Below are 57,671 nucleotides of genomic sequence, written 5' to 3' on the forward strand. Positions count from 1 at the left end.
CGGCTGGTTCGTCGTCGGAGCATGCCGAGAGGCTGGAGGCGAGGACGACGGCGGCCGACAGAGAGAGAACCGGGCTGATGAGCCGGTGGCGCCGGAGGGTTCCGTGGACAAACAACGCGATTGGCCTTTCTGGATGTGTGCAGGGGTGATCGGGCGCGGCCGTTCTCGGACGGTCGATCACATGCGACAGGCCGTCCCGGGGGTGCGCCTTCGTGGCAATACGGTGCGCCGTGGGTTACTCACAGTCCTCCGACTGGTTCACCGTCTCGGTGTAGCTGTTGATCAGGCTCTTCATGGCCGTCTTGTCGCCGGCGCCGGAGTCGAGGACTTGAATGATCGCGAAGAGGCGCATCTCCGGGTGCTCCGGCGACGTACACGAAGCGGTTTTGCCCACACCGGCCTTGCTGGTCCAGACGTACCGGTAGTCGCCCGTCGTCTCCCCGCCTTTCGTGCCGGAGTACGCCGCCGCGACCGTCGCCCCGGTGTCCAGGCGACCCCACCACGCCTGGGCGAGGCGCAGGGCCGGCTTGCCGTCCACGGACAGGTCGCAGCGGGTCGTCCCGCCGTTCGGCTTCGAGGTCGCCGAGGTGAGGGAATCCCCGCCGGGCAGCAGAGTCTTCACTTGTGCGGAGTCGACCGCGACCCCGCACAGTGTGGTGGGCACGGTGTAGTTCTTCGCGGCTGGTTCGTCGTCGGAGCATGCCGAGAGGCTGGAGGCGAGGACGACGGCGGCCGACAGAGAGAGAACCGGGCTGATGAGCCGGTGGCGCCGGAGAGTTCCACGGACGGACAACGCGACGGGCCTTTCTGGATGTGTACAGAGGTGATCGGGCGGGGCCGTTCTCGGACGGTCGGTCACATTCAACGGGCCGTCCCGGTGCGAGCCTTCGAAGCACTACCCGTGCACCGAGGGTCATTCGCAGGCATCTGAACGGTTCACCGCCGCGGTGTAGCTGTTGATCAGGGTCTTCATGGTCGCTTTGTCGTCGATGCTGGGATCGAATGCCTGGATGATGGCGAAGAGGCGCATGTCCGGGTGCTTCGACGACGTGCAGGAAGAGGTCTTGCCCACGCCGGCCGTTCCGGTCCAGGCGAACCGGTAGTCGTCCGTCGTCTCCGCGTCGTTCGTGCCGGAGTACGCCCCCGAGACTTTGAACCCGGTGTCCAGGCGGTCCCACCAGGTCTGGGTGAAGCGGAGGACGATCTTGCCGTCCACGGAGACGTTGCAGCGGACTGTCCCGCTGTTCGGCTTCGAGGCCGTCAGGGAGAGAGAATCCCCGCCTGGCAGCAGGGGCTTCACTTGTGCGGAGTCGACCGGGATTCCGCACAGTGTGGTGGGCACGGTGTAGTTCTTAGCGGCTGGTTCGTCGTCGGAGCATGCCGACAGGGTGGAGGCGAGTACGGCGGCGGCGGACAGGGAGACGGCCGTGCCGATGAGCCGGTGACTGCGAAGAGCTCCATGGACGGACAACGCGAGAGGCCTTTCGGGGTTCGGGCGGGGACGGTGCGGTGGGCACCGTCCCCGGGCATTCGACTCAGATGTCCGTCTTCAAGTGCGGGGACATTTGAGCGGTGTTCGTACCCGCTGCCCGGAACCCGTCTTGAGCGGCGCGTCGGGCCTTCTCGTCGATGCCGTCGTCCAACAGGTCATTGCGATGGTGCGTCTTTGCCGCCTTCTCCACGGCGGCCTCGGTGTAGTCCGAGTTCTGATCGTTGCCGCTCTCCCACAGCTCGCCCATGACGGGGCCCGCGTCGTCCTTGGCGTGCCCTTCGGCGTCCTGGAAGAGGGCTTCGAGGACCATGCTGCTCACGGTCCCGGCCGCGCCGCCGGCCACCGCGCCGGCGACCGGGCTGGCGATGAACGACGTACCGACTCCGATGCCCGTGCCGATACCTCCGGAAATGGCGTTCTTCCATTGCCCCACGGACTGGTCGAACTTCTTGTCGGACTCGTCGGCGGGACCAGCGACCGCCTCCTGACGGCCGATGGCCAGCGTGCCGGACACTTCACCCGAGCCGTGGGCTATCTGCTCGATGGTGAACTGCGTGTCGTTCGAGTAGCGCGCGTCGGGCGGCAGGTCCGGGTTCAAGTGGTAATCCATGAGGTTCCCCATGTACGCCTTGTTGGCGACCTCCACTGCCGCGTATCCCTCCGGATCCTGACCGACGGTCAACAACAGCGCGTTCACGTTACGGTGGTCGAGCGTGGCCGAACTGCCGGCGACGGGGAACAGTCGGTCGGTGTCCTTGTCCGCGTCGTCGGTGAGGGCCCGGTTGATGTCCGGCAGGTACTCCGAGGTGATCTGCCCGATGCTGTCGGACATGTAACTGTGACCCGTGAGACGCTCGTTGTCGTCCGCGACGGAAGCCACGATCGACTCGAAGAGCCTGGCCTGCCCGTCGTTGTGCGCCGGGGTGTCCGCCGTGGGCAGTTCGCCCGCCGGGTGACCGGTCGCGGCGGCCTCCAGGGCGAGGGCGAGGTTGTTGCGGCCGGTGTTGACCTCGTCGCCGTGGAAGTTGCTCTCCTGGGGCCAGTCCCGCTCCTCGAACAGGTACTGGAAGTTGGAGAGCGGGACCTTCCCGTTCTTGCCGTTGCCGTCCGTGTCGCGCTCGAAGGGGGAGTCCTCCTTGGAGACGTACTCCTCGTTGAAGAAGTCGGTCGCCGCGTCCGGGCTGTTGGACAGGCCCTTGAGGTAACCGGTCAGCGGGTCGGAACCGCTGTCCTCGCCGATCCGGTTGAGGAGGGGGTCGTAGCCCATCTTCTGCCAGGCCATGTTGGCGTGCTCGCCGTTGCCGGTGAGCTTGCGTTCCGTCTCCATGAGCGCGGTGCCGTAGCTCTTGAGGAACTGGTCGTCGTAGTCGCCGGTCCGCATCAGGTTGCTCATGACCTGGAACCCCATGGGACCGCCGCCGTTCCGGCCGATGGGCTGTTCGCCGAGCCGGACCATGTCGCCCTTCCAGCTCGTCATGTCGGCGGAGTCGCTCTGCGTGGCGGTGGCGAGCGTCAGACCGAGATTGCGCTGGAGGTCGTCGAGCTTGTCGACGCGCTCGTGGAGCAACTCCGGGTTCACGGCGGGATCGGTGACGCCCGCCCAGAACTCGAGGGTCTGCTCCGGCTTGAGCCGGGTGGCGAACCGCTCGGCGAACAGCGGGTCGTCCTTGTACTTCGCGAGACCGTCGTTGATCTTGTCGAACTCTGCCGGCGTGAGGTCCTTGGGGTTCTTCGCCGCGATCTTGGCGAGGTCGTCCGCGGCCTGGACGGCGTCCGCCGCGGAGTCGCGGTCTTTGTAACTGGCGTCCGAGAAGCCCATCGTGGACTGGTCGGCTATCGCGCTCAGCACCGTGCTCGCCGAGGTGTCGCTCTCGGTGGCCCTGTTGAGTATCCCCTGCACCTCGTCGCGCAGCGCCGTGACGTCGCTCTCGGTGTGCTCCGGAACGGTGGTGCCCTTCGCCGCCCTGTCCGGGTGGATGTTCATCGTGACGGTGAAGCCGCCCTTGTCGGTGCTGACGACGGTCAGGTTCTTCGCCTGCCCGCGGGTGATGGCGGCCTCAAGGTCCTTCTTGAACTGCCGCAACTCGTCCCGGGTGTCACTGAGGATGTTGTGGATGGTGGTGGCCTGCGTGTGGGCATCGCCGAACTCGCCGGCGGTCTTGCCGATGAACTCCTTGGTGACCGTGGCGTTCATACCTGCCCAGTCGGCCGAGTTGGCGGCCTTGTGCAGGCCGTCCTCGGCCTGCTTCTTCAGCTCCGCCAGGTGCCGTACGAGCTGGTTCCAGTCGGAGACGGCCGTGTCGAGCGTCGCGAAGTTGGCGAAGCGGAGCGCGTCGAGATCCATGAGGTGTCGTTTCTCCTGTACGTCTGTGGTCGCGCGCCGCTACTTCTTCGGTTCGTACGCCGGGTTCTTCTTGCCCGGTTCGCCGACCCGCTCGTCGAACCCGGCGTCCAGGGCGTCGATGCTGCTCATCTGCCGCTGGATGTAGTTCTCGTCCCCGGTGTGCACCTTCTTGGTGACCTGCATGTGGTTGGAGATGTGGGCGCAGGCGTCCATGAGCGACTTCAGCTGCTCCTCCCACCGGTTCGACACGTGCTTGAGCCCGCCGCCCAGGGCGAAGCCCTGACCGCTCAGATCGCCGGCGGCCGCGTCGCTGCTGGGAGTGGCGACCCTGGCCTTGCTCCACAGGTTGTCGTAGAGGGAATGCGCCTGACTGCCGATCTTCGCCAGGTCGCCCTGAGCCACCTTGAGGTCGCCCGTCTGCCCGGGCAGGCCCACGTAACCGCCGCCGTCCCCGGGGTCCAACTGGTTCAATCGCATTCCGGTCGACCGGTCGGCGGCGCCCGCCTTCAGCTGCTCCCACTCGTCCCACGCCATGAAAAACCCTTCCCCCGTCGTGCCCCGTGCCGTCGCGCCCGGTGGGCGCCTCGGTTCTGGGTGATGCCCGGCGTGCCATGGCGGGGGTCGCGGCGCCCGGTACCGCGTCTCGCGGCGGTGTCGGAACCTCCGCACACCACCTGGTACGCGGATGTTCCCCACCGTGCGGCGCGTCGCATCCGGCGCCTGCGAACCCGTGCACCACGGATCACGGGACAGCCCTTCGATCAAACTAGCAATTCGCCAGGATGTTCACATGGGACGTCGTCCAGATCCGTGAACAGCAGTTGTGTGCATCTCGTGGAGGCTTCAGAGATGCGTGGGGCGAATGCATTGGTTCGCCCGTGAGGGGGGTGGTTTGTTCGCACTCCGGCGGGCTCCGCCGCCGGAGCCCGGCCACCGGCACGTACTGCCGCGGAGCGCTCCCCGGGCGTCTCCGCCGTGTCCCGGTGACACCCGAAGGGTGACGGCCCCGGGGCTCGAACGGGGGACTGTCCGTGGGGGGCGGGGGCTGGGAGGGTGACGGAGCGCCGGACCCGTCGGACCGGCGGGAGTCGGCACGGTCGCCGGCTCCGTGCCCCGGACGGGAGGACGGCCTCGTGGCCACGCAGGATTACGCAGTCACTCTGCAGATGGTGACCGATGCCGCGTCGTCCTGCCGCGGCACCGCCGAAGAGGTCAGCCAGCAGCTCGACTCCCTGAAGACGTACATCGTCAACCTGGAGAGCAGCTGGCAGGGCATCGCCCACGAGACGTTCACGACGTACATGGCCCAGTACGACGTGTACGCGCGGATGCTGCACCAGGCGCTCACCGACATCGCCGACGGCCTGACCAACACCCACATCAACTATCACGACGCGGAGGCGGCGGCTCTCCAGAGCTTCCAGCAGATGGAGAGCGAACTGCCCCCGGCCCGGCTGGGCTGACCCGCGCGGCCGACGAGGAGACGGAGACCCCGTGGCGGGTATCGAGGACAGCAGGATCCTGGTCGCCGGCGACCTGGAGCGCGCGGGCGCGGACATCAACGCCCGGGCGGAGGTCATCGCCGAGGAACTGGCCGCGCTGATCACGAAGTTGCAGCCGCTCGCCGACACCTGGACCGGTGAGGCCAAGGTCTACTACGAGACCCTGCAGAGCGAGTGGAACACCGCGGCGGAAGGCCTCTTCGGGCCGGACGGGGTGCTCGGCAGGATCTCCATGGCGCTGAACGTCAACTGGTCGAACTACTCCGAAGCGGAGTGGGCCAACGTCTCCACCTGGCGCACCACCGGCTGAACCGGAGGACCGGCGCCCGGCCCGCGGGTGATCCGCCGGCCGATCCGGCGTGCGGATCACCGGACGGTCCGTCGGCAACGGCCCGAGCACCGTCCGGACCGTTGCCGACGCCTTCCCCCGGGTACGGGGCGGAGGCCATTTTCACGACCCGAGAGGAACCGGCTCCCGACCATGGCCGACGAACACTGCCGGATCACCGTGGTGGCCGACCACCGGCAGGTGGATCTCGCCGTCCCCGCCCGCGCCCCGATCACCGACTGGATCGACTCGGTCGCCGGGCTGTGCGGCGTGAGCGACGACGAATTGATGCCCGCCGCCTGGACGGTGCGTACCGGGCAGGCCGCCCCGCTCGCGCCGGACCGGTCCCTCGCCCAGTCCGGCGTGACGGACGGGCAGCTGCTCTACCTGGCCGACCTGCTGGCCGGTGAGTACGACGAGCCGGTGGTACGCGACGTGGCCGAGCAGGTCACCGAGGCGTCCGAGCGGCTGCTGGAGCGCCGCTGGACCGCCCGGGCCCGGGCGGTCACCCTGCTGGTGTCCGGTCTGGCCTGGGTGGTCGCCGGGACGCTGCTCGCGCGCGTCGTGCACGGCGGCGGGAGCGCCGGAGCCGCCGGGGAGCCGCTCTCCCGGGCGGAGCTGGGCGGCGCGGCACTGGTGGCGGGGGTGTTGCTGCCGATGCTCGCCCGGATCGCGCTCGAACGCGGTTGGGCGGTGCCCGCCGGGGTGCGGACGGCGCTGGCCGTGTGCGCGGTGCCCACCCTCGCCGCGGCGGGGTACGGGCTGACGGCCGGGAGCGGCCAGGGGGATCCTGGTGTCGCCGTCGCCGGGGCGGCCTGTGGTGCGCTGATCGGTGCGGCGCTGGCCTGCGGGGCCGCGATGTCCGCCGCCACCTGCGGGGTTCTCCTGGTGGTCCTCGCCGGTGCGGTCCCCGTGGTGGTGCTGTCACTGACCGGTGTGGACGGGGACCAGGGCTCGGCCCTGGCCGCCGTGTGGGCCTTCGTGCTCCTGCTGTTCGCGCCGGGCACCGCTGCCCGGGTCGCGGCGACCGGATACCGGCGCTCCGGACGTGAACTTCCCTCGTCGGGCGTCGAGCTGGAGGCGGCCGTACGGGTCGCCATGCGCTTGCTGCTGGTGTGGACCGGGCTGCTGTCGCTGACCCTGGCCGTCACGCTGGCGCTGCTCGCGGCGGCGGACTCCCCGTATGGTCCCGCCATCGCCGCGACGCTGGCGCTGGGGCTGCTGCTGCGGGCCGGTCAGGCGGCCACGGTCAGCGAGGTGGTTCCGGTGGGCGCCGCCGGGGCGGTGGGCGCGTTCGTCCTGCTGCTGGCGGCTCCCGGCTGGCTCGGGCTGCCTCCGGCGGCCGGGGTCGCGGCGGTCGCGGTGGTGGCCTTCGTGCTGGTGGCGTACGGGTTCCGGCGTTTGATGCGGCCGGAATCGGCCGGCACGGGCCGCCCGGCCTGGCTCGCGGGCGCCGGTACGGCGATCGGCGCGCTCGCCATCCCGCTGACCGTGGCCGCCTTCGGGGTGTTCGGCCGGCTGTCCGGGCTGGGCCACCGCCTGTGAGGCGGCACCACCGCCCGGCCGGGACGACGACTTCGAGCCGTGCGGGGGAGGGGCGGGGGCCGTCGGCCGGCGCCCGGTCCTCAGCGGAGGGCGCCGTCGGTGGGAAGTTGCCGGGCGGCGGGCCGTACGGCGGTGCGCGGACCGGGTACGGTCCCGGGCGGCTCCGCCAGCAGGCCCAGTTCGATGGCCCGTCGTGTCATGTCGGCCTTGTTGCCGACGTCCAGCTTGGTCCGGATGCGTTTCACGTAGGTGCTGACCGTCGCCTCGGTCAGTCCGAGCCGGCGGCCGATCTGGCCGTGGGTGAGCCCGCCCACGAGCAGTCGGAGGGTCTCCAGCTCGCGCCGGGCCAGCTGCCGGGGTTCCGTCTCCGCCGCGGGTGCGGCGAGTTCGTCCTGGAGCCTGGCCATGAGGGGCGGCGAGACGTGCAGACCGCCGCCGTGCACCGTCCTGACGGCGCGCAGCAGTTCGTCCGTCTCCACGCGTTCGGTGACGCATCCCAGTGCGCCCGCGCGGACCACCGGGAGCAGAGGCTGCGTGGAGTACACGTCCCAGATGACCAGGACCCGGCCGTGCGTGGCGAGCCGGCCGACGCTCTCCCGGGCCGGTGCCGGGCGGCGGGTCCCCCCGGGGGAAGGCGCGGCGGCGGAGGCGTACTCCTCTCCTCCGGTGCGCGGCGGCCCGTAGAGGATCACGTCGGCGCCGAGTCCGTTACCGGTGAACCCTTCGGCGTGGTCGGGGGCCGGGACGAGTTCGGCCCCTTCGATGCCCGACAGGACACTCTCCAGGCCGTGCCGCACCAGGCTGCGCTGTTCGATGACGGCGATCCGCATGTGTGTCGCTCCGCTCTCCGTCCGCCGGCCGGCGTTCGCCGTGTCCACCCGCGACGGCCGCGGTGCCGCAGCCGTCCTCCATCGGCGGTCCGCTGCGGAGCCGTACGGCCCGACGTGCCGTCAGGCGGCCTTACCGAGCGGTGATGTACCAAGATCGGCGGTCAGCATATGCGTGCATCGAACAGCTGAACCGGACTTCTCGCGCACCTGTGCGAGCAGTGTCCGATGTTCATCATCTGCTCATGTGATCTTCGAATCGACTTCTTCCGGACGCCCTTACCCGGCCCGTCGGGTACGGGCTACCTTCGCGCGACCCTGCACCAGGAAGGCAGTTCCTTGTCCGACCCCGAGACCCCCGACCAGCCGAACCCTCCGGCGGCCGGCCCTTCCCCGGCGGAGAAGCCCGCACCGGCGGTGACCCCCTCCCCGGCGGCTGCCCCGAGCGGACCGGACCGCCTGACCCAGGAGGACCGCAGCGGCTTCGTGTCGGCGTTCGTCTCCGGGGTGCGACCGGACGGCGAGTCCGGCGGCCGGTCGAGCGGCCGACTGCTGATGATCGGCGCCGCCGTGGTGGTCGCGCTGGGGCTCACCGCCGTCGCCGTGGGCGCGTTCGGCGGGGACGACACCACCGACACGGCCACCCCGGTCGGCGCGGCGATGAGCGCGACCGCCTCCCCGAAGGCCACGGGGCGCAACGGTGCCACCCCGGCCACGCCGCCCACCGTCTCCCCTCCGGGCGGCACCGCGCCGGGCGGCTCGACCACGGTGGTCGCCGGTGCGCCGGGCACCGTGGTCGAAGGCGACCCGGGCGCGGAGACCGACGCCCCGGAGACCCCGGGCGGCGCCACCGCAGCGGCCTCGGCGCCCCCCACGAGCGCTCCCGCACCCTCGGCCACCACGGCCCCTTCGGCCGGTACGCAGGCCCACGGCGTCACCGCTCCGAAGGCCACCTTCACCGCGCTGGCCGGCTACGAGTGCCCCAAGACCGCCACCGCCACGGTCTGGGCCAGCGACCCCGACTACGGCACCGACGTCGACGGCTGGCTCACCAGCGGCAAGGGCGGCTACAAGGGCGAGGGGTGCAGCGGACATTACGCCGCCCTGCCGATGTCCGGCTCCTCCTCGACCCGGGACACCGACACCTACTGGCTCTGGAAGTTCAACTACGGCGCCAGCTTCTCCTCGGGCACCTGCTCCGTCTCGGTCTACGTGCCGAACAACCCCAGCAAGACCTATGTGGGCGGCACCCCCTCCCGGTACGCCCTCTACAACTCGATCCACAGCGGCGGCACGTCGGCCGGATCCTTCACGGTCGACCAGACCGCGCACCGCGGGAGCTGGGTCTCGGCGGGTTCCTGGAAGGTCAGCGGCGGGCCCCTCACCGTCCGGCTGGTGAACACCGGCACGGGCGCCGACTTCGCGCACCACGCAGCCGCCCCCATGCGGCTCTCCTGCGTCGCCGCGTGATCGGCCGGGGCAACGGCACCACCCTGCGGGTCGGCGCCCACGGATGGGGCGCGCACCGGACCATCGCGGCGGCGCTGCGGGCCGCGGCGCCGGGCGCCGTCGTCTCCGTGCAGCCCGGGGTGTATCCGGAGACGCTCGTCCTCGCCGGCGACGTCTCGCTCGTCGCCGAACAGGGCCCCGGCACCGTCCGGCTGGCAGGGGGCAGGGGAGTCCCGCTGACCGTGACCGGCGGACGGGTACGGGTCGGCGGCCTCGTCCTGCACGGACCCGGCGACCGCACCGCCGGCGTCCGGGTGACCGGCGGAGAAGCCGAGTTCACGGACTGCGAGATGAGCGGTGGCGCGCTGGAGGTCTCCGGGGACGCCGCACCCGTGCTGCGCGACTGCCGGGTGCACGGCACCGGGACGGCGGCCGGGGTGCGGCTGTCCGGCCGCAGTACCACCACGCTGGCCGGACTGCGCGTCGAGGGGGCGGGCCTCCTGGTGGAGGGGGAAGCCACCGTGACCGGGCACGGCCTGACGGTCGCCGACGCCCCCGGCGACGCGGTACGGCTGCGGGAGGGCGCCGGTGGCGGACTCACCGGCGCCGAACTGCGCGGAGCCGCGGGCAGCGCGGTCCACGCCGAGCGGAGCGGGCGTCCGCTGCTGCTGCGCGACTGCCTGCTGGAGGGGGCCGGCGGCCCCGCCGTCCTCGTCACCGGCGCGGAAGGCACCGGCGCGGAAGGCACCGGCGCGGAAGGCACCGGCGAGCGGGACGGCGGCGTGAAGGACACCGCCAACGGCCGCGGCTCCACGCGGGACGGCGCGGGCGAGCCCCGGTCGGGTGGCGACCGGCCCGACGGGGTGGTCCTGGAGAGCTGCCGGATCACCGGCGCCCGGGCCGCCGGAGCACGGGCCACCGGTGCCGGGGCCGGGCTGACCCTGCGCGACTGCCGGATCGAGGGACCCGCGACCGTGGGCGTCCTCGCCGACGAAGGCGCGGTCCTGCGGATGACCCGCTGCCGGATCACCGGCAGCGGGGGCAGCGGCGTCGCCGTGGGCGACGCGGCCGACGCGGAGTTGGACGACTGCACCGTGGCGGACGCCGGCGGCAACGGCGTCTTCGCCGTGGACCGCTCGGCCCTGCGGATGACCGGCTGCACCGTCACGGGAGCCGCCTACACCGCCGTCCACCTGGGCGGGGCCGTACGCGCCGTCCTGCGTGGCTGCACCGTCGAGGACGGCTCCCAGCACGGAGTCCGCGTGGGCGAAGGCGCCCTGGCCACGCTGGAGGACTGCCTGATCGGCCCGGTGGGACTGGCCGGGATCTCCGTCGCGGGCGGCGACCTCGCCGCCCGCCGGGTGCGGGTGACCGGAGCGGAGACCGGGATCGCCCTGACCACCCCGCACCGGCCGCTGGTCGACGAGTGCGAAGTGACGGGCTGTGCGACCGGACTGCTCGTCGGACCGGACACCGGAGCGCAGGTGTCCGCGCTGCGCGTCCGGGACAGCGGCGAGACGGGCGTCATGATCGGCGAACGGGCCGCCCCCTGGCTGATCGGCTGCCACATCATGGACACCGCCGGCACCGCCCTGGTCGTCACGGCCGCTGCCCGCCCCCGGATCACCGGCACCCGGGTGGCCCGCGCCAAGGGCAACGGCCTCTACGCGACGGACGGCGCGGCGGGCGAACTCACCGACTGCACGGTGGGCTCGACCGCCTGCCCCGCCGTGTTCGCGGGAGCGGGCGCCACCACCGTGCTGCGCCGGGTCCTGATCCACGACACCGACGAGGACGTACGTCTCGCCGACGGCCACCGTGTCGTGTTCCGGGAGTGCAGGACCGAGTCGGTGGCCACCAGCGCGCTGCCGCCCGGCTCACTCGCGGCCGACCGGGCCGACTCCCCGGGCGCCCCGGACCCCGCACCCGTACCGGCCGCCATCGGCGCGGGCAAGGGTGCCGAGGCGGCGGCCGGGGGAGGCACACCCGTACCGGCCGGGGAGGAGTCGCTGGAGACCCTGCTCGCCGAACTGCGTTCCCTGGTGGGCCTGGAGCGCGTCAAACAGGACGTCGAGACCATGGTGAAGCTGATGCGGCTGGTGCGCCGCCGCGTCGAGGCGGGACTGCCGCCGCCCCCGCTCAGCCGGCATCTGGTGTTCGCCGGCAACAGCGGCACCGGCAAGACCACCGTGGCCCGCCTCTACGGCCGGCTGCTGGCCGCGCTGGGCCTGCTCACCCGGGGGCACCTCGTGGAGGCCGACCGGGGGACCCTCGTCGGGGAGTACGTGGGCCACACCGCGCCCCGGACCACCGCCGCTTTCCAACGGGCCCTGGGCGGGGTGCTGTTCATCGACGAGGCCTACGCCCTGGTCCCGCACGGGCACGGCAGCGACTTCGGCCAGGAGGCCATCGCCACCCTCGTCAAGCTGATGGAGGACCACCGGGACGACGTGGTGGTCATCGTGGCCGGATATCCGGAGGAGATGCGGCACTTCGTCTCCGCCAACCCCGGGCTGGCCTCCCGCTTCACTCGCACGCTCGTCTTCGACGACTACGACGCGGCGCAGCTCGCCGGGATCGTGGAGGTGCACGCCGCCGAGCACCGGTACGAGCTGGGCGAGGGGACGGCCGAGGCGCTGCGGGACCACTTCGACGGTCAGGACCGCGACGAGACGTTCGGCAACGGACGCGGGGCGCGGCAGCTCTTCCAGCGGATGACCGAACGGCACGCGGCACGCCTGTCGGACCAGGCGGAGCCCACCACGGCCGATCTGGTGACCCTGCTGCCCGAGGACGTACCGGACGCGGACCTGGGGCCGGGGCCGGGGTTGGGTCCGGTGCGGAGGGTGGACTGACTAGGGCGTGCGTCGGAAGTGGCGCCGTCCGCCCGCGGGGCGGGTCGGGCGGCGTCCGGTGCGTGCGATCGCACGGCGGAGGGTCGCCCCGATACTGGACGTATCGGGGCGAACCCGACAACGCGGCGAGCGTGCGTGCCGGGCGTCGCCGGACAGGCGGGACTTTCGACACACGCCCCAGGGCGGGCGCGTCGGGCGTGCGCGTGCCGGGTGCCTACGTGTCGACGACCGGGCCGATCGGCGCGTCCGGGAAGACCGAGGCGTAGTCGGCGTGGGCGTAGGCGGTGCCGGCCCGGTCGAGCAGGACGATGAACTGTCCGGCCAGCTCCAGCGCGTCCGCGCACTCCCGCATGACCTGCGTCATCGCCGGGTTCATCTGGGCGGCGAACTTGAGGGCCGCTTCCTGGAGCGGCTTGTCCGGCTCCAGGCTGGGGCCGTCGTTGTCCCAGGACCACTGGCCGGTGAAGAAGTTGAACTGGGTGTTGTCCACCTTCCGCTGGGCGTTCTGGCCGAAGACCGTACCGCCCGCGACGGCCGTCTCGACCCGCTGCTTCATCACCATGTACTGGTCGACCGCGGTACGGGACGAGTTCAGCAGCCCCTGCACGCTCTCCCGGACACTGCCGAGGTCCACCGTCAGCTGCGGGTGGGAGCCACCGGTGGCGCCGCCGCCCTGACCGGACGGGGTCTCCGGCCCCTGGTTCGCGGTGATCGGCGGGGCGTCGCCCCAGATCATGGCGAGCGAGGGCATCTGGGTGGCGGCCACCGGCGCGCTCTCGCCGCCGGAGTCCTCGCCCGTCGGGCGGACCCGCGCCGGACCGTGCGCGGAATTCTTCGGCTGGACGGTGGCCACGGCCGCTCCCGGTGTTCCTCGGATGTGTGCGCATCCACCCTCCGCGCGCGCGGGCGCCGTCGTCCAGGTCCCTGTTCGGGGACGGACCGGGACACGGAAAAGGGAAGTTTCGCGCCGTCCGGCGCCCGGCCTACCGTACCGACGTGGCCAGAGCCCTCACCCCCGGCGAGTTCAAGGCCGATCTGGCGCAGCTCCTCGACGCCGTCGGCACCGTCAACCGATGCACCACCACCCTCGAAGACCTCATCACCGGGGTCGACACGGCGTTCACCGCCGCCGAGGGCGTCTGGCACAGCCGGGCCGGCACGTCCTTCGTCGACCTGCACACCGAGTTCGACGGGGCCACGGCGCAACTGATCGAGCTGCTGCACGAGATGGCCACGCGCATGCGCAGCGCGTACGACCAGTACCTCGACGCGGAGACCAAGAACACCGGCAACTTCCCGTCGTGACGTCCCGGGGCCGTCCGCGTGCCCACGAGCAGGAGGCCCCGTGATCCCCCAGCCCGACCTCGACGCGCCCTACGCTTCGGCGGCAGGCGTCGTAGACGGAACCATCACCGTGGACGGCTCGCACCTGGTGGCGCTGGCCAACACCGTCGGCGGACCGGATGGTTCGGGCGGTCTCGTCGAGCAGATCACCGACACCCTGCGCACTCTCTTCGACACCCTGGACTCCCTCCAGCTCGGCTGGCAGGGCGACACCCAGGCCGAGGCGCAGGAGTTCGCCGACCGGCTGAGCGCCTGCCTGGCCACCCTGCTCGGCACGAGCGACGAGGACGCGAAGTACAGCGTGCTGAACCGGGTTTCGGTGGCCCTGAGCGGCGCGGGCAACAACTACCTGCTGGCCGAGGACGCGGTGGTCAAGATGTTCACCGAGTTCGGCAACGCCCTGGCGTCCGGCGGAGGCGGTGCCGCCACCCCCGTCAGCATCACCGACGTCACCCAGACGGCGATCAGCGAGACCTTCTGACGCGCCCGCCCCCTCTCCGTACCCGCCCCCTCCCCTCCTCGGGGCGGACGCCGCGCCCACGGGTGTGAGGAGCGCCGCTCCGGAACCGCGCACGACAGGTGATTCTCTTGCCCTCGTATCCCGCCGACCCGAATCTCGCCGACCCGATCTACGAACTCGGCAACGCCTGGATCGATTTCAGCGATCTGCTCTGGGAGCAGGTCACCGCCATGGACACGGCGGTGCACTCCGCGCGGTGGAGCGGCGACGGCAAGAACATCACCGACACCACGTGGAACACGGTCCACACCAGCCACCTCCAGAAGGCCGTCGACGACGCGCGCTCCATCGGTAACGCGATCAACTCCTGGGGCGACCAGGTGCAGGAGGTCTTCGACAAGGAGATCCAACAGGCCCACATGGAGGCGATGGTCGGCCTCTTCTCGGCCCTGCTCTCGCTGGTGATGCTCTTCGTCCCGTTCATCCCGCTGCCGGCCTTCCTGCCCGAGATCTTCGCGATGGTGGCCGAACTGCTGACGCCCCTGCTCCGGGCGCTCCCCACCGCCATCGTGTTCGCCGGCGAGGTCTTCGTCGGCGGGGCGATCGCCGCCGGGGCGCAGCTCGGCATCGACATGGCCGCGCAGGCCCTCGGCTCGCTGACCAGCGGGGCGCCGATGCCGGACTTCTCCAGCAGCGACTGGTGGAAGGGCGAGGCGATCAACCTGGGAATCGCCGCCGGTATCGGCATGGGTATGTCCGTCGCCGATCCGGCCATCGGCTGGGCGGCGGACCGCACGCTGCCCACCAGGATCGAGACGCCGCACGTCCCCGGGACGACCGTGGCCCCCCACACCACCGAGAGCACCTTCACCCCTCCCGCTCACGGTGGTTCCGGCACGGTCACCCCCACGGCGCCCAAGGGCCTGGCGGGGGACCACGTGCTCGGCGGCCCGGCGGGAGTGGGGGTCGAGGTGTCCCCGACGGTGAGGAAACCCGGCGGCATCCCGGAGGAGAGGGTCGTCTCCCCGGAGCCGATCAACGGCCCGGCGGTGAAGGCGAACGTGCCGCCGGGCGGCGGCATCCACACCCCCGAGGCGCCGGCCCCCGTGCCCGTACGGCGTCCCGACGAGCCGCTGACCACCAGGGAGGGCGGCGCCCCGGCCGGTCCCGCGCCGCACCTCACCGAGGGCCACGCCAACCTCGGCGCGCCCCCGGGGAAGACGCCCGCCGCGACCACGGGCCGGGGCGGCGCACCCCTCAAGGCCACCGAGAACGACGCGACGACCACGCACCCCGTGAAGGGCGGGGAGAACGACGTGGCAACCGAGCATCCGGTGAAGGCGACCGAGAGAGACGCGCTCGGTGAGAACGGGGCCACCGGCGACGGCACTCCGTTCGCGGAGAACGCGGGGCAGTACCAGGCCCCTGCCACCGGCCAGGTCAAGTCCCCCGACTCCGTGGGAAACACCCACGGCATCTCCCGCGAACAGCCCCAGCAGCCACGCCAGTCGACCCAGCACGCCCCGGAGGCGCAGGAGAGCACCTCCCCCTCCAACCTGGCGAAGGACCCGAACTCCGTCCCCGGCGGCGCGGGCGCGCGGGAGCAGCGCTTCAACCGCTCCGTGGAGGAGCTGCGGGACCGTTTCGTCAGCACCGCCCGCACCTCGCGCAAGCTCCAGGAACTCGGAGTGGAGAACCGGCAGAAGCTCTTCGGCGAACTGGTGGCGGACGCCCGCGTCAAGTTCGACGAGATCTACCCCTCCGGCGGCCACGGCGACCGGTCCCTCTCGTCCCACCTGGCGGACGGCGCCGCGGACAAGAAGTGGAGCCAGACCGTGCGGGACCTGTCCCACACGGTCAAAGGACGCGCGGACCGCATCCGGGTGGACCTCGGCGGACGCATCGACAGGCTGGAGTCCGACGCCACCCGCTCCTGGCAGGAGAACGGCGCCCCCGAGGAACTCGTCCAGAGGGCCACGCAGCGGTACCGGGCCGAACTGCAGAACCTCGGCGAACATACCTGGGGCCGCATCTCGGACACCCCGCACCTGACCGGAGAGAAGGCGCACGAGCGGTTCATCACCGCCGCCCGGCAGACCCGCGAGCACCTCACCACGTCGCTGGAACGCGAGACCCACGCGTACGAGCGGCTCGTCGGCGGCCGAAGGGAGGTGGCGGACACCGTCTCCGCCTGGGGCGGCGAGCACTCCCACTGGAACGACGCGGGGCTCAAGGAGATCACCGACCACCACCAGCACGCGCTGAACACCGAATCGGACCGGCTGTGGCACCAGGTGGCCACCTCCGCCGAGAAGGGCACGGCCGAGGAGGTACTGCTGCGCCGGTTCGACGAGGCGTGGGGCGGCAGCAAGGCGGAGGTCCTGGAGAAGCTCTCCGGCGACCTGCGCGGCACCCAGGCGATCTGGGAGGCCGCCCACCTGATCCGCACCGACCTCAAGAACATGCTGACCCTGCGGGGCGCGGACGGCACCGGCGGCGGCCTGCACCTCCACGGCTCCGTCGAGAGCACCGTCGCCGCCGACCTGGAACGCGAACTCCTGCTCCTGCGGCCCTCCCCGAAGGACGCGGGGGAGCCGTCCGCGGGTGCCGGGCCCGCGGGCAAGGCCCTCGGCGAGCGCCTCGACGCGATCACGCACAGTCTCGACGCCCGGATACGGTTCGAGGACGCAGCGGCGCGGAAACTGGACGCCGCACACCGTGACTACCTCGCCGCGCACGACGAGGAGTTCAACGCCGGGCTGGAGAACGCCCTCCACCGGGCACTGACCGAGACCCGCGAACACCTGCGCGGCAGCGAGTGGAGCGCGGCGGACACCGACCGCGCGCTCGCCCGCCTGGACCGGCGGATCGAGGCCGTCACCTCGGCCACCCACGACCCGCACGGCACCGGTGCGGCCACCTCGCCCGCCCCGCGTCCCTTCGCCCCGGGGCGGAGCGCCTTCCCCGAGGAACACGTCGGCGGCGCGCACACCACCCCGCGCCCCACCGACCCCGCCGAACCCGTCACCATCGGCGGAACACCGGCCCCGGCGACGTACGAGGAAGCGGTCGAGGCGCTCCTCGCGCACCACGGCGAGACGGTGCGCCCGATGGCGGACGACCTCGCAAGGACGCTCAAGAACCTCCCCGGGGAGATCGACCGGGTGCTCCTCGCCCGCACCGACGACTCGATCAAGGAGTCACTGACCTTCGGCGACCACCGCCCGGACGACGGCGCGACCGCCCGGTACCGGCAGTCCGCCCGCGAGGAACTCTCCCGGCAGCTCTCCGACGAACTCCTCGCCGCCTTCCGCTCAAGGGCCAAGTCCTGGGAACCCGGAGGCACGGCCGGCGCCCCGGGCCACGAGGGCCGGCAGTCCGCCCGCGAGGGCCTCATGGGCAGCCTCGCCGAGCGGGAACAAGCCCTCTTCGACGCGTACCGCAGGGGCGCGGAGTTCGACGCCCACGTGGACGCCCTCCTGGCCGACGGCACCGCACTGCCCGCATCCGCCCTCTACGCCCGCCACGAGTACGTCACCCGCCCGGGCAGCGGTACGCCCGAGGAACTGCTCCGGTACGCGGCCCGCGCCGACGCCTACGCACCCGCCCTGATGGAACACCTGGAGGCGCTCTCGCTCCGCCCCGAGGGCTCCGGCGGCCCGGCACTCTCCGGGCGGAGCCCGGAAGAGTGGCGTGCCGTCGTCGACTCCCGGCTGATGGGCAGCCGCCGGACCGCCGTGGAGCTGGAGAAGGCCGGGCTCGACCCGGACTCCGCCTCCGCACGGGCCCTCACCCACTCAGCGGACCGGGTCATCGCGGAACTGGAAGCCGACGCCGCCCTCGCCCGGGCCCGTGCGCTGATGACCGAGCACGCCCGGGAACGCGGTCTGGCACCGGACGCCCCGGCGGTCCGCAACGCCCTGGAACAGTGGGAGTCCGACCTCCGGTCCGCCCTCGACGAATCCCTCACCGGCCGGGGCGAGAGCGACCCGGCGGCCTGGTCCGCCGAGGACCGCGGCCACTTCGACCAGGCGCTCGCCGAACTCGTCGACCCGGCCGCGCTCCACCAGCGGCTGCTCCACCACGAGGAGATCCAGCACCACCTCGTCGCGCTGGACCGGCGCGTCGACCTGCTCCGGTCCTTCCCGGCCGCCGGCCGGACGCTCACCAAGAACGTCCTCACCGACGCCCTCGCGACAGCCGCCGAGCGCACCATGGGCCGGCCCGGCGCCTTCGGCCACACCGCCCTGGACGGCGCCTTCGACCCCCGAGCCACCGCGTACCGCTCGCAGGCGCGCGGCGTCCTCGACTCCACGGAACGCCTGCTGGCCGAGGACGCCCGGCTGAACGCCGTGTCCTACCGGGCGGGTCAGGAGTGGGACGAACACTTCCGGCTCGACGCCGCCACCTCCGCCCGCGAGGGCGGGTACCGGGAGGCGGCCCGGGCCTTCCACGAGGACCGGCTCGCCTCCTGGGTGCACTACAACGGCGACGGAAGCCTCAGGGCGTCCGACTGGCTTGAGATCAACCGGGGCGGCGGGGCCCCCTTCCTGCGCGGATACGGCGACCACCAGGACGCCCGGCACGCGGCCGTGCTCGCCGATCCGGCCGTACGGACGACCCGGGTGCTCAACGGCCTGGACGCGCTGATACGCGGGGAACGTACGCCGAAGGAGCTGGCGAGCGCGCGGGACGAGGCACTGCGGGCCGCCGGGGCCGCGGAGCGGCACGGCCTGGACGCGCTCGCCGAACGGGCCCGGAACCTCGCGGCCGAGGCGGAACGCAGGCTGGCGGGAGGGCCGGTCGAGAAGCCGCCGACGGAGAGGACGACGACGGCGGAGCCGGTGGTGGAGGACCACGCGGTCGGGAAGCCGGTCACGGGGGAGGCGCCGGTCGGGAGGCCCGTGGCCGGGGAACCGGGGACCCGAGGCGCCGGCTCGGCGGGCGGGGTGCTTCCGCCCTGGGAGCTGCGGGAGGTGCGGCTGCTCACCAACCGGCTGGACCACGTGCGCGCCAGGGGGGACCTCCAGGCGGTCGAGCAGACGCGCGCGGACCTGAGCAGGGCGCTGGAGAAGTACCGCGAGAGCGCTGCCGGCGGTCCGGAGAAGGACAGGGTGAGCGCGGCGGCCCAGCGTGCCCTCGACCGGGTGGGACCCGTGGGCGACGGCTCGGCTTCCGGCCCCGGCACGACCTCGCGACCGCCGGTGGAGCGCCGGGGTACTCCCTCGGCCGGCCGGAACGTGCACGGCTTCCAGGACCTCCTCGTCACGCCCCGGGAGCCGGTGAACCCCGCCCCGAAGGGCGGTGGGGGCTCCTCGGGGCAGCGGATCGCGACGAGGGACACCCTCGACTCGCTCCCGAGCGGGGGCGGTTCCTCCCTCACCGGAGGGAAGGACCCGTCCCGGAGCTCCACCGAGGTCTCCTCGCCGTCGGGCGGGGAGGCGGGCGTCCTCCACCTGCGCGGCGACCGGTACGCGGGCGCCACCCCGTTCGACCCGAGCGCTTCCGCGCAACTCAGGCCCAGTGGCAGCCGGTTCCGCGGCTGGGGAGCGCGGGAGACGGAGGTGCCGGTCACCACGTCCAGGGAGGACTTCTCCCCGGTGGACCCCCTGGGAACACCGGCCGCGCCCGAGATCGTCCACCCGGTGGAATCGCCGGAACAGCCGCCCCTCGCGCCGGGCGTGTCGCCGCAGCCGGTCGTCCAGCACCGGCAGGACCCGGGCGAGGAGCAGGTGTTGGACCAGCCGGGCGGCCGACTCGGCATGCCGCTCGACGAGTCAGGAACGCCGGGGCAGTCCGGACAGGAACCGGTCGCGACGGCGCGCCCGGCCCCGGTGCCCCTCAAGGAGCGGCTCGGGCAGGCCCAGAAGAACCTGCGATCGGCCCAGGAGGCATACGAATCGGCCCTGAAGGCCCACTCCGCCGGCCTCGTCGCCAGGGACCGGACCTACGGCGCGGAACTCACGGCCCGGATGGCGGTCGAGCAGGCCCGGACGTGGGTGAACGCGGTCCAGGGCGACATCGACGACCTCACCTTCTCCCTGGACCAGCTGACCGGGCCGACGGATCGGGGGGCGACACCGGACGGTGAAGCCACTCAGCAGGAACCACCCGGGCAGGAACTTCCCGGGCAGGAACTTCCCGAGCAGGAACATGAGGAACCCTCCGCGCAGGATCAACTCCACGAGGGCCGAGGGGGCGTCGCTCGGGAGCAGCTGAACGCGGTGCGGCAGGAGGTGGACGAGGTGTACGCCGCGTACGAGACCACGGCGCGGGCCGTCGACGCCGCCACTGCCCGGATCGAGGACCTGGAGAAGAATCTCCAGGACCACGACGACCCGTCGACGGCCGACGAACTCGACGTGGCTCGCAGCGCCCACCAGGAGGCATTGGCGGAGCTGGTCGTTCTCGAAGACCACCTCGACCGGCTCGAACCGCGCTGGAGAGCCGCTCAGGAGGAGTTCCTGGAGCAGGCGGGGCGGGCAGCGGTGCACGCGTACCAGGTGGAGGCCGTCGCCCGAAACCTGGAGCACGCGGAGCGGGAGCTGGAGCCGGCCCTCGCAGCTCTGGAGGCGGCCCGCACCCGTCACAGCGAGATGCAGGCGCGGAGCAGCCGAGCGCTGCACGCCTCTGTCGCGGCCAGGGAGGCCATGGAGCGTGCACGGACCGATCTGAGCCGGGCGGGGTGGGAGCTCCGCGCGATCACTCCCCGGCCGAAGAGAACCGTGACCACGACTCCACCCCCGGCGCCCAGTCGGCTCCCCGCGCTGAACGCCGCCGTGCGCGCGGCACGCAAGCAGGCGGCGGCAGCGGGCAGCACCATGGACCTGGTGCGACGAAGCGCCGCCGCACGCGCCCGACTGGAGCTCGCTGAGGCCGCGTTCGCCGCGGAGGAGGACCCGTCCGAGAACGCCCGGCGCCTCCGTGCGCTGGCCGCCTACCAGGAGAGGTACGCGGTCGCGGACGCCGCCGGCATCGACCCCGACCAGGCCCGGAGCGACTTCGACGAGGCAGGGGCAGCGCTCAAAGCCGCCGAGGAGGCGCTGCGGGAGGAGACGGCGCGGGAGAGGGCGGCGATCGGGAGGGCCGCGCGGGACAAGGCGGCGCAGGAGGAGGTGGCGCGGAAGGATGCCGAAGACGAGGCGGTCGAGGCCGGAGGGGGGAAGGCCGAAGGCGAGGATCTCGAAGGCGAGGATCTCGAAGGCGACGTGGAGCCGAGTCCGTTCACATGGTCCCTCGGCCGCCTCCTCGGGAGGACGTCCCAGCCGGAGGACATCGAGCTCACCACGTTCCCTGCCACGGCAGCCCCGTTTCCTCCGCTGGAGGAGCCGGATCCGACGGTGACCACCACCGCCCCGGTGGTGATCCCGCAATCGACGGTGACGACTACCGATCAGGTGGAGCCCACGGCCCCGGTGGAGCCCATGGCCCCGACGGAGGGCACGACCTCCGTGGAGGGCACGACCTCCGTGGAGGCCACGACCTCCACGGAGACCGTGTCACCGGTCGCGGTCCCGGTCGTCGTGGAGACGCTCGACCCCACCCCCGTACCGACGCCCCCACCCCCGGTACCCCCCGCCCCCGCGCTCCCGCCGCTGCCCGACCACATCGTCCGGGGCTTCCTCGGAGCCTCGGACGTGGTGACCTCGGTCGGAGAGGGGGCGCAGGAGTTCGCCCGTCGGCTGGAGGAGGAGCTCGCCCCGTTCCTGGGCGCCGAGGACGCCGCGCTCGTACGGAGCCAGGTCGCGCGGTACATGCGCACCGGGCACCTCGGAGCGTGGCTCCACGGCCTCGGCAAGGGCGAGAAGCGCTACCTGCACGTCGACGTCCCCGGGTGGAAGGGCTCGATCCAGGTGGACGGCGGACTGGAGAACGCGCTGGCGACGGAGCTGCTCGCCAAGATGGAGTTCGAGCCCGGTGGCGATTCCGGAGCCGGTACGGCCCTGGCGCACGACAGCAGCGGGGGGTGGAATGTCGCGCTCACCGGCCGGGGGACCTTCCCCTTCTCCCGGGCCGACATCGCCGCGACGTACGCACGTGACAACGGCACGGGCAAGGCGTACCAGGACATGGCGCAGATGATCGCCCGGGGCAAGACGGTGTCCAGCGCCCTGGGCGTCGCCGCGGACGCGTGGTTCCGGCTGGACCTGTCGATGCTGCTCGGGAAGGACGGGAGGGCTCCCGCCGCGCCGGCCGGAGGGGAGTGGCCGAGCATCACTCTCCCGGCCACGCTGTACACACCCGTGCACGGGAGCGGGCAGCCCGCCAGGTCGGTGCCCCGGCACCTGCGGGACATGCGGGCGCTGGGCCCCTTCGACCTGCTGGTGGACACGTACCCCGTGGACGTCACGGGCGCCCGCGGCCGAGGGGGGCTGGGCGCGGTCTTCCGGCAGGCCCTGCCCCACGGGGAGGGCAGCTCCGTCTTCGACGCCGCAGTGGAGGCGTTCGGCAGCGAGCAGGCTGCCGAGAAGGCGCTGAAGGCCCTGGGACAGGTGCTGTCGCTCTCCGAGCTGCATCAGAAGCTGCGCACCCTGATGTGGGACGGCCCGTTCACCATCGATCTGCCGGACGGCCTCGGCAGTGTCGAGCTGGACGCGGAACTGGGGGGAGCGAAGTTCGCGTACACCACCGCGAACGGCACCGAGTTCAACGTCGGCGGGAACATCTCCCACTCCGTCCTGACCAGCGCCTCGCACTCCCGGTCCCTCAACCTCACCGGGTCGGTGCAGGGCAGCCCGCTGGGCGACCCCGACACGTGGGTCATACCCGGTATGGCGGAGCCGTCCGGGCTGAAGGTGGCCTTCGGCGGCGGACGCACCACCGGCAAGGAGGCCAACACCCTCCACGAGGAGTTCTCCGTCGCGGGGGCCACCGTCAAGGCGAAGGTGGGCAGTTCGGTCTTCGACGCCGACGTGGTCCTGACCGTGCGTTTCCGGAAGCCCGGGGCCTCGCAGGCGTCGGTGGGCCGGGCGCGGGTGGGCGCCACCGTCATCGTGCGCACCTCCGACACCGAGCCGGCTGCGGACGGATCGGACGTGTGGGTCTCCTCCTGGATCGCGGAGGGTACGCGGCCGACCGTGGGCCGGACCTTCGTGCTGCCCGATCACGCGGTCGGAGCCACCGCGTACCGGCCGAAGCTCGCCCTCTCGGACGACGCGGTGGTCCTCGGGCTGCTGTCCGTCGGTGCCATCACCCTCTCCCCGCAGACCCCGACGCCCGAGCCCACCCCGTCGACGCCCACCGCGCCTTCGCCCACCGCGCCTTCGTCATCGGCCACTCCGAACGGGTCGGCGACGTCGAAAACCCTGCACGAACGCCTGCACGAGCTGGGCAGCGTGACGGAGAAGAACTGGAATCGGCACGGGGCGGCGGTTCAGGGCGCCTTCGGGGCCGAGCGGCTGGCGGAGTACCTCTCGCTCATGCTCCGCACCACGCTGCAAGGTCCTTCCTTCGACAGCAGTACGACTCACGGCAAGATGCGTATCGGCGCCGGAGCCCAGGTCCAGAGCCTGACGTTCGTCAACCTCATCGACCGGTCCGAGCTCAACGTGCAGAGCGAGATCGGCTCCTCGAACGCGCAGCGCAGCGGCTTCTCCACTCTCTGGCAGGGCCAGGGGGCGGGGGGTGCGTCCTTCGGGTTCTGGGGCAGCACGACCTTCCAACCGACCGAGGGAAGGGGCAAGGGCACCCTCGACCGCACCTTCTACCGGGCGGCCCGGTCGGCCAAGCAGGTCAGCAACACCAAGTTCGCCGAGGAGATGGCGCTCTACGCGGGCCACGTGGTGTTCCGGTTCGGCGTGGTCGGCGGTCCTGGCCGTGTGACGGACGGAACGGCGGAGAACCAGGACGGCGACGTCGTCGTGCCGTTCTTCGTGGCCATCCCCACGCGACTCACCGAGAGGTACACGGTCCAGGTGGCCGGACCGCAGACCTTCACCATGGCGCAGGCGCCGAACACCGCGCCGGTCCCGGTCGCCGCGAACCCGCAGCCGACGGGGCCTGAAACGGTGCCCGAAGAGCTGCCGGTCGTTCCGGTGGAGGAGGCGGCCCCTGCCCCGCAGATCCCGGGGGAGATGAGCGTCCTGCCCGCGGACACGCAGATTCTCTCGCTGGGAGGCGAGGTACAGAACATCCTGACGACGGTGACACGGCTGCTGAGGGACAGCTTGTCCCCGGAGCAACTGGCCGAGGAAGAGGCGGTATACGAGACCCTGCTCGGCCCCGTCGTCCTGCGGACGCGGATGGCCGCCTTCTCCGCCGCCTCGGAGCGCAACCTGCGCGAGAACCGGCAGGACCCCGTGTACGTCGTCCAGGGCCGCTACTCACGGATCTCGATCACGAGTGTCGGCGTGGGCGTGGGCGACCACGGTCTCGTCTTCGAGAAGACCATCGAAGCCTTCGAGGTGGAGCGAGGTGCGGACGAGTCCGACGCCGTCGGCGAGGCCACCCACCACACGAAGAGCACCACGGACACCCACGACCTCGTGGTGACCGCGCCCTACGTCGCCGCCCAGATCACCGGCACCGTGAAAACGGACACCACCAGCAGCAGCGTCATGGACGCCGGCACCACGATCGGGGCCAAGAGCAAGTCCACAGAGCCGCATGGGGTGTTCACCGGCCGCCTGGAGGTCAAGGGACGCATCGAGATCCTGACGGGGCGCTTCTGGCGGACCAAGCACGCGGCCAAGCCCTTCGACGTGTCCGTCCCGGTGCGGCTGGCCCTCCCCACCGCCCATCTCACGCAACCGGGACAGCCGAACACGGGCCGGGGCACCCGGCGCCCGTCCCCGTACACGCTGTCCAGCCGCCGGTTGCAGGGGTACGACATCACCGGCCAGGTGTGGATACAGCATCCGGAAGACGGCGTGTCCGAGCTGATGACCCCTCTGGAGGCGCATGGCGCGGCGCTCTTCGGCAAGGCGGGCTGGGGCAGGATCAGCCCGCGGCTGGCCCAGGCGCTCCAGGCCACCAGCATGTCGGCCTACGCCCGCGGGGCATTCGACGGCCAGCCGATCATCGTCGATTTCCCCGGCGGCCATGCCGAGGTGACCCTGATGCTGCGCCGTGGGAAGGAGCCGGTGCACGACCGCCAGATCGACGTCGTCGAATTCAACCGCAGCGAGTCCACCGCGGCCAACGAGGACAGTGTGGACGGCGACAGCGCGCGGTCCACAGCCGTATCGAAGGGGAAGCGCTTCGGTGTCACCGCCAAGGGCAAGGTGGTTCCGGGCGTCTCGGCGCTGGGGACGGCCACCTACCAGCGGACGAAGAACGAGGAGAACTCCGAGTCCCGACTGACGAACGTCAGCACCGGATCCGGCACCAAGAGCAAGACGGTGGGCTCCGTCTTCCACGACGACGTCGACCTGCTCATCACGGTGCACCGGGACGCAGGCGGGAGCCAGGCGTCCCTCGCGGCGCTGAAGCTGGACATGGCGGACCGCTGGCGTTCCCGGCATCTGCGGAAGAAGCTCAGAGGGTTCACGGGGGCGGCGACGGCGGCCCACCTCGCGAGACGGCCGGAGGTCGAGCGGGACGCAGAGGGACCGGGAAACGCCGGTACGGAGGAGCCGACCACGCCCGAAAGGTCAACCACGACCAGACTGGCCGACCGTGAGAAGTGGGCCATCCAGGCGGCCGGCCGGTTCAAGGCCGTTCTGCAGGCCAAGATGACCCACACGTCTCCCAGCCGCACGACCCGACTCGTCGGCCCGACGCCGAGCGCCGGGACCGGGCAGACGGCCGAGCCGACGCCGTCGCCCGAGCGGATCGATGCCGCGGACCTGAGGAACACCCAGGTCCAAGTGGTCTCCCTGCAGTCCTTGGAGAGCGTCCGCCAGCTCGTCACCAACCGGGGCGAGGCACTCTTCGCCCGATGGAACTCCCGTCACGGTGCCTCCGGTCAGACGCACGGGAGTTACGTCCTGGACAGGATCGGCCGGAACACGCTGATGGCCTGGCTGGGCGACCGGCTGGCCAATCCGGCGGACGGCTCGGGGACCGGCAAGCGCGCACTCGTCGTCACCGTGGGAGGCAGGAAGCCCTCGGACGGGATCACCGTCAGGGTGGAAGCCCTGTTTCCCGACCAGTTGACGTACTCGGGCTTCGACCGGGAGGCGGAGCTGGCCACTTCGTCGACGACGGGCAACCGCACCGACCTCTCGCAGAGCACCTCCCTGGCGCACGCGGGGACCGGGGAGGTCGGCGGCGAGGCCGCGGTCGGAGAGTGGGGCGGCCGGGGTACGGGCCGGGCCGGTTTCTCGTCCCGCAACCGATTCGGCGACCGCAGCCGGACCTCCGGCCGTTCGGGTCAGAACAGCAAGACGCCGGTACCCCACGCGCTCTACCAGGGCCACGTCGTCCTTCGGTTCACCTTCCTGCGGGGAGGCGAGGAGCTGGAGAGGAGCATCCAAGGTGCGATTCCCATCGAAGTGGCCCTGCCACGCGTGGAGGTCCGTGAACCCGTAGTGCCGCTCCCGCTCCCTGCCGTCGCGGAGGAGGAGGGAGAGCAGCAGGACCAGGAGGACCAGCAGGTCCCGGAGGAGGAGGGAGAGCAGCAGGACCAGGAGGACCAGCAGGTCCCGGAGGAGGAGGGAGAGCAGCAGGACCAGGAGGACCAGCAGGCCCCGGAGGTCGTGGAGCAGCCGCAGGACACGCAGATCCCGGAGGAGCCGCAGGTCACGCGGGCCCCGGAGGAGCCGCAGGTCACGCAGGCCCCTGAAGAGCCGCAGATCACGCGGGCCCCGGAGGTCACGGAGGACCAGCGGGTCACGCAGGACGAGGAACTCCCGGCGACCGGGTACACGTCGTGGCTCGAGGTCACTCCCAGGTCCGTTGCCGACGCCGGTTCCGTCGACGGTTCACTCCCGGAGTCCGATGAGGCCGATGAAGCCGATGAAGCCGACGAGACCGACACGGCGTACCTGACCGACGAGACCGACGACGTGATCCCGCACGACGACCCCGACACCCTCATGGAGGAACCCGAATCGCCCGAGGGGCCGTACCGCGAGGAGGAGTTGGTGCCGCTGGGGGCGGTGGAGATCGCCCCGCGAACTCGCCGGCTGCCGAGAATCCGCAGCCCGCACCACACCCTCGGGGGCCTGCCCTCCCGCGCCTACTCGGCGGCACGCTTCCGTACCGCGGACGGCCGGGCCCTCACCCGGATCACCCTCGCGATCTTCTTGGACCCGCAGCCCGGGGTGGAGCCCGCACAGGTGGAGGCGGCACGCCGGATGGCCGTCGAGGGGATGGACCGCTACTACAACCACCCCCAGCACCGGCTGCCCTTCGGCGATCTCCTGGAAGTCGCCCTGGAGTTCACCGAGTCGCAGGCCGAGGCGCACCACACCGTCAGGGTGCACACCGTCCCGGAAGGCACGTCCGCCCGTTCGGACAACCGGAACTGGTACCTGCACCCCCCGGACTCCACGGACCCGCGGGCGATCGCCGAGACGGAGATGACTCCGATGGTCCTCGCCCACGAGACCAGCCACCTCCTGGGCTTCTGGGACCAGTACCGCGAGGCCCGCGACCGCGAGCCCGCGCGCCCCGTCTACCAGGACGGTTCGCTGATGTCCTCCTACTACCTGGACCGCTCGCGGCGCACGACCGTGGACCAGGACCATCTCCCGGACGTGAGCACGATCGACCCGAACCTGCGTCTGGCGCCACGCGATCTGCGGCTGCTGGCCCTCGCGGTCGAGGAGGCGTGGCAGTCGGCCCACCTGGAGGGACGCGTCGATCGGCCCCTGCCGAGAGTCCGGCCGCGGGGTCCGCTCCGCGGCGACCGGCTGATCCCCCTCGACTTGCGCGAGCGCGTCCTGCGCGGGGACCGGGGTACGGGCACGGCGGGTCTGCTGGCACCCGTCGGCCCGGCGGGCCGGTACACGGCCGTACCGGTCGGGGAGGTGAACCCGAACGGCACTTACCTCGCCCATCTGCGGCTCGACCCCGCGCTCCGGGGCCGGGACGAACCGCCGCGCATGATGTTCCCCGCGCACCTGAGCGCCGACGACATCGTCCACGCCGTCGAGCAGGTGTACCTGGAGCAGCGCGCCCTCGGCGGGCTCGTGCCCGTACGGGAGTCCATGGCCGACGGGGCGAGCGGGTTCACCGGCGTGTACCAGGGCATCCGGATCCGGGGCACGGTCGACGCGAGCGGCACCCTCACCGACTTCGCCCCGCACCCCGACCAGACCCTGGACGGGCCACCGCGGAACGCGGCCGAGGCCGCCGCCCGTCTCCGCGCCCTCCGGGCCCCGCACCAGGAACACGAACAGGACGGCGAGGAGCAGCCGGAGCGCACCGGGGCACCGTCGATGCTGCTGCCGCCGGGCCACCTGGTTCCGCCCGGCCCCCAGGCCCCACCGCCCTTCGCCGCCGTCCCCCTCGTCATCGGGGAACGTGCCCGGCGGCACATGACGCGCGGGGATCTCCGCCTGCGCACCGGTTTCCACTACACCCACCCCGACCCGCTGCGGTGGCCCGCGCTCCAGGACCGGCGCGGCATCCACGTCGACGCCCCGGTACGGGTCCTGCCCAACGGCGTCCGTATCGCCACGGTCTCCTACCGGGAGCCGGGTTCCACGGACTTCCGGCCCCCGTCCTCGGCCAGTCGGCAGGTCCTGGGACTCGACGAACGGCTCAGGTCCTCGCACGCGCTCTTCCCCGCCGACTGGACGGTCTCCACCCTCTGGGAGGCCATTCAGTCGGCGCATGCGAGCGCCCTCGCCCGAGGCCGCTTCACTGTGCTGCCGGAGGGCGGTTACCTCTGGGAGGGGAGCTCCCACGGCGTGCGCGTCCACGGCCAGGTGGTCGACGGGACCCTGATGTGGGCTCGTCCGACACGGCTGCAGCCCCGGTCCGCCTGGGACCCGGCGGCCGTCCTCGCACAGACGGTCCCCGTTGCCGTCCCGCTGCCCGACGGATCGGGCGCCCCGGTCGGCTTCGAGGCCGCTCAGGTGCTGTTCGGCGGCGGCGACCACGGCCTCCGGATCACCCGGGTGATCCGGTACCCGGACACGTACACCCCCCAGGCGCTGGAGGCGCTGACCTCGTGGGTCCGGCAGATCCAGCGGAGGCTGGACACCACCGTCAACGCGCCGGGCGACGCGGCGATCGACGGGGTGGCGCCGCTCGTCCGGTTCGAGCTGGAGCTCCGGCGGGCCGATCCCGGCGCGCCGCACGACATCAGGCAGCTGTGGGGTACGAACGTGCCGCCCGGCGTCATCCTCGCGGACCTCTTCGGCCGTGACATCCGCACCGCCGAGTCCCGTCGCCGACTCGCCGAAGCGCTGATGCCGCCGGCGGACTGGAATCCGACGAGGTGGCATCCGACCGAGCCGCAGGGGCGCGGCGAGACGATCCTGGAGCTGGCCTTCACCCAGCACCGCCACGCGGTGGCGAGCCTGACCGACGAACCGGACCTAGCCGAGCTGCTGGCGGCGAACAGCGCGCGGGAGTTCGCACCGGGCACCACCGAAGAGACCACCGAACGGCAGCTCGTCGAGTCGATCGATGCCCTGCCCGGCGCCGAACTCCCCTCCGCCGATGCGTTGGTGGGGGAGTTGCCGGAGGGCTGGTCCGTCGACCGTGCCCGGCTGGCCGCCTTCCGGGCCACCCGGCACCCCCTGTCCGGGGCGGAAGTGACGGGCGTTCCGGGGCAGGTCGTGATCACGACCCGGCCGGTGCCGGGGTTCCTGCTGCTGGTCACGCTGGACCTGGTCGGGCGCCGGGTGACGGCCTATCGGGTGGCGCCGGACCCGAGGATGCCTCCGCCCGAGGTCACGCGGGTGATCGGGCACATTCGTGACGTCGCCGCCGAGCTGGGTGTCGACGCCGGACAACTGCACCTCGTGGCACGGATTCTGCTGGGGCTCGGGGACGGCGAAGTGCACCGGCTGAGTTCCATCGCGCCGCTGCTGCGCGAACCCGTCCGGCCGATGGACCGGCTGTTCGCGCTGGTCCGGCTCGGCGAGCGGCTCGGTGTGAGACGTGATCGCCTGGGACCTCTGATCGTCCGGCTGTCCGGTCTCGGGGTGTCGGTCGAGCACTGGTGGGCGCTCGACTCCTTCCTCCAGGACCGCGGCGGGCTCTCCGCCCTCGGCACGGTCACCGACGAAGAGGCCGCGGAACTCGTCCGGGCGTTCCTCGCCGAGCCCCCGCCCGGGTACGACGCCGAGCTGTCGCGGGCGGCCCGGAGGAGCGGTCTGCACCCCGAGTTCGTCCGGCGCGTGGTCGCCGCGAGCCGGGGGCGGCTGGACCTCGCCGATCTGGAGGCGCACGGCGACTCCCTGCGGGCCCACCGCGGTACGCCCGAGGCGGCGGCCCGAGAACTGCCACAGGCGACCCTGCGACGACCGCGTGACGCGAGCCCGGAGAACGAGGAGAAGCCGGCGGCCTCCCGCCGCAGGACGGAGTCCGCCCCGCAGGAGGACACGGAGGCCGACGTCGACGACCCCATGCAGGAGACCCCGCGCCTGATCACCACCGGAGCGACTGCCGAGCTGCTCTCCGGCGACGGGGAGGAGCCGGGTCACACCCCGCTGCTGCTCCCCGGAGTCGTCACCCCGCCCCTGCGGATGTTCTCCGGGCGCCTGGTGGGCCCCGGGGTCCCCTTCGGCAACCACCCCTCGGACGTGCTGGCCCTCCTGGACGTCCTGGACACCCTGCGGCGCCCGGGCGTCGACGTACACCTCGGCGTCGAGGACGCGGCCGCCGTACACGAACGGGCCGTCGACTTCCTCGCCGCACTGGAGCGGCGCCCGAAGCCGTTGCGGGCGTCGCTGCCCGAGGGCGGGCCGATGCCCGACGCGGATCTCGCCCCGCTTTTCGCCGCCGTGGAGACGCTGCTGAGGTCGCCCCTGCCTCCGGCCGGAGTCCTCGGTTCGTCGGCGCCCGCTTCCACCCTGCCGCCGGCGGAAGCATGGCGCGCCATCCTGTCCGGCAGGACCGATCCGGACGCGGTACGCACCGCGCGGCGCGGGAACGCCGTCCTCGCCGTCATGGACGAGTGGCGCGGTCGCACCATGTCCTGGCTGCCGTCGTACCCGCGCTCCGGTACGGACTTCGAGCTCTGGGCCTCGGCCGATCCGGACCTGGCCCCCGACAGCCCGGAGCCGCTTCCCACCACCACGCTCAACTGCGCGGAATCGGTCCTGCTCGCCGCCCGCACGGCGAACCTGCTGGACAGGGAAGCCCTGCGGGCCGTCTATTCCGACCTGGCGGGCCTGACGGTCTGGCAGACGAGAACCATGGTGCCCTTCCTGCTGCCGCACGGGCAGGGCCTCTACCGGCCCGGCGAACCCGCCTCCGCCCTGCCGAACGCGGGGGACGTGGTGGTGTTCGGCCGCACGGGCGACCACGTGGCCCTGGCCACCGGCCGTCTCGACGGGCGCGGTCGGCCGACCGTGCTCTCCTTCGGGCTCGTCTCCGACTGGATGACCGAGCATCTGGAGGGTGACGAGGAGGAACTGCAGGACACGGTGGTGGAGATAGCCGTCGACGACCTGCTGAGCCCGTACGAGGAGCCGTTCGTGAAGTTCGGGCCCGGCCCCTGGACCACCGTCGCGGCCACCGTGGGGACAGCTCCCACGAACACGAACACGAACACGGACACGGGCACGGACACGGTCGACGGAGCGGCTGTGCCGCTCCGTCCCGAACCGATCGCCTTCGTGGACGGGGTGGACCGGATCACCGGCCGACTGCAGGCGGTGCTGTGGACGCCCGCCGGAACGGACACCGTGGCAGCCCCGGGCGAACGCGACGGAAGTGCCCTGGCCCACCTGCGGTACCGGCTCGGTACGCCACGCCCCTCGGCGCCCGGGCAGCCCGCACTCGCGCCGCCGCGACGCGTCCACGTCACCGGACTGCTTCTCGGCGACGACCAGCGGGCCGTGGAGCTGACGCACGCGCTGCTCGCCAAACTGGTCCTGGTCGCCGGGGCGTCGGACGTCACCGAGGTCGTCCTGGACGTCGCCGACGGGGTCCTCCCCGAGGGGCTGCTGCCCGCACTGGGCTTCGCCCCGGACGGGAGCCCGACCGAGCCGGGGCGGTGGGCGGCGGACGTGGCCGGACTGAGGGAAGCCCTCGCCCGGCAGCGGTCCGCACCCGATCTCAAGGTCGAGAACTGCGAGTCGGTCTGAACCGGCGGGGGTTGCCACGGCCGTCGGCACCCCGAACCCCGGGTCGGGCCCCGCCCCGGCATGCCGTGACCAGGCGTACCTGACCCCTGTCCCCTGACCCTGACCCCTGTCCCCTGGTCCCGCCCCGTCCCCGAACTGGGACCTGGGCGGGGGCCGGTCACGCGGGCACGATGGGGCGGGGCGGGGCCTGCCGTCCCGCCCGTGTCCGACAGGAGCAGAAGCCTCATGCCCGACCCCGTACGCCGTGAGCCCGTCCCGCTCGCCGCACTCACGGAGCGGGTCCGCCGGCTCCAGAGCGGCCTGGCCGCCCAGCAGCAGGAGCTGGGCCGTGCCACCGCCACCGGACACGGCGGCGGTGGTCTGGTCTCCGCGACGGTGAGCGGCGAGGGCCGGCTGACGGACCTGCGCATCGACCCGTCGGTCATCGACCCGGGCGACCCCGAGGGGCTGGCGGCGCTGGTCGTGCAGGCCGTGCAGTCGGCGCTGGACGCGATGGTCGAGCACCGCCTGGCCGCCGCCGGAGACCTGGTGCAGGGCCTCGGCGAACTGACGGCCGGACTGCGCGGCCGGACCGAGGAGCTGCGCGCCCAGCCCCGGCGGATGCCCGACCCCCCGGACATCCCGCTGTTCGCACCCCCCGGCGCGCCCGGCCCCGCGCGGGGCTGAGCCCGGTCCACGCACCCACGGTCCGCGAGGCGCCGGACCGTACGCCGTGCCGCGTCCCGCGCCGGTGGGCCGCGAGCCGTCAGCCGGCCCGTGCCCCACCGCACCCCGACCGCACCGAGCCCGCCTTCCCGGTTCCGGAGAACACCTGAATGTCGCGGATCGTCTTCCACCGCCCCGCCCGGGTCGTCCCGCCCGACCTGCCCACCGATCCCGTCGTGGTGGCCGCGCCCCCGCAGCCGGCCGGCCGGGACTCCGGCGCCAACTGGCTGATGCTGCTGATGCCCCTGCTGTCCAGCATCAGCATGGCCGCGTACATGATCGTGGCGGGTCGGCGCATGCTGGTCCTGCTCGGGATCTCCTTCGTGCTGCTCTCCATCGGGCTCACCGTGGGCGTACGGATGCAGATGCGTTCCGCGCAGCGCAAGCAGCGGGTACGGGCCCGTGACCGCTACCTCGACCACCTGACGGAGGTCCGCAAGGCCGCCTGGCAGGTCGCCTCCGACCAGCGGCTGATCGCCGCGTGGCGGCACCCCTCGCCGTACCGGCTACGGGCGGTCGCCGTGGGGCGCCGCCGGGTCTGGGAACGCCGCCCGGCCGACGCCGACTTCCTCGTCGTACGGATCGGCACCGGCCGGGGCCGGCTCGCCACCCCGGTCCGACTGGCCACCCGCAACGACCCCACCCTCGAGTACGACGGCCGGGCCAAGGCCGTCGCCGACCGCCTGGTGGAGACCACCGCCGAGGTCACCGGCCAGCCGCTCACCGTGGATCTCTCACGCGGCGGGGTGGTGAGCGTCCTCGGGCCTGCCGTCCGGGCGCGCGCCGTGGTGCGCGCCCTGCTGACCCAGGTGGCCGTGCTGCACGCGCCCGACGACGTACGGATCGCCGTCGTCACCGCCGGCGCGACGGAAGACGACGGCGCCACGGACCACGACGGCGGGGACCACCTGCCCGGTCGCGGCCCGCTCCCCTCCTGGGACTGGGCGAAGTGGCTGCCGCACACCCACGAGCCGGAGGAGAGCGGCGAGGCGGGCGTGGTCCCGCTGGTCGCCGAGGATTTCGCCGGAATCGCCGACCGGCTGACCGACTGGCTCGCCTCCGCCCGCGAACAGTCGGGGCAACGCCCGTTCGCGCTCGGCGGCGCCCGCTCCGTCGACGCCCGGCAGCGGCTGCTGGTCGTCCTGGACGGCTACGACCCGCGCAGCGCCTGGGCCCGTACCCCCGAGGCGACGGCCCTCCTCGCGGAGGCCGGACCGGCCGGCGGGCTCACCGTGGTCTGCGTGGTCGAACGGGAGAACGATGAACCCCACCGGGCCGACATCCGGGTACGGGTGGCCGACGACGGCGCCCTGACCGTGGAGACCCGGAACCCGGCCGGCCCCCGGGGCGGCTCCGCGCACGTGCCCGACCACGTCGCCGGCGCCCTCGCCGACCGGCCGGGACCGGTGCTCTGCGAGGCCGTCGCCCGTGCCTTGGCGCCGCTCACCCTCTCCGACGAGGCCGACGAGATCCTGGCCCGCACGGTGTCGCTGCCCGACCTGCTCGGCGTCGGGGACCTGGACACCTTCGACCCGGAGGAGCTCTGGGCGGCGACCGGGCCCGACTCCGAGCGGCTCCTGCGGTTCCCCATCGGGTTCGACGCCCTGGGCGAGCCCCTCACCATGGACCTCAAGGAAGCGGCCCACGGCGGCATGGGGCCGCACGGCCTGGTCGTCGGCGCCACCGGCTCCGGCAAGAGCGAACTGCTGCGCACCCTGGTGAGCGGCCTCACCGCCACCCACTCACCGGACCTGCTGAGCTTCGTCCTGGTGGACTTCAAGGGCGGCGCGACCTTCGCCGGAGTCACCGAACTGCCGCACGTGGCAGGGCTGATCACCAACTTGGTGGACGATCTCGCTCTGGTCGACCGGGTCCGTGACGCCCTTCAGGGAGAAATCCAGCGCCGCCAGGCCCTGTTGCGCGACGCGGGGAACCTGGACTCGGTGCGTGAGTACCAGATCCGCCGGGAGACGGGACGGACCGGCCCCGACGGCAGTCCGCTGCCGCCACTGCCGTATCTGCTGCTCATCGTGGACGAGTTCAGTGAACTGCTCACCCAACGGCCCGACTTCATCGACCTCTTCGTGCAGATCGGACGGGTGGGACGAAGCCTGGGCGTCCACCTCCTGCTGGCGAGCCAGCGCATGGAGGAAGGCCGGCTGAAGGGGCTGGAGTCCAACCTCTCCTACCGGGTCTGCCTGCGGACCATGTCGGCCGCCGACTCCCGCTCGGTGATCGGCACCCCCGACGCCTACAAGCTCCCGCCGCTCCCCGGCTCGGCCTATCTGAAGGTCTCCGACTCCGTCTACGAACGCTTCCGCGTCGCCCACGTCTCCGGCGCCCACGACGGGGCCCAGGAGCCGGCGGAAGGGCCGGAGCCGCTCGCGGTGGCTCCCGCCCCCTTCGGCCTGCGCACCCCGCCCGAGGAGGAGGCCGGGCAGCGGCCCGCGCCGGAGCCCGCACCTCGCCGCGCACCCGCCGGCCCGACCGAGATGCAGGTCCTGGTGGACCACCTGACCGGCGCCGGGCAGCCGGTGCACCAGGTGTGGCTGCCCCCGCTGCCCGCCGCCCTGCCGCTGGACGCCCTGACCGGGCCGGCCTCGGAGGAGCCGCCCACCCCGGACGGGGCCGAGGGCGCGGCGGACTCCCGCGGCCTGCGCGCCGCGTTCTGGCCCGACCACGGCACCCTGCGCGTGCCGATCGGGGTTGCCGATCTGCCGTCCCGGCAGCAACAGGTCCCGGTGATACCGGACTTCGGCCACGAGTACGGCCATCTCGCCCTGGTCGGCGCCCCGCGCACCGGCAAGAGCACCTTCCTGCGCACCCTGATGCTCGCCACGATGATCACCCACACCCCCGAGCAGGCGCAGTTCCTCTGCCTCGACTTCGGCGGTGGCGGCCTTCTGCCGTACGAGGGCGCACCGCACGTCAGCGGTGTCGCCGGACGCCAGGACCCGGAGCGGGCGCGGCGCGCCCTCGCGGAGACGGTCCAGCTCATCGACGAACGCGAGCGCCTCTTCGCGGAGTTCTCCGTCGACTCGGCCGACACCTTCCGGCGGCGACGCGAGGACGGCACCCTCCCGGCGGACGTCCGGGCCGCCGACGTCTTCCTGGTCATCGACAACTGGGCCGGATCGCGCGGGGAATTGCAGAGCGGCCAGGACACCTCCGTGGACGCGGCGGTGCTCGACGTCGCCACCCGCGGCCTCGGCGTCGGCGTCCACCTGGTACTCACCGCCAACCGCTGGCAGGAAGTACGCACCGCGCTCCGCGACACCATCGGCGCCCGCCTCGAACTCCGCCTGGGCGACCCCGGGGAGTCGGAGATCGACCGCCGCGCGGCCCGCAGGTTCGCGGCGGTCGCCGTCCCCGGACGCGGACTCGCGCCGGGCGGAGCCCAGTTCCAGGTGGCGCTGCCCCGGCTGGACGGCCGGGACTCCCTGGACGACCTCGCCGAGGCGCAGCAGTCGGCGCTGGACCGTGTCGCCGCCGCATGGCGGGGCCGACCCGCGCCCCCGATCCGTACCCTCCCCGCACGGCTCACCCGGTCCGAACTCGCCGACGTGTTCGCCGTGTCCGGCGCCCACAAGGAGCAGCCCGGGGTCCCCGTCGGCCTCGCCGAGAGCGATCTGCGCCCGGTCGTGCTCGACCTCCCGGCGACCGAGCCGCACCTGCTGGTGTACGGGGACTCGGGCGCGGGCAAGTCCGTCTTCCTGCGCACCTGGCTGACCGCCATGTGCGAGCGTCACACCGCCTGGGAGTCCAGGTTCGTCCTGATCGACTACCGGCGCTCCCTGCTGGACGCCGTCCCCGACGACCATCTCGGGGCCTACGCGGGCGACGCGGCGGCGGCCCGCGCCTACGCCGAACAGGTCGCCGCGAAACTGGCCGAACGGCTGCCGCCCGCCCGGGTCACCGCCGCCGAACTGCGCGCCCGCAGCTGGTGGGAGGGGCCGGAGTTCTACGTCGTCGTCGACGACTACGACCTGCTCGGCACCGGCCGCGACTCCCCGCTCGCCCCCCTGGTCCCGTACCTGGCGCAGGCCAGGGAGGTCGGCCTGCACGTGGTCGCGGCCCGCCGGGTCTCCGGTCACAACCGGACCTCGATCACCGACCCCCTCTTCAGCCGCCTGCCGGAACTGGGCGCCGCAGCCCTCATCCTCTCGGGCAACCCCCGCGAAGGCGCCCTCGTCGACGGCGAACGCGCCCAGCGCCGGGCGCCCGGCCGGGGCGTGCTGCTACGCCGCAGGGAAGGCCGCACGACGGTGCAGATCGCCCTGGGCGAGGAGGACGCGGGGGACACGGAGGACACGGGGGCGGCGAGTAGCACGAGGTGACGGCGGTGCTGCCCCCCGTGCTCCGGGCCTGCTCCCGCCGTCCGCCAGCATCCGCCCCGGTCTCCGTGACTGCCCTGAGCGGGGTGCGGGGTGGCTGAAACCTATGCGATCGTCGTGTGAGGCCCATCACGCCGGGGTCGCGTCGCGGGCCGTGTCCGAACCGGTGGGACGGGTTCCTCATGCGCCGGTGGATCGGGCGCTCCCGGGGATTCGACGACGGCCGGGGCACCCGGGGATCCGCCCGTGCGGTCACGGTCGGTGAGGGACGGAAAGGCGGAGGCGGGGCGCGAAGTCCGGCAAAGAGGCCATGCCTCGCTCCCGGCCTCGCGCAGGCATGGGCGAATACCGGTCTCCACCTTGACGGAGGAGCGGATCGATCATTGACTCCGTCCTCGTTCGGCGCAACGGAGTGCCGGGCGGTGCGCGTGCGCAGGGGTGCGACGTGCGGGGGCGTCCGTTCGTCGGGGACCGCTCCGGCAGGGGGGCGACCGGCGTGAGAACTTCCACGACGCGGCGACAGGTGGGGACGACGGGGGTGCACATGGTGTCAGGAGCGGCCGTACGGGCGGGGACGGCGCGGGCGGCGGTGTTCGCCATCGGTGCGGTGGTTCTGCTGACGTCCTGCATGGAGCCGCCGAACCCGCCCGTCAACGGATACCGGATGGAGGACGGTGAACTGGTCGTCCTCATGCCCCTCTGCCCCGGTGCTTCGGTCCAAGCGGCCGAGGTGGTCGTGAGAGTGAAAGGCGAAGGCCGCGGGGACGGCTTCGAGACGCTGTGGGCAGCCACCGGGCCCAGGACGAAGGAGGCGCGAGCGGGCGCCTTCACGGTGGGCAGCGCGCGGAGTTTCGCCACGGAGACGAAGCCGGTGGCCCGAGCGCTTCCGAACGCGTACTACGTTTCCGTCCGGTATGCCGCCGACGACCGCGGAACCGTGGAGCACGACGACGGGGAGGTGGACGTCTCACGGCTGCGCTCCGCGACCCTCGGCCCGGACGAGTACATGACGGAGCGGGGCAAGGTGATGACCCGGGCTCAGATCGGGGAGCAGCTCGCCTGCGGGAGGGCCTCCGGCGCGCCGACGCCCACGCCGTAGGCGCACGGGCTTCGTGCGGTTCAGGTCCCGGCTCGCGCGGGCCCGCGCCGCCCCGCCATAAGCTGGCCACCCCGCCGAAGCGGCGCGGTTCCCGGCTCGCCCCGTGGTGCGGCTCCGTGGCGCGGGCGGCGACAGCGCGAGGAGGAACCATGAGCGACCGTGCCCGCACCGTCCTGGCCGGCCTGGACGCCGTCCGGCCCGGCCTGGAGGACCTGTACAGGGACCTGCACGCCCACCCCGAACTCGGCCTCCGGGAGCACCGCACGGCCGGCAAGGTCGCCGAGGCGCTGCGCGAGGCCGGGTACGAGGTCGTCGAGGGCATCGGCGGGACTGGAGTCGTCGGCGTGCTGGCCAACGGCGACGGGCCGGTCGTCCTGGCCCGCGCCGACATGGACGCGCTGCCGGTCCGTGAGCGGACCGGACTTCCCTACGCCTCCACCACGACCGTGACCGAGGAGGACGGCTCGGAGCAGCCGGTGATGCACGCCTGCGGGCACGACGTGCACATGGCCTCGCTGATCGGCAGCGCCCGGCTGATGGCCGAGTCCCGGGAAGCCTGGCGGGGCACCTTCGTGGCGCTCTTCCAGCCCTCCGAGGAGAAGGGCGACGGCGCGGACGCGATGATCGCCGACGGCCTGACCTCGCGGGTGCCCCGCCCCGACGTGGTGCTCGCCCAGCACGTGCTGGCCCTTCCGGCCGGTTACGTCGGGACCCGCCCGGGGTCGTTCCTGTCCGCCGCCGACAGCCTGCGGGTCACCGTGTACGGCCGGGGCGGGCACGGCTCGATGCCCCAGGCGGCGGTGGACCCCGTGGTGATGGCCGCGATGATCGTCGTACGCCTGCAGACCATCGTCGCCCGGGAACTGGCGGCGACCACCCCGGCCGTCGTGACCGTGGGCAGCATCCACGCCGGGACCGGCCCCAACGTCATCCCGGACAGCGCGGTCATCCAGCTCAACGTCCGTACCTACGACGACGCCTCGCGCGCCCAGGTGCTGGGCGCGATCGAGCGGATCGTACGGGCCGAGTGCCAGGCATCCGGATCGCCGGCGGAGCCTCTCATCGAGAAGATCGCCTCCTTCCCGCCGACGGTCAACGACGAAGCCGTGACGCGGCGGGTCGCCGAGGCGTTCGCCGCCCACTTCGGCGACGACGCGCACACCGTGGAGCTGCAGACGGCCAGCGAGGACCTGAGCCTGATCCCGGACGCGTTCGGGGTGCCGTTCACCTACTGGGGCATCGGCGGTACCGATCCCGGGCTGTACGCCGAAGCCGTCGGGAACGGCACCGTCGCCCGGGACGTACCGATCAACCACAGCCCCTTCTTCGCCCCGGTCCTCCAGCCGACCCTGGACACCGGCGTCAGTGCGCTGACCGTCGCGGCCCTGGCCTGGCTCGGCGTCTGAGCCGCCCCCGTCCGCGAGGCCGCGGGCGCCGACCGGCTCAGGCGAGCCAGTCGGCGTAGCGGGTGGAGGAGAGGTGGGCGTTCTTGTCGGTGAGGACGTCACCCTTGACGGCGGCGAACATCCCGGCGGTCGGGTCCGTGACGACGGTGCGGCCGTCGGACGCGTGGGCGACGGTGATCCGGCCCAGTTCGTCCAGGGGGAAGACGTCGGGGCCCGCGATGTTGCGCACGCCGCCCAACGGGGAGCCCGCGGCGACCTCGGCCACCGCCTGGGCGACGTCCGCGGCGGCGATCGGCTGGATCGGGGTGGCGGGCAGCCGGACGGTACCGTCCTCGGTGGTCCAGGAGAGCACCGACTCGATGAACTCCATGAACTGGGTCGCACGGACGATCGAGTAGGGGATCGGCCCGGCCGCGAGGATGTCCTCCTGGAGCTTCTTGGCCCGGTAGTAGTCCAGCTCGGGAACCTGGTCCACACCCACGATCGACAGGATCACGAAGTGGCCGACGCCGCCCTCCGCGCCCGCCGCCAGGAGGTTGTCCATCGACTTCTGGAAGAAGGCCGGCGACGCCTCGTCGAAGGTGGGCGAGTTCGTCAGGTTGACGATGGCGTCGGCCCCCGCCACCGCCTCCTGGAGCCCGCGCCCGCCGATGACGTCGACTCCGGTGGACTGCGCGTGCGGAACCGCCTCGTGACCTGCGGCGTTCAGATCGTTGACGACCTGCGAACCGATCAGCCCGGTGCCGCCGATGACCGCGAATTTCATGGGACGCCCTTCGCTCGGAGATGTATCCGAAATATGACATAACGGTGTTCTTCCGGTGTCGTTCGAGCGTGGCGTCCGGGTGCATCCGGCGGTCGCGCGGGAGCTGTCACGCCGAGTGGTCCACCGGGCCCCGCTCCCCGGATCCGTCGTCCTGCCGCCTACTCGGTCCCCGAGACCGAACACGCCCTGCGCGACCAGCTGCGCAAGGAGCTGGCACGCCACGGATTCGGGGCCATCTTCCCGGCCCTCTGGCTCAGCCCCACGCCCGTACCCAACCGGTACGGGCCGCCTTCGCCGATCAGCCCGGCGTGCGCCTGGACGTCTTCCGCTCCGACACCGCCGGCCCCGCGGAGGACCGGTCCATCGCGGCCAGGGCCTGGGACCTGGCCGCCCTCGACCGCGACTACGAAGCGCTGCTCACGACGCACGCGCCCGCGCTCACCGCGCTCCGCGCCGGGGACGTCACCGGGGAGGCGGCCCTCATCGGGCGCGTCACCCTGATCCACGACTTCCGGCCGATCGTCTTCGCCGACCCCGGCCTGCCGGCCGAACCCCTCCCGGACAACTGGCACGGTGCGAAGGTCCGCGAGGTGTTCCTCGACTCGCTCGAACTCTCCCGCGACACGGCCCGCGCCTTCGCGGACCGGCTCATCGCCGGGGCGTGAGGGGCCGCCCCGGCGGCACCGGCCGACGGGCGGCGCTCTACACTCCCCTTCACCGTGCACGCGCGGGGGAGAGAAGTTTGCCTTCGGTAACGCGGAATACGGCAATGTCGTGAACACGGCAATATCGTCATGCCGCGAACGCCGAACCCCGGACGTGCCGAAGCGCCGAAATCGCGGGCGCCGGAGCGGGTCCGTCAAGGGGAGGAACACGCGATGGTCGGCCTGGATGCCGAGTCCGGACACCGGAGGCCCGGGCTGCTCCTGCGGGTTCTCGGCCCGCTCGAAGGGTGGAGCGGGGAGGACCGGCTGTCCTTCGGAGGACAGGTGCAGAAGCGGATTCTTGCCGCGCTGCTGCTCGACTCCGGCCGGGTCGTCCCGGTGGCCCGCCTCGCCGAGGCGGCCTGGGGCGAGGAGCCGCCCGCCACGATGGCCCACCAAGTCCGCAAGGCCATTGCGGATTTGCGCAGGAGAATTCCTCTCGGGACCTCTGTCATCATCACGGACGGCGCGGGCTACCGGGCGAACCTGGCGGACGGACACCTCGATCTCCACGAGTTCAGGGCCCGCGGCCGGGCCGCGAACACCGCACTGCGCGACGGCCGGCCCGCAGACGCGGCCGAGGAGCTGCGCGCCGCCCTCGACCTCTGGCGGGGGCCCGCGCTCTCCGGAGTCGGCGGGCCGTTGGCCGAGGCCGCGGCGACCGCTCTGGAGGAAGCCCGCCTCACCGCCGCCGACCAGCTCTTCGAACTGCGTCTCGGGGCGGGGGAGTCCGGCGGACTCGTCGCGGAGCTGCGCACGCTCGTCGCGGAGCATCCGCTCAGGGAGACACTGCGCGGCCACCTGATGCTCGCGCTGCACCGCTGCGGGCGGCAGGCCGAGGCGCTCGAAGAGTACGAGCGGGTCCGCGCACTGCTCGCGGAGCGGCTGGGGGCGGACCCCGGCCGGCGGCTCGCCGACCTCCACACCGGCATGCTGCGGGGCGGCCTCGCCCCGGCCGCCGAGGCCCCGATGCTCCCCGCGGCATCGGAGCCGCCCGGGGAGAGGCCGCCCGGGAAAGGGGCGTCGTACGGGGCGCGGTCCACCGCCGGGCCTCCGGCGCCTCCGTGCACGCTTCCCCCCGCGCTCGACGACTTCGCCGGCCGTGAGCGGGAGCGGGCCGAACTCCTCGGGCATCTGCGCGACGGCGGACGGTCCGGGGCTCCGGGCCCCCGGGTGGTGGCCGTCGACGGGATGGGCGGGGTGGGCAAGACCTCGCTCGCGGTGCACGTCGCGCATCTGTTGGCACCGGAGTATCCGGACGGGCAACTCGCCCTGGATCTTCGTGGGTTCACGCCTGGAGAGGCGCCGATGGCGTCGGCTGCCGCGCTGGACGCGCTGCTGCGCGCGCTCGGCGTACCCGCGGAGCGGATACCCGACGATCCGGAGGGGCGGTCGGGGCTGTGGCGGTCGGTGCTCGCGGACCGCCGGGTTCTGCTCGTGCTCGACAACGCGGCGAACGCGGAGCAGGTCCGTCCCCTGCTGCCGAACAGTGCCAACTCATCCGTTCTGGTGACCGGTCGGGCGCGACTGCTGGATCTGGACGGCGCCCGGTGGGTCTTCGTCGGGCCGCTGACCCCTGAGGGCAGCTCCGCGCTGATGGCAGAGGCCCTGAGCCCGGAGCGCGTACGGGCCGAACCCGAGGCCGCCGCGGAGCTGGCCGGGCTGTGCGGCCATCTGCCGCTGGCCCTGCGCCTCGCGACCGCCCGGCTGCGGAACCGGCCTCGCTGGACCGTCCGCCACCTCGTCGAGCGACTGCGTGACGAGAACCGCCGGATGGGCGAACTCCGATCGGCGGAGAGAAGCGTGGCGGCCACCCTCCAGCTGTCCTACCGGACGATGACCGCACCGCACCGCCACGCCTTCCTGATGCTCGGCCTGCACCCCGGCGCGGTGTTCGGCGTCCACTCGGCCGCCGCGTTGCTGGGGACGGACACCCGGGACGCGGAGGACGCCCTGGAGGCGCTGCTCGACGCACACCTGCTCCAGCAACCCGCCCTCGGGCTCTACGCCTTCCATGACCTGGTACGCAGCTTCGCCCGGGACCTGGGCGCGTCCTCGATCACCAGGTGTGCCGAGTCGGCGGCGGTCGAACGGCTGCTCGGTCATTACCTGGCGGCCACCGGGGCCGCGTGCGCACTGGTCTCCCCGGGGCGTACGTCCCGCCCTCACGGACTCACGGCCCACGGCGGCGAGCTGCCCGTGTTCCGGGACAGGGCGCGGGCCATGGAGTGGTTCGAGCGCGAGCACCCCGGAATCCTCGCGGCGGTGACGCTCGCCGAGCGTCGCGGCCACGACCGCCACGTCCTCGCGCTGACACGCGATCTCCACTTCCTGCTGCACGCCCGAGGACAGTTCGACGCGCTCGGGGATCTCGCGCGCCTCGCGGTCCTTGCGTCCCGGAGAACCGGCCAACCCGCACTGCTTTGCGTGGCGTTGACCAACCTCGGAGCGACCTGCTGGCGACTCGGCCGATTCGCGGAGGGTCTCGCCGCCGCCGAGGAGGCCAGGGATCTCGCGCACCGTCTGGGCGACCGCCGCGCCGAGGCCCACAGCGAGGCGAACAGGGGGCTGATGCTCTCGGAACTGGGGCGGTACGGCGAGGCGCTGCCGCCACTGGAGCGAGCCCTGTCGCTGGCCCGCGAGGAGGGCGCGGTGCGGGTGGAGGCGGAGGCCCTGACGACCCTCAGCGCACTGTACGGACGGTGGGGCCGGTACCCCGAAGCGGTCACCGCCGCCCGGCGGGCGCTGCGGACCGCCCGAGCCCACGGCTACCCGACCTACGAGATCGTCGCACTCGCCGAACTCGCCTCCGCCCACCTGGGGCTCGGCGCGTACCCGGAGGCAGGGCGGCTGCTGACGTCCGCCCGGGAACTGTGCGGCGACGGGGTCATCGGCCCCGGTGACGCCGCTCTGGTGCACGCGCTGTCCGGCAAGCTCGCCCAGCGGCTGGGCGAGGCGGACGAGGCCCGCGCGTTCGCCGGGCGTGCACTGCTACTCGCCCGCTCGGGCGGGGCGCAGGTCCGGCTGGCGAGGGTGGGTAACCTCGTCGCCGAACTCCACCTGGACCAGGGCGAGTACGAGGCTGCCCGGACGGCGTACGCCCGGGCGTGCACGATGGCCTCGGCGATGCGCTTCCGCCCCGCCGAGGCCGCCGCGCTGCTCGGTCTGGCCCGGGTCGCAAGAGCTCTCGGAGAGACGGCAGCGGCGGACGAACACGACTCCCGCGCCACGGAGTTGTTCGACCTGATGGCGGTCCCGGAGTGCGCCCGTACCTGATGGCGGGAGGCCGTGTGCGCGCAACGGGGCGAGGGGGCGGACCCGTTGGCCGTACCGCCACGTCACGGGCCGACACGGCTCAGGGTCCCCGCGCCACCCACCGGGGCCGCCGCCCCGACCACCGCCGGGGCGAAGAAGCGGGCGGCCCGGTCGAGCGCGTCGCCGTCCTCCAGCACCTGGCCCGGCCGCGTGCCGTTGGCGAGCAGCACGCCACCCCAGCCCATGCGCAGGTAGTCGGCGGTGTTGCGCAGCGTGCCGATGAGTGGATCGGCGAGAGAGGCGTCGGCCGACGCGTACGCGGTCACGCCCCACAGGCTCTTCTCGCGCATCTCCTCCGTGAACCTCGGGCCGGGGACCCGCATCCACCCCGACCAGTGGTCCAGATAGAGCTTCACCTCCGCCGAAACGCTGTACCAGTACAGCGGGCTGACGATGACGATGTCCGTGGCCTCACGTGTGGCCTGCCGGAGTGTCCCCGCGTTCCCGTCCGGCTCCTCGTACAGCCCCGTGCCCGTGTGCCGCAGGTCCTCGAAACGCGGCAGGGGGTGGTCGCTCAGCCGGACCCACCGCTGGGCCACCACCGCGGGAAGGGTGGCGGCGGCACGACGGGCCAGCGCCTCGGAGTTCCCGTCCGGACGCGAACTGCCGAGGACGAAGAGAAAGGACCTGGAGGAGTGCATGGTGTGTGACTTCCTGAGTTCTGGGTGAAGGGTGGTGAAGGGCGGGCGGCGATCGGTGGGCGGTGACGGCACCACGATCGCGCGTCCGCGTCCCCCTGGCATACCGATCCGATACCGGCCCGCCGACGAAGCATGCCGGCCGCCCTCCCGGAGGGCGGCGGTCGGCCATCCGATAGGCTGATGGTCCATGGCACTGACTGCTTCGCTGTGGACCTTCGCCCTCGTCGTAGGGCTCCTCACCCTCACTCCGGGGCTCGACACCGCCCTGATCCTGCGCACCTCGGCCCTCGGCCGGCGCCGCCGGGCCTGGGGTGTCGTCCTCGGCATCCAGACGGGCACCCTCACCTGGGGCGCCCTCACCTCCCTGGGCGTGACCGCGCTCCTCACCGCGTCGCACCTCGCCTACGAGTCGCTTCGCTGGGTGGGGGCCGCCTACCTGGTCTGGATGGGCGCGCGGATGCTCCGCGACACCTTCCGGGGCCGGACCCCCGCGGCGGACGACGTACCGGCGTCCCTGCTGCCCGCCGGGGCGGACTCCGTGGGCGGCGGCTGGCGCCAGGGACTCCTGACCAATCTGCTCAACCCGAAGATGGGCGCGTTCTACGTCGCCGTCCTGCCCCAGTTCATCCCGCCCGGCGCCGACCACTTCACCGCTGGACTCCTGCTGACCAGCGTGCACATCGTCCTCGGGCTGGTGTGGTCGGCCGTACTGATCGGCTGCGCCCGGCTCCTCGACGGCTGGCTCCGCAAGCCCCGTGCCCGCCGTCTGCTCGACCGGATCACCGGCACGGTCGTGGCCGGATTCGGCATCCGCCTGGCGTTCGGCGAGTGAGGCGCGGCCCCGGGCGGCCCGACCGGGGCCGCCGGTTCACGCGGGCGTGTAGAAGGAGGCGACCGCGGGCTGGCCGGTGTAGTTGGGCCCCGCCCCCGGGTCGCCGCCGAGATAGCGGAACGGCAGCCTTGCCGGACGCCCGCCCCGGAGGGTGAGCCGGTGGTGGCGGGGGGCGTACGCGTACCCGGCCGCGCGCAGCGCCCGGACGGCGGCGCGCCCCGCCGGAGCCCCGTCGGCCCAGCGGATCGAGTCGGGGTCGAAGTGCGCGACCAGCAGACCGTCGTCGGTCACCCATGACGCGGCCCGGGCGAGCAGCCCGAGCTGATCGCCTACGTAGTGCAGACCGTGCACGCAGGTGACCAGGGTGTACGTCCGCTCCGGCGTCCAGCGCGCGACGGAGGCGACGACCAGTTCCAGCCGGGGCGGCGCGACCACGGGCGTCATCGGCCCCACCAGGTCGACACCGGTGACCACGGCGCCCGCCGGGAGTACGGACACCGCCTCGCGCAGCGCCCGGCCCTCCCCGCTGCACAGATCCAGCCAGGACGGGGCGGCGCGGGAGAGGAGGTGGGTGAGGGGATCGAAGCCGAGCTCGCGGGCGTAGCTGTTCACCCCGGCGAGCCCGCGCTCGCGGTTCATCGTGTTGTTCGCGACGACCGGGGAGTCCTCCAGCACGTCCTGGGCGACCGGCCGGTGTCCCGGGTGCACCGGGGACGGGCGCGTTCCCGGCCGGCCGGTGTTCTCCGTGTCCCGCCGCGTTCCCGCAGTGCCCCGCGTCCCCGATGCCGTCGTCACCGGCTCATTCTGCCCGCTCGGGACCTCCGTGTCCCAGCGGTTTCCGGACCGGCCGCCCACCCGGCGAGGGGCGCGTTCCGGCAGGTCGAGGGAGGGCCGCTACCATCCGGCGTGACCCAAAAGAGCAAACCGGATGTACACCGCACGCGCATATTCGCCGACCTGACCCCGCTGCGCACGTCCCCCGACTACCGGCGGCTGTGGTTCGGCAACACCGTGTCCTGGATCGGGCAGGGCATGACCTCGCTCGCGGTGTCCCTCCAGGTGTACGACCTCACCGGGTCCGCCTTCTCCGTGGGCCTCATCGGCTTCTGCTCGCTCGTACCGCTGGTCTTCTTCGGCCTGTACGGCGGCGCCATCGCCGACACGATGGACCGGCGCAAGCTCGGACTCGGCAGTTCCACAGGATCGTTCCTGCTCTCGGCGGTCCTGGTCGCCTCCGCCTTCGCGGGGGTGGAACAGGTCTGGCTGCTGTACACGATCGTCGCCCTCCAGGCCGTCTGCTTCGCGCTCAACTCCCCGGCCCGCAGCTCGATGATCCCCCGGCTGCTGCCGCCCGAACAGCTCCCCGCCGCCAACGCGCTCGGCTCCCTCACCAGCACCACCGGCACCCTCGTCGGCCCCATGCTGGGCGGCGTGATCGTCGGCTGGTGGGGCTACCGCGCCGCGTACACCGTGGACGTCGTCACCTTCACCGCCTCCCTGTACGCCATGTGGCGCCTGCCCGCGATGCTGCCGGACCGGAGCGGTGACGCCGGAGCGGGCGAGGCCGCGACCGGTGCAGGGGCGGAAGGGGAACAGCGGCCCGAGCGGGCCTCCGTGCTGGAGGGCCTGCGGTTCCTCGGCACCCGTCCCAACCTGAGGATGACCTTCTTCAGCGACCTCTGCGCGATGGTGTTCGCCAGCCCCAAGGCGCTCTTCCCCGTCGTCGCGATCGTCTGGTACCACGGCGACGCGCGCACCACCGGACTCCTCGTCGCGGCCCCGGCGTTCGGCGCGCTCCTCGGCGGAGTCTGCTCGGGCTGGCTCGGCCGGGTCCGACGGCACGGGCTCGCGGTCGTCTGCGCCGTCGCCGGCTGGGGCGCCGCGATCGCCGCCTTCGGCCTCACCCGCCAACTCTGGCTCGGGGTCGTCTTCCTGGCACTGGCGGGCTGCGCCGACACCTTCTCGATGGTCTTCCGCGGCACCATGCTCCAGGCCGCCGTGCCGGACCGGATGCGCGGGCGGCTCCAGGGCGTCTTCATCGTCGTCGTCGCCGGAGGCCCCCGCCTCGGCGACTTCCTGGCCGGATCCGTCGCCGACCTCGCCTCCCCGGGCGTCGCCGTCACCGGCGGCGGCATCGCGTGCGTGGTCGCGGTACTGCTGCTGGCGTTGAAGTGGCGCGGCTTCCTCCGCTACGACGCCATGAACCCGCAGCCCTGAGGCCATGAACCCGCTGCCCTGGGCCAGGAACCCGCAGCCCTGAGGCCATGAACCCGCAGCCCTGACCGCACCGGGTCCCCCGCGACCCCCCGGGTCTGCCCGGGATGTGGCGGCGGGCCGTCCGGGATGCGGGACATGGTTGTCGGGCGGGCGGTGGGCGGATCAGGATGCCCCCATGGCCCCTGCCCCGGTTTCGCGACGCCCCGTGGTCCAGCCGCGTGTCCCGGCCGGGTGCTGTCGGGCCGAGCGCTCACGGGGCGAGCAATGTCGCGCCGCGCGCTGTCGTACGTCCTGCTGACGCGCACCGCGTCCCGCCCGCCCGTCTCCCGCCCGTTCCCGCCGCGCGCCGGTCGCACACCGGCGCGTGCGGGCCGGGCCGCCGGGCGCTCCCGCCTCCCACCGCTCCCGCCTCTCACCGCTGCCGATCGGGGTCCGCCATGTCCGAGAGCTCCCTCCTGCTGCACTGGTTCCTGCCCACCGGCGGCGACGGCCGCGATCCCGGCGGGGTCACCGCCGTCCAGGGCCGGACCAGCTCCGCCACCCGCCGCCGCGCCGACATCGGCTACCTCGCGCAGGTCGCCCGCGCCGCAGAGACCGCCGGGTTCCACTCGCTGCTCACCCCGGTCGGGCTGGGCTGCGTCGACCCGTGGATCCTCAGCGCCGCGCTCACCCAGCACACCGAGCGGATCGGCTTCCTCGTCGCCTTCCGCGCCGGATTCACCAGCCCCACGCTGCTCGCCCAACAGGCCGATGCCTTCCGCCGGTTCGCAGGGGGCAGGCTCTCCCTCAACGTGGTCACCGGAGGTGATCCCGCCGAACAGCTCGCCTACGGCGACGCGTTGCCGCACGACCAGCGGTACGCCCGCACCGACGAGGTGATGGCGGTGCTGCGCGACCTCCTCGACGGCAAGGAGGTCGACCACGACGGTGAGCACCTGCGGATCGAGGGCGCCAAGCTCACCGACCCGGCCGTCCAGCACCGGGTTCCCCTGTACTTCGGCGGCGCTTCCCCCGCCGCCGAGGCGGTCGCCGCCCGCCGGGCCGACGTCCAGCTCCTCTGGGGCGAGCCGCCCGCCGCCATCGCCGGACGCGTCGCGCGGCTGCGCGCGGTGGCCCCCGCCCTGCGGTACGGCATCCGGCTGCACGTCATCAGCCGGGACGCCTCCGCCGAGGCGTGGGCCGAGGCCGACCGGATTCTGGGCGGCATCGACCCGGAGGCGGTACGGGCCAGCCAGGAGCGGTTCGCGCGGATGGACTCCGTGGGCCAGGCCCGGATGACCGCCCTGCACGGCGGCAGCGCCGACGCCGCGAAGCTGGAGATCTCCCCGAACCTCTGGGCCGGGATCGGCTTGGTGCGCGAGGGGGCCGGTACCGCGCTGGTCGGCTCGCACGACGAGGTGGCCGCCCGGCTCGACGAGTACCGGCGCCTCGGCGTGGACGAGTTCGTCCTCTCCGGTTACCCCCACCTGGAGGAGGCGTTCCGGGTCGGCGAAGAGGTCGCCCCCCGCCTCCGCGCCCTCGCGGAGGCGCCCTGAGCGGCGCCCCTCAGACGGCGTCCGGCGCCTCGCCCACGATGCCCCGGGCGATCCCCAGCGCCACCAGGTCCTGGGGCCGCAGGCCGAGTTGGTCGGCCGTCTCGTCGGCTCTCTCCGGCGGGCGCTTGAGGATCGCCGCCGCCGACTCCGGTGCGATGACCGAGAAGTAGCTGTCCGCCGTGACGTAGGTGCGGCCGGGGGCGGCCAGGGCGAGCGCGCCGCCCGACCCGCCCTCGCCGATCACCAGCGTGGTCACCGGCACCCGCGCCCGCGCGATCGCGGCGAAGGTCTCGGCGATGGCGGCGCCCGCCCCGGCCCGCTCGGCCGCCGCGTCGTTGGCGGCGCCCGGGGTGTCGATCAGGGTGAGTACGGGGACGGAGAGCCGGTCCGCGAGCCGGAGGGTCCGGGCCGCGGTCCGGTAGCCCGCCGGCAGGGTGGGGGTGCCGCACTGGGCGACGTACGCCACCGGCTGGTCCCCGTGCAGCCCGAACCCGCAGAGCGTGCCGGGGTCCGTGCCGCCCGCCCGGTCGCCGTGCAGCGGCAGCCGGTACGCGAAGTAAGCGTCCAAGTAGGCCTCGGCGCCCGGTCGTTCCGGCGCGCGGGCCAGCGCCACCGCCTCCCGCCCCGTCGCCGGGAGCCGGGTGCGGGAGAGGGCCCGGGGCACCGGCGCGGGCCGCACCCCGGAGGTCCGGGCCCCGGCCCCGGAGCCGGGGCCCAGCACCGCGAGCCACCGGCCCAGCGTCCCCGCCAACCCGGCCCGGTCCACCACCGCGTCGACCTGCCCCGCCGCCCACTGCCCCTCGGCCGTGTACGCGTACGGCTCCGCGTCCGCCGGGCGTACCCGCGAACCGGCGAACCCGACCTGCGCGCCCGCCAGCGCCAGCACCACGTCGGCACCCGCACCCACCGTGGCCCAGCCACCGCCGGTCGTCGGGTCGCGCAGCACCGCGAGTTGCGGCAGACCGGCCGCCCGCAGTTCGGCCGAGGCGCGGGCCACCCGCTGGAGCTGGGTGAGCGCGACCATGCCCTCCTGCATCCGGCTGCCACCCGTGGCGACGAGGGAGACCAGCGGCAGCCGCAACTCCCGGGCGAGGGTGTACGCGGCCGTCAGCCGGTCTCCGGTGCGGTGCCCCAACGAGCCGCCCAGAAAGCCGAATTCGAAGGCGAGCAGCACGCAGGGGTGCCCGCCGACCGAAGCCGTGCCGTGCACCACCGACTCGGCCTCACCGGTCCGCTCCTCGGCCCGTGCCAGCGCCGCCCCGTAACCGCTCCAGCCGAGCGGGCCGTCCGGTGTCCGCGCCCCGCCCGGATGGTGGCTGTCACCGGGGGCCGGCCGCTCGTCGAAGGTCTCCGCGACCGCCGCGATCATCTCGCGCGCACCCAGGCGCGCCGGCCCCTCAGCCACCGTGCCCCGGCCCCTGCGAGGTGGCCGTCAGGGCACGCTTCATGATCTTGCCCAGGTCGTTGCGCGGCAGGGCGTCGAGAAGGCGGACGACGCGGGGGCGCTTGTGCGGGGAGAGGAGCTTCGCCACATGGTCTGCCAACTCGGCCGCGTCAGGCGGCGATCCAGGGTCTGCCGGCACCACCCAGGCGACGATCCGCTCGCCGAGGTCCGCGTCCGGCTCACCGGTGACGGCGGCCTCGCGGACCCCGGGGTGGTCGAGCAGCGCGTTCTCGATCTCGCCCGCCCCGATCTTGTAACCGCCGCTCTTGATCAGGTCGGTAGCCTTGCGCCCCACGATCGTCACGTACCCGTCCGGGGCCACCGTGGCCATGTCGCCGGTCCGGAACCAGCCGTCCTCGGTGAATGCCGCCGCCGTGGCGTCCGGCCTGTTGAGGTAACCGCTGAAGAGGTTCGCCCCGCGCACCTGGATCTCGCCGATCGCCTCCTCCCCGGAGACCGGGGAACCGTCCTCCTCCACCAGGCGGAGCTCCACCCCGGCGAGCGGCGGGCCGACCGTGCCGGGCCGGGGGACACCGTCCACCCGGACACCGGTGTTCATCAGGGTCTCCGTCATGCCGTACCGCTCGATCACCCGGCGCCCGGTCGCGGCGTGCAGGCGCTCGTGGTCGTGGACCGGCAGCGCGGCCGAGCCCGAGACCAGCAGCCGTGCCCCCGCCAGCGCGTCCGCCAGCCCGGCCCCGGCCGCCCCTCCGGCGGCGAGCACCTCCGCCATACGGTGGTACATGGTGGGGACGCCGAACAACATCGTCCCCCCGGCGGCCAGTTCGCGGGCCACCCCCTCGGCGGAGAACCTCCCCAGGTGACGTACCGACCCGCCCCGGCGCAGCGGCCCCAGCACCCCGAGGACCAGGCCGTGCACATGGAACAGCGGCAGCGCGTGGACGAGGACGTCCTCACCGGTCCACCCCCAGGCGTCCTCCAGTGCGTCCAGCGAGGCGGCGACCGCCCGGCGGGGGAGGACCGCGCCCTTGGGCGGCCCGGTGGTCCCGGAGGTGTAGACGATCAGCGCGGCCGTCCCGGGACCGGGCTCGACGGGGACGGGCCCGGGAGAGGCCGGTGCGTCCGGGGCCACCAGCACGTCGATCCGGGGGAGCGCGGCGAGTACCGGCGGCAGGACGTCCCCCGGTGCGGCGAGCACGGCGGCCGGTCGGCTGTCGGTGACGATGTGCGCGAGTTCGCGCTCGCCGGTCTTCGGGTTCAGGGGTACTGCGGGCACGCCCGCCAGGAGCGCGGCCACCACGGCGACGACGGTTTCCGCCGACGGGGTCGCCCACACGGCGACCCGGCCGCCCGCCCCGGTGATCCGGGGCCGCAGCGCCCCCGCGAGATCCCCGAGGCGGGCGTAGGAGAGGGAGAGTTCACCGAACCGGACGGCCTCCCGGCCTTCCGTGCCGGCGGCCGGGGGATTCTGGAGCGCGGGGAGAAGTGGCGTCACGCCCGCCAGACTAAGGGCTGTCGGGGGACTCAGCCCGAGTCCCGCTGGATGTTCCGCATCCGCCCGTACGCGTACACGCAGCCCGCCAGCGCGAGATCGGACAGCAGCATGAAACCGATCGAGTACGAGCCTTTCGCGCTGTAGATCGCGCCCATCACCAGCGGCGGCACGAACCCGCCGAGGCCGCCCATCGCGCCGACGATGCCGGTCACGCTGCCCACCTTCGGCTGCGGCGTCACCTGCGAGACCAGCGCGAAGACGCTGCCGCTCGCGGTGCCGAGCCCGGCCGCCATGGCGAGGAGCGCGATGGTGCCGCCCGGGTTCAACGCCGGGTCGAAGGCCTGGACGATCGCCATCAGCGCGGCCAGCAGCAGCGCCCCGGCGGTCACCAGCGCCGGGTGCACGTGGTCCGACAGATAGCCGCCGATCGGCCGGAAGACGACGGTGACCAGCGCGAACCCGGCGGCCTTGGTGCCCGCGTCGGTCGGGGACATCTCGTACCAGGTCTTGAGGTACGTCGGCAGGTAGACCCCGAACGCCACGATGCCGCCGAAGCCGATCGCGTAGAGCGCCGACAGCTCCCAGGTCACCCGCAGCTTCCCCGCCTCGGTGAGCCGGTGGACCAGGGTGTCGGCCGGTACGGGCCGGTCGGGGCGGTCGGTGATCAGGAAGGCGGCCAGCAGCGCGTACACCAGCAGCGCGCCCGCGACGATCAGGAACGGCAGGTCGTCGCTGTGCTTGGCGATGCGCGGGGTGAAGTACCCGGAGAGCGCCACACCGCCCATGCCCATGCCGAAGACACCGAGTGCGAGGCCCCGGTCGGAGGGCGGGAACCAGGAGTTGACCAGCGGGATGCCGATGGCGAACGTGGTGCCGCCCAGCCCCAGCAGGAACCCCACCGCGAGCATCGCCCCGTACGAGTCCTTCGCCGGGATCAGCAGCAGTACCGGCACGATGGTCAGCGCCGACACCGCGGGGAACATCAGCCGCGCCCCGTACTTGTCGGTCAGCGCGCCCACCGGGATGCGGCCGAGCGAGCCGACGATCACCGGCACCGCGACCAGGAAGGACTGCTGGAACGAGCTGAGTCCGAGCCGGTCCTTGAACTCGCCCGACAGCGGCGAGACCAGGTTCCACGCCCAGAAGGTCAGTGCGAAGCCGATCGTCGCCACGACGAGGTTGCGGTACGCGGCGGCGGAAGGCTTGGGCGCCACCGGGGCGGCGGGCTGCTGGGGGGCTGCTGTGTCCACGGCCCCAGTCAAGACCGCCCTCCCACCGGCAGCCCGTCGGACTGCTCCGAGCGGGGGACCGCGGAGGCGCAGACGCGACGGCGGGTCCGCGCCCACGCCCGGTGCGCGCCCGTGCTCTCACCGTCCTCTCCACAGTCGGTTTCGTCCGAATTCTGCGACAATCGCGGTATGGACCGGCTGGACAGAGAAATACTCGCCATCCTCCAGGAGGACGCCCGGATCTCGTACCGGGACCTGGGCGTCCGCGTCGGGCTCAGCGCCAACGCCGCGGGCGACCGGGTACGCCGGATGCGCCGCGACGGAGTCATCCGCGGCTTCACGGTGATCATCGATCCGGCCGCCGACACCCGCTCCGGACTCGTCGTCTTCATCGACGTCTCGTTGCGCCTGGACACCACCAACGAGGAGTTCGAACGCTCCGTGCTGACGCTGCCGGGCATCACCGAGGTGGTGCACCTGACCGGCGGCCACGACTACCTCGTACGGGCCACGGCCGCCGACCCCGGCGCGCTCGACAGCCTGCTGCGACGCCTCAAGCGGGACGCGGGCGTCGCCCACTCCATCACCCGGATCGCCCTGCGGGCCGCCCCCACCCGCTGAACCTCGGCCGACGCGGCACCAGGGCGTGTGTCGACGCCCGGCACGCACGCTCGCCGCGTTGTCGGGATCACCCCGGTACATCCAGCATCGGAGCGGCTCTCCGCCGTGCGATCGCACGCACCGGACGCCGCCGGACCCGCCCTCCGGGCGACCGGCGCCACTTTCGACACACGCTTCAGATCGGTGCCTGCCAGGTGAGAGGCGGACGCCGCTCACCGTGCTCGTCCTGCCCGTCGTCCGAGACCAGCAGCCGCACCGCGCGTCGCCCGTCCGGCAGCCGGACCGTCGCGTCCACCTCCACCTCGATCGCCGAAACCCCCGTCCGGCGATGGGCGGCGGCCAGCGCGCCCCGCAGGGTCGCCAGCAGCTCGCCGGCCGCCGGCTCGGTCACCAGGGCGTCCACAGGGCCCGCGAAGTGCACCGACGGCTGGAAGCCCAGCAGCGCCGAAGCCCCGGCCGTCTCCCGCAGCACCCGGCCCCGGAACGTCGTCGGCGCGTCGGCGGGCGGCTGCTGGAGGGCGAAGATCGTGGTCCGTACTTCCTGGATCGTCGAATCCAGCTCGTCCACGGCCCGTACCAGCAGACCGTCCGCCTCCATCGCGTCGCCCGGGTCACCGGCCCACTCCGGGGCCTTCGTCGCCGCCACGGCCCGGCGGCGGGCCGACTCCAGCGTCATCTCGGTCGCGAAGAGCCGCTGTACGACGAGATCGTGCAGGTCACGGGCGATCCGGTCGCGGTCCTCGTAGACCGCGAGCTGCTCCCGGTCCAGCTGGGCGTCGGCCAGCACCAGGGCCAGCGCCGCCTGCGAGGCGAACTGGGTCGCCAGCTGCTTGTCCGCCGTGGTGTACGGGCGGCCGCCCCGCAGCCGGGGCAGGGAGAGGGTGCCGATCAGCCGGCCGCCGCTCTCCAGCGGCAGCATCATGCTGGGCCCGTACCGGTGGCGCACCGAGGTCGTCATCATCGGGTCGGTCGCCGCGTCCTCCAGGAACACCGGCTGCCCGCCCAGCAGGTGGACGAGTACGGGGGAGCCGGGCGCGATCGAGGCGCCCAGGATGCCCGTCGGGTCCTCCAGGGTCGACACGGTGACGATCTCCATGCCGCCGTCCTCGCGGGACTGGAGGATCACCCCGGCCGCCGCTTCCGCGAGCACCCTGGCCCCTTCGGCGACGGTCTGCAGCGCCTCGGCCCGGCTCGTTCCGGTGAGCAGCGCCGTGGTGACGGCCGCAGATCCCTGGAGCCAGCGTTCCCGCTGGAGGGCCGATTCGTAGAGCCGCGCGTTGCTGATCGCGATGCCCGCCTGGGAGCCCAGCACCCGCAGCAGCGCGTCGTCCGCGTCGGTGAACGGCCGCCCGCCGCTCTTCTCGCAGAGGTAGAGGTTGCCGAACACCTCGGTGTCGACCCGTACCGGAGTACCGAGGAAGGTGTGCATGACCGGGTGCCCGGGCGGCACTCCGGCCGAACGCGGATCACGGGTCACATCGTCGGAGCGCAGCGGCCGGTGGTCGTGGATCAGCGCGCCGAGCACCCCCTTGCGGCCGTCCGGGAGCGCTCCGATGCGCCGGCGCTCCTCGTCGCCGAGGCCCGCGGTGTACAGCTCGGTGATCCGGCCGGACTCGGGGTCCAGCACGCCGAGGGCGGCGTAACGGGCGTCGGTCAGCAGGGAGGCGGTGTCCACGATCTGCTGGAGTGTGGTGCCGAGCCCCAGATCGGTGCCGACACTCAGCACCGCCTCCAGCAGTTCCGGCAGCCGGGGCGCGTAGCCGTGCCGCGCGCCCTCGGGCCGGTCGGGACCGCCCGCCGCGCCGGGGGTGTCCTCCGGCCCGTCCGGACCGCTGCCGTGCTCGCGCGCCATCCGCCTCGCCCCAGCCCCGCCGTGCGGTCAGCCGACGAGCGGGTTGAGGACCATCGGGGCGATCGTGCCGTCCAGCATCGCGCCGAGGCCGAGGATCGAGCACACGTCGGGCCGCTCCGCGATGGTCACCGGCATCCCGGTGGCCGTCCGCAGCAGCTGGTCGAAGCCCGGCAGCAGGGCGCTGCCGCCGACCATCATGATGCCCCGGTCGGCGAGGTCGGCGACCAGATCGGGCGGGCAGTCCCGCAGCACCCTGCCGAGGCCGTCCACCACCGCGGTCAGCGGGGTGTGGATCGCCTGCCGCACGGCGGCCGTGTCCACCTGCACCGAACGGGCCAGCCCCGTCGCCACGTCACGGCCGTGGATCTCGGTCACGGCGGGGCCCTGCGAGGTCAGCCCGGTGCCGCTGAGGGCCAGTTGGAGGGGGCGCACGGACTGGCTGGGCAGCATCAGTTCGTGGTGCTGGCGCAGGTGCTGGATCACCGCGTTGTCGATGGTGTTGCCGCCGATGGGGATGCGTACGGCGGTGACGATCGAGCCCAGCGAGAGCACCGCGATCTGGGTGGTGGCCGCTCCGCACACCATGATCATGGTCGCGGTCGGCTGCTCGACCGGGAGTCCGCAGCCGACGGCCGCCGCGATCAGGGTGTCTACCAGCTCCACCCGGCGGGCGCCGAGCCCGACCAGGGTCTCCACGGTCGCGCGCTGGGCCAGCGGGTCACTGTCGTGCGGGGTGCACGCGGCGGCCCGCAGCCGGGGCTTGCGGCGGAGCTGACGGCGGAGCTTCTCGCCGATCAGGTGGCGCAGCATCCGCTGGGCCATCTCGATGTCCACGACGGTGCCGCCCGAGACGGGCCGGGCCACCCGGATGTAGCTGGGGGTGCGGCCGGTCATCTGCTCGGCGAGCGCGCCCACCGCGATGAGCGATCCGGTGCGGGTGTTGACGGCCGCGACACTCGGTTCGTCCACGACGAGCCCGAGCCCCTTCACGTACACCCGGGTGCTCGCGGCTCCCATGTCGACGGCGATGTGGCAACGGTGCAACTGCTCAAGGCTGACGGTCACGGCGGGTTCTCCCGAGAGCGCTGGTGGTGTCCCGGCGGCGGCCGGCTCTCCTTCGCATCGTGGGCGGGGCGGGGGCCGGGCGCGCGTTGAGGTACGCCGGAAGGGGCCCGCGGGACCGGCGGCTCCCGGGCGTCCGTCAGCCCGGCAGCAAC

Annotated in this window: 33 protein-coding genes and 1 pseudogene (1 of these 34 running past the window's edge); 19 read left to right on the plus strand and 15 right to left on the minus strand. The window is 73.1% G+C overall.

Annotated elements, in window-relative coordinates; genetic code table 11:
- Positions 1-235: 235 nt before the first annotated feature.
- The 4 genes from ACFWEP_RS00040 to ACFWEP_RS00055 all read right to left on the minus strand — a co-directional run bounded on the left by ACFWEP_RS00040 (position 236) and on the right by ACFWEP_RS00055 (position 4,370).
- Positions 236-793, minus strand: a complete 558-nt coding sequence (locus ACFWEP_RS00040) for a hypothetical protein (RefSeq protein ID WP_387362955.1) — start codon at positions 791-793, stop codon at positions 236-238.
- Positions 794-913: 120 nt separating this feature from the next.
- Positions 914-1,471: a hypothetical protein gene (locus tag ACFWEP_RS00045; protein ID WP_387362958.1), complete on the minus strand. Its 558-nt coding sequence runs from the start codon at positions 1,469-1,471 to the stop codon at positions 914-916.
- Between the two features lie 64 nt (positions 1,472-1,535).
- Complete coding sequence (locus ACFWEP_RS00050) at positions 1,536-3,836, minus strand: hypothetical protein (RefSeq protein WP_387362959.1); 2,301 nt, start codon at positions 3,834-3,836, stop codon at positions 1,536-1,538.
- 39 nt (positions 3,837-3,875) lie between these two features.
- Positions 3,876-4,370 carry a hypothetical protein gene (locus ACFWEP_RS00055; RefSeq protein ID WP_387362962.1) on the minus strand — a complete coding sequence of 165 codons (495 nt, stop codon included), beginning with the start codon at positions 4,368-4,370 and terminating at the stop codon, positions 3,876-3,878.
- A gap of 599 nt (positions 4,371-4,969) precedes the next feature.
- Between ACFWEP_RS00055 and ACFWEP_RS00060 the strand changes: the two genes are divergently transcribed.
- From ACFWEP_RS00060 to ACFWEP_RS00070, 3 genes are all read left to right on the plus strand, one after another.
- Complete coding sequence (locus ACFWEP_RS00060) at positions 4,970-5,299, plus strand: WXG100 family type VII secretion target (RefSeq protein WP_387362965.1); 330 nt, start codon at positions 4,970-4,972, stop codon at positions 5,297-5,299.
- 31 nt (positions 5,300-5,330) lie between these two features.
- Positions 5,331-5,648 carry a WXG100 family type VII secretion target gene (locus tag ACFWEP_RS00065; RefSeq protein ID WP_387362968.1) on the plus strand — a complete coding sequence of 106 codons (318 nt, stop codon included), beginning with the start codon at positions 5,331-5,333 and terminating at the stop codon, positions 5,646-5,648.
- Between the two features lie 171 nt (positions 5,649-5,819).
- Complete coding sequence (locus ACFWEP_RS00070; RefSeq protein ID WP_387362971.1) at positions 5,820-7,211, plus strand: EsaB/YukD family protein; 1,392 nt, start codon at positions 5,820-5,822, stop codon at positions 7,209-7,211.
- Between the two features lie 80 nt (positions 7,212-7,291).
- Here the strand turns inward: ACFWEP_RS00070 and ACFWEP_RS00075 are convergent, their stop codons facing one another.
- Positions 7,292-8,041, minus strand: coding sequence for a response regulator transcription factor (locus tag ACFWEP_RS00075; RefSeq protein WP_387362974.1), 750 nt, complete (start codon positions 8,039-8,041; stop codon positions 7,292-7,294).
- 336 nt (positions 8,042-8,377) lie between these two features.
- Between ACFWEP_RS00075 and ACFWEP_RS00080 the strand changes: the two genes are divergently transcribed.
- Together ACFWEP_RS00080 and ACFWEP_RS00085 are read left to right on the plus strand one after the other, a co-directional pair.
- A complete protein-coding gene (locus ACFWEP_RS00080) occupies positions 8,378-9,508 on the plus strand; it encodes a hypothetical protein (protein ID WP_387362977.1) in 1,131 nt (376 codons plus the stop codon).
- On the plus strand, positions 9,505-12,342 hold the full coding sequence (locus tag ACFWEP_RS00085) for a right-handed parallel beta-helix repeat-containing protein (RefSeq protein ID WP_387362980.1): 2,838 nt from the start codon (positions 9,505-9,507) through the stop codon (positions 12,340-12,342). The genes ACFWEP_RS00080 and ACFWEP_RS00085 overlap by 4 nt, the downstream gene beginning before the upstream one ends.
- Before the next feature lie 214 nt (positions 12,343-12,556).
- Here ACFWEP_RS00085 and ACFWEP_RS00090 read toward each other — a convergent pair whose 3' ends face one another.
- The gene (locus tag ACFWEP_RS00090; RefSeq protein ID WP_387362983.1) at positions 12,557-13,195 is read right to left on the minus strand and encodes a hypothetical protein; all 639 of its coding nucleotides are present in this window, start codon (positions 13,193-13,195) and stop codon (positions 12,557-12,559) included.
- A gap of 143 nt (positions 13,196-13,338) precedes the next feature.
- On the opposite strand from ACFWEP_RS00090, the gene ACFWEP_RS00095 reads away from it, so the two are divergent.
- The 7 genes from ACFWEP_RS00095 (at position 13,339) to ACFWEP_RS00125 (ending at position 39,842) form a co-directional block, all read left to right on the plus strand.
- Positions 13,339-13,647 (plus strand): WXG100 family type VII secretion target, encoded by a 309-nt coding sequence (locus ACFWEP_RS00095; RefSeq protein ID WP_387362986.1) that lies wholly within the window; start codon positions 13,339-13,341, stop codon positions 13,645-13,647.
- 40 nt (positions 13,648-13,687) lie between these two features.
- Positions 13,688-14,167, plus strand: coding sequence for a WXG100 family type VII secretion target (locus ACFWEP_RS00100; RefSeq protein ID WP_387362989.1), 480 nt, complete (start codon positions 13,688-13,690; stop codon positions 14,165-14,167).
- Between the two features lie 107 nt (positions 14,168-14,274).
- A complete protein-coding gene (locus tag ACFWEP_RS00105; protein WP_387362992.1) occupies positions 14,275-32,298 on the plus strand; it encodes an EndoU domain-containing protein in 18,024 nt (6,007 codons plus the stop codon).
- A gap of 225 nt (positions 32,299-32,523) precedes the next feature.
- Entirely contained in the window at positions 32,524-32,964 is a 441-nt protein-coding gene (locus ACFWEP_RS00110; protein ID WP_387362995.1) for a YbaB/EbfC family nucleoid-associated protein, read from the plus strand.
- A gap of 149 nt (positions 32,965-33,113) precedes the next feature.
- Positions 33,114-37,340 carry a type VII secretion protein EccCa gene (gene eccCa, locus ACFWEP_RS00115; RefSeq protein WP_387362998.1) on the plus strand — a complete coding sequence of 1,409 codons (4,227 nt, stop codon included), beginning with the start codon at positions 33,114-33,116 and terminating at the stop codon, positions 37,338-37,340.
- A 541-nt stretch (positions 37,341-37,881) separates the two neighbouring features.
- Entirely contained in the window at positions 37,882-38,436 is a 555-nt protein-coding gene (locus tag ACFWEP_RS00120; protein WP_387363001.1) for a hypothetical protein, read from the plus strand.
- A gap of 149 nt (positions 38,437-38,585) precedes the next feature.
- Positions 38,586-39,842 carry an amidohydrolase gene (locus ACFWEP_RS00125; protein WP_387363004.1) on the plus strand — a complete coding sequence of 419 codons (1,257 nt, stop codon included), beginning with the start codon at positions 38,586-38,588 and terminating at the stop codon, positions 39,840-39,842.
- Between the two features lie 37 nt (positions 39,843-39,879).
- On the opposite strand, the gene ACFWEP_RS00130 is transcribed toward ACFWEP_RS00125, so the two are convergent.
- The gene (locus tag ACFWEP_RS00130) at positions 39,880-40,608 is read right to left on the minus strand and encodes an SDR family oxidoreductase (RefSeq protein WP_387363007.1); all 729 of its coding nucleotides are present in this window, start codon (positions 40,606-40,608) and stop codon (positions 39,880-39,882) included.
- Positions 40,609-40,749: 141 nt separating this feature from the next.
- Here ACFWEP_RS00130 and ACFWEP_RS00135 point away from each other — a divergent pair.
- The 3 genes and pseudogenes from ACFWEP_RS00135 to ACFWEP_RS00145 all read left to right on the plus strand — a co-directional run.
- Positions 40,750-40,866 (plus strand): annotated as a pseudogene (locus tag ACFWEP_RS00135) (hypothetical protein); the annotation flags it as partial.
- 50 nt (positions 40,867-40,916) lie between these two features.
- A complete protein-coding gene (locus ACFWEP_RS00140; protein ID WP_387363010.1) occupies positions 40,917-41,273 on the plus strand; it encodes a PaaX family transcriptional regulator C-terminal domain-containing protein in 357 nt (118 codons plus the stop codon).
- 213 nt (positions 41,274-41,486) lie between these two features.
- Complete coding sequence (locus ACFWEP_RS00145) at positions 41,487-44,588, plus strand: BTAD domain-containing putative transcriptional regulator (protein ID WP_387363013.1); 3,102 nt, start codon at positions 41,487-41,489, stop codon at positions 44,586-44,588.
- 62 nt (positions 44,589-44,650) lie between these two features.
- On the opposite strand, the gene ACFWEP_RS00150 is transcribed toward ACFWEP_RS00145, so the two are convergent.
- Positions 44,651-45,268 (minus strand): flavodoxin family protein, encoded by a 618-nt coding sequence (locus tag ACFWEP_RS00150; RefSeq protein ID WP_387363016.1) that lies wholly within the window; start codon positions 45,266-45,268, stop codon positions 44,651-44,653.
- A gap of 187 nt (positions 45,269-45,455) precedes the next feature.
- Between ACFWEP_RS00150 and ACFWEP_RS00155 the strand changes: the two genes are divergently transcribed.
- Entirely contained in the window at positions 45,456-46,100 is a 645-nt protein-coding gene (locus ACFWEP_RS00155) for a LysE family translocator (RefSeq protein WP_387363019.1), read from the plus strand.
- Between the two features lie 36 nt (positions 46,101-46,136).
- Here the strand turns inward: ACFWEP_RS00155 and ACFWEP_RS00160 are convergent, their stop codons facing one another.
- A complete protein-coding gene (locus tag ACFWEP_RS00160; RefSeq protein ID WP_387363022.1) occupies positions 46,137-46,895 on the minus strand; it encodes a class I SAM-dependent methyltransferase in 759 nt (252 codons plus the stop codon).
- A gap of 111 nt (positions 46,896-47,006) precedes the next feature.
- On the opposite strand from ACFWEP_RS00160, the gene ACFWEP_RS00165 reads away from it, so the two are divergent.
- A complete protein-coding gene (locus tag ACFWEP_RS00165; protein ID WP_387363025.1) occupies positions 47,007-48,317 on the plus strand; it encodes an MFS transporter in 1,311 nt (436 codons plus the stop codon).
- A 437-nt stretch (positions 48,318-48,754) separates the two neighbouring features.
- Positions 48,755-49,852, plus strand: a complete 1,098-nt coding sequence (locus tag ACFWEP_RS00170) for an LLM class flavin-dependent oxidoreductase (protein ID WP_387363028.1) — start codon at positions 48,755-48,757, stop codon at positions 49,850-49,852.
- Between the two features lie 10 nt (positions 49,853-49,862).
- Here ACFWEP_RS00170 and ACFWEP_RS00175 read toward each other — a convergent pair whose 3' ends face one another.
- From ACFWEP_RS00175 to ACFWEP_RS00185, 3 genes are read right to left on the minus strand one after another with little or no spacing between them, the layout of a single operon-like run.
- Positions 49,863-51,221 carry a carboxyl transferase domain-containing protein gene (locus tag ACFWEP_RS00175; protein ID WP_387363174.1) on the minus strand — a complete coding sequence of 453 codons (1,359 nt, stop codon included), beginning with the start codon at positions 51,219-51,221 and terminating at the stop codon, positions 49,863-49,865.
- A gap of 28 nt (positions 51,222-51,249) precedes the next feature.
- Positions 51,250-52,752 (minus strand): acyl-CoA synthetase, encoded by a 1,503-nt coding sequence (locus tag ACFWEP_RS00180; RefSeq protein ID WP_387363031.1) that lies wholly within the window; start codon positions 52,750-52,752, stop codon positions 51,250-51,252.
- Between the two features lie 29 nt (positions 52,753-52,781).
- The gene (locus tag ACFWEP_RS00185; protein ID WP_387363035.1) at positions 52,782-54,002 is read right to left on the minus strand and encodes an MFS transporter; all 1,221 of its coding nucleotides are present in this window, start codon (positions 54,000-54,002) and stop codon (positions 52,782-52,784) included.
- Positions 54,003-54,170: 168 nt separating this feature from the next.
- Between ACFWEP_RS00185 and ACFWEP_RS00190 the strand changes: the two genes are divergently transcribed.
- Positions 54,171-54,602, plus strand: coding sequence for an Lrp/AsnC family transcriptional regulator (locus tag ACFWEP_RS00190; protein WP_328721918.1), 432 nt, complete (start codon positions 54,171-54,173; stop codon positions 54,600-54,602).
- Between the two features lie 175 nt (positions 54,603-54,777).
- Here the strand turns inward: ACFWEP_RS00190 and ACFWEP_RS00195 are convergent, their stop codons facing one another.
- From ACFWEP_RS00195 to ACFWEP_RS00205, 3 genes are all read right to left on the minus strand, one after another.
- Positions 54,778-56,454, minus strand: a complete 1,677-nt coding sequence (locus tag ACFWEP_RS00195; RefSeq protein WP_387363040.1) for a GAF domain-containing sensor histidine kinase — start codon at positions 56,452-56,454, stop codon at positions 54,778-54,780.
- Positions 56,455-56,481: 27 nt separating this feature from the next.
- Entirely contained in the window at positions 56,482-57,519 is a 1,038-nt protein-coding gene (locus ACFWEP_RS00200) for a rod shape-determining protein (RefSeq protein ID WP_387363043.1), read from the minus strand.
- Positions 57,520-57,655: 136 nt separating this feature from the next.
- Positions 57,656-57,671, minus strand: partial view of a hypothetical protein gene (locus ACFWEP_RS00205; protein WP_387363046.1) — the final stretch only. Its footprint extends 551 nt past the window's final position; only the last 16 of its 567 coding nucleotides appear in the window; its start codon lies off the right edge, out of view; the stop codon is at positions 57,656-57,658.

The sequence above is a fragment of the Streptomyces sp. NPDC060198 genome (assembly GCF_042728415.1).
In the GTDB taxonomy this organism is placed as follows: Bacteria; Actinomycetota; Actinomycetes; order Streptomycetales; family Streptomycetaceae; genus Streptomyces.

Excerpts from the sequence above, each read along its gene's own strand:
- ACFWEP_RS00050 (WP_387362959.1), bottom strand. The coding sequence starts at position 3,836 with ATGGATCTCGACGCGCTCCGCTTCGCCAACTTCGCGACGCTCGACACG.
- ACFWEP_RS00055 (WP_387362962.1), bottom strand. The coding sequence starts at position 4,370 with ATGGCGTGGGACGAGTGGGAGCAGCTGAAGGCGGGCGCCGCCGACCGG.
- ACFWEP_RS00070 (WP_387362971.1), top strand. The coding sequence starts at position 5,820 with ATGGCCGACGAACACTGCCGGATCACCGTGGTGGCCGACCACCGGCAG.
- ACFWEP_RS00075 (WP_387362974.1), bottom strand. The coding sequence starts at position 8,041 with ATGCGGATCGCCGTCATCGAACAGCGCAGCCTGGTGCGGCACGGCCTG.
- ACFWEP_RS00110 (WP_387362995.1), top strand. The coding sequence starts at position 32,524 with ATGCCCGACCCCGTACGCCGTGAGCCCGTCCCGCTCGCCGCACTCACG.
- eccCa (WP_387362998.1), top strand. The coding sequence starts at position 33,114 with ATGTCGCGGATCGTCTTCCACCGCCCCGCCCGGGTCGTCCCGCCCGAC.
- ACFWEP_RS00120 (WP_387363001.1), top strand. The coding sequence starts at position 37,882 with ATGGTGTCAGGAGCGGCCGTACGGGCGGGGACGGCGCGGGCGGCGGTG.
- ACFWEP_RS00125 (WP_387363004.1), top strand. The coding sequence starts at position 38,586 with ATGAGCGACCGTGCCCGCACCGTCCTGGCCGGCCTGGACGCCGTCCGG.
- ACFWEP_RS00130 (WP_387363007.1), bottom strand. The coding sequence starts at position 40,608 with ATGAAATTCGCGGTCATCGGCGGCACCGGGCTGATCGGTTCGCAGGTC.
- ACFWEP_RS00145 (WP_387363013.1), top strand. The coding sequence starts at position 41,487 with ATGGTCGGCCTGGATGCCGAGTCCGGACACCGGAGGCCCGGGCTGCTC.
- ACFWEP_RS00150 (WP_387363016.1), bottom strand. The coding sequence starts at position 45,268 with ATGCACTCCTCCAGGTCCTTTCTCTTCGTCCTCGGCAGTTCGCGTCCG.
- ACFWEP_RS00155 (WP_387363019.1), top strand. The coding sequence starts at position 45,456 with ATGGCACTGACTGCTTCGCTGTGGACCTTCGCCCTCGTCGTAGGGCTC.
- ACFWEP_RS00170 (WP_387363028.1), top strand. The coding sequence starts at position 48,755 with ATGTCCGAGAGCTCCCTCCTGCTGCACTGGTTCCTGCCCACCGGCGGC.
- ACFWEP_RS00175 (WP_387363174.1), bottom strand. The coding sequence starts at position 51,221 with ATGATCGCGGCGGTCGCGGAGACCTTCGACGAGCGGCCGGCCCCCGGT.
- ACFWEP_RS00190 (WP_328721918.1), top strand. The coding sequence starts at position 54,171 with ATGGACCGGCTGGACAGAGAAATACTCGCCATCCTCCAGGAGGACGCC.
- ACFWEP_RS00195 (WP_387363040.1), bottom strand. The coding sequence starts at position 56,454 with ATGGCGCGCGAGCACGGCAGCGGTCCGGACGGGCCGGAGGACACCCCC.